The following is a 57671-nucleotide window of genomic DNA, read 5'->3' on the forward strand; positions in this document are numbered from 1 at the left end:
TGGTTTACAGTAACAGTCAGCGTAAAAGGTACTCCTGTACAAGTTCCTGTTATTGGCGTTACTGTATAGGTGGCAGTTTGAGCTGTTGCTGTTGTATTTGTTAGTGTACCCGTAATATTATCTGCTGCAACGGCATTTGCCGCTCCTCCTGTAATTGATCCCGCTGTTACAGACGGTGCTGTCCAAGTGTATTTTGTATTATTTGGTATTGTTCCGTTTGTAACATCGACTGGTGTAACAGAGAAAGCTGCTCCTGAACATGCATTACTTGTCATTGTATTAATTGTCGCTGATGTTACATCAACCATGACTGGTGTTGAATAAACTGTCGCACCACCACAACTTGCTGCAACACGATAATATGTTTTTGCAGTTTGGGTAGTTGTAAATGTTGATTTAGAATTTGCCGTATCTAAATAGTATATATTAACATTGTCAATAACATGATAATCATTTACATCTCCCGTACGTGCTGAAAATTTGAATTTCCAATTTGATTTATCAGAAGATAGATAAGCTGCTGGCAAAGCTAAATTAGACACAATAACAGTTCCTCCTATAGTAAGATTTAAGTATCCTTTATCACTAACGCTCATAACAACATTCCTAAGTGAACTTGTTCTTAAATTAAAAGGTGCATTTATAGCACTATTAAAAATGCTGTTCCCATTATATGTTATTCTAACACGACTTCCTGATTGAACTCCTTCATTATCATAGGTGTCAAGTTGCAAAACAATTCCAGAACCCTCACCACTTTCTCCCCCACCAGTACTATTAGCGATGTTTGAAGCATAACTTAAACTGATACCATCAGCACCATTACCTCCGTAAATTTTATAATCGAAAGATGCCGAAAATGTATTAATATTTACACCAGGCATTTTTTGAATTACAAAACCTCCCGTATAACCAGTCCCTAATGTTGTCAAAAATAGTTCACCACCAGATATAGAAGTATTATTTCCGTAAAGACTAATCTCTCCAACATTAGTATTCGCAGATTGATTTGCCGCAAAAGCACTGCTAAAAAAAGCTGTTGGAGTAGGTGTTGCACTTGTCCAAGGAGCATTACCGTCAGTAGAAGTTTGCCAAACGTAAGATGTACCTTCAGCCATCGTATTTTGCAATGACAAAGTAAAAGGTGCATTAGGACAAACTGTCGATGCAGTAGTTAATGTATTACCAGGGGCATTTCCTACACACGCTTCTAAAATAGTAATATTATAATCCTGAATCTGCCCAGTACTTCCTGAAAGCGCACAAGGATTATTATTATAACCAGAACTTCGACGAGCAACGACTCTCATTTTTGTTGCTCCTGCAGTTGAACCAGAACCAGATGGAATTTGCAAATAAATTGAAGTCGCTTTTCCATCAGTACCAGAAGAAGATCTTATAGTACCAATTGCATACGGCCCTTCTGTAGAATCATCGAAATCTCCATCTCTATTCCAATCAAAGTAAGCCGTATAATAACTATTAACATCTCCATTGGTATACCCTTTCACAGTTAGCTCATAAAATTGACCTTTTGAAACACTAGCAGCTGGCACATTTGAATAGTAAATATAAGGTGCTGTAGACGAAGCTGAAGTTGCATTATTGATCGTGCCAAATAGAACATTTGTAATGGCTGTAACTGATGAGAAAGTAGTACAAGTGCTTGAACTTACATTTATTGTACCAGTAGTTGCAGTAAAATAAGTGTCATTTTTATTTTGTGCTGTAGAACTCGAACTTCCCCAAGAAGTTGGAACCACTTGATTACCGTTTAGAGTTAGAGTATTGGCGCTATGTGTTACTGTACCCAAATCTGCCTTTACTCCTGAATTTATAACTAGGGCCCCTCCTACTGCAGTAGTTCCAGAAAAGAACTTAGTCCCGCTTCCAGCTAATGTTAAGTTATTAAAGTTTGAAACATTAAAAGATTGGTTATTATTATTACCATTTAAAGTTACTGTAGCTGTACCTGCATTAAATGTTCCTGCATTCGTAAAATTTCCTGCAATAGTCAAGTTATTATTGCCAGCCGATAAACCTCCTCCTATTATTGATAAATTACCATTTATTGTTAGTCCTGTTCCTAATGTAGTTGTTCCAGAAGCAATTGTTAAATTATTAAATGAAGTAAATAATGTCGATGGTAAGGTATTGCTAGCGCTCATTATTACAGTACCTCCACCTGGATTCCAAGAATTTCCTGACACCGTTGTAACAATTATGCCACCAGAAATGTTCATTGTTCCTCCTGCGTTCATATTGATTATACCAGCTGCTTTTGTTCCCGTATTTGGATTTCCTACATTTAAACTACCTGTATTAAATACTGCTCCACTTGAAAAAGTTATTGTACCTGTTCTAGCTGTCTGACCATTTCCTCCAAATGTGGAATTTCCAGAAACTGCTAATGTAAAAGCACCACTAAAATCAATCGCACCAAAATTATTACCTCCATCAAACCCAGGACTTCCCACTTGTAATGTAGCACAAGCAGAATTGGTATTAACAGTTACAGTATAACCTCTTTCAATAATAACTATGTCTCCAACACCTGGAAACCTTCCTACCGGCACTTGATTTCCTCCGCTTTCATAAGACCAAGTTGATCGAGCATTCCAATCACCTGATCTTCTAGAATAAAATGTATCTGCATTAGCAAAAGAAACCATAAAAAACATCCCCACACACAGCAGTCTTAAACTTGGTGTACACAATCCTTGGGGTAAAGATTTAGAGGAAATGAAGAATAAAAACGAGTAAAGTAATTTTCTCATCATATAACAGTAGGTATTTGTTTTAAATTTGTTTTTGGTTTGCTTAAAGCAAAAAAGGCATTTCTTCCAAAAAAAGCTAATGCTCTTTTGGTAATTCTCTGAAAACTAAAATGTTAAATTCTCGACTTTGAGTCAGAATCTAAAATTGTTAAAATTCCGTACAAAAATATTTAAATTAGCCTAATACACAAGGTTATAATTTATTTCTTTTTATAAAATATTAACAAATTTCAGAATTATTTTATAACTAATTGAGCATAACTGAATTTAAACGTTAAAACGAATGAAAAAACCGACGAACAGCACTTTTACCATCAAAGAAGCTTTACAAAAACTAGAGCATTTTTGTGCTTACCAAGAGCGCTGTCATAACGAAGTTGTTGATAAATTATATAGCTTAAAAATGACTCGTGACGAAATCGACTATATTGTAGTTCAGCTCATTGAAGGGAATTTTTTAAACGAAACTCGTTTTGCTTGTAGCTTCGCACGAGGCAAACACAGAATAAAACATTGGGGAAAAATTAGGATTACAAATGAGCTAAAAATGAGAAATATTTCATCAACGAATATTTCTTTGGCTTTGAAAGAAATTTCAACTGAAGAATATTTTGAAACTTTCGAAAATCTAGCAGAAAGATCTTGGAATAGCATTTCGGAAACTAACCTTCTCAAAAAACGTAAAAAATTCTGCGACTATATGCTTCGCAGAGGTTTCGAAAGTAATTTGGTTTACGACAAAGTAAAAGAATTGGAAGAAAACTAAATTCTTTTCCATCTCTCAAAAGACTGTTTCCTGTTTCTCTCCAAACTGCAGTAAATTTCTTTCATAACCTCCACAACTTCAAGTTATAAATTATTCCGTTTTTGAAGAATTTATAGCATATCTGACGTTTTTTAGTCGAAATAGTCAAAAAACAATCTCAAAAACCTTAATTATTTACGATTATTCTTATATTATTTTTGAACATTTTATAAGAATTATTATCGAACATTAAAATTCTTAATGCAGTTCATCGACTATTTTAACAATTCATCGATTATATAGGGGTTCGCAAAACCCTAACAATTTACAGCTCGTAGATGTATCTATCTTTGCCGCGGTTCGAAAGTTCTATGCCAGCATAACAAATTGATAGAAAACATTTAACATGAAAAAAACTTTACTTTTATTCTTATTGTTGCCTTTTTTAACGTTTGCTCAAAATGTAGATTTAGCCACTTGGGCTTTAACGTCCAATGGAAATGTAACCACTAATCAAAGTTATGTGCAACCTGGCACATTTACTACCTACCAAAATCCAATAACATACGGAAGTACTGGAGCTTTGGCTAATGGTTGGGATAATTCAAATTTTGAACATTATCGATATCTTGAAATTTCTATTTCAGCAACAGCAGGAAATGCAATTTGGGTAACAAATTTGATGTTTCAGCAAGCAAGTATTGCAAATGGAAGCACACCTGGCCCTTCATCATATTTGGCAAAATATTATATTTCAGAAAACGGAAATGTTCCTGGAGAATATAACTTTTATTATACTAATAGTACAACGCTTGTACCAGAAGAATCAATTTCTGGAAATACTAATAAAACTATTAAAATCAATCAATCTCTTAGTTCTAACCAAAGATTGATTGTACGATTGTATACAAAAGGAAATGACTATAATGGCATCAAATGGCAATTTCTAGCCAATACATTAAAATTTACAGGAAGGTTAATGACCCCTTTATCTGGTGATTACATAATTGGAACTGCTGCAAATGCGGATTTCCCAACTTTAACATCAGCAATCAACACTTTAAATAATTTTGGAATTTCTGGTCCAGTAAATTTTTTATTAGACAACACGACTTACAATCGAGGCAATGGCGAAATTTTCCCTTTAGTCATTAATCCTTTTACAAATAATGGCACCTATAAAGTGACTATTAAACCCAATGCAGGTAGAAATGTTACTATAGAATCTACAAACTCTCCTTCAACAACTTCAACACCAGCAGTTTTTAAATTGAACGGAGTTGACAACATTACTATTGACGGAAGCAATAATGGAACTTCAACAAAAAACTTAACTATTTACAACAACAACCCTCTTAATCAAAAAAGATCTGTAATATGGGTTGCGAGTCAAAATAACAGCAACGGCGCATCAAATAATGAATTTAAAAACCTAAACTTAAATCAAAATCATCGCAATGATGATCTTTCGATGGGAGTTTTCTTAGGAGGCTCACAAAATTTAGGAGATGTTGCCGAGGCAGCAAATTCAAACAATATAATTTTAAACAATACTTTTACAAGAGTTGGGCAAGCTGTTTATGCACTTGGAAATTCTTCTGCTCTTTCTACTTCGATAAAAGTTCAAAACAATACTATTGGCTCTGGTACAACTGCGGAGAAACCATTTTTAGGAATTTATTTTTCTAATATGAATACCTACGAAATTTCTGGAAACACCATAAACGGCATCGATAAAAGAACAACAGCATACAATCCTGTACATTCTGGAATTATCGTTTTAGGAAACAGTAATGGTAAGATATTTAACAATACAATAGCTAAAGTTACCAATACTGAAGCAAACGGATATTGTGCTGGAATATATATTGACAGCGGAAACAATATAATTTATAACAACATCATTAGCGGAGTATCTTCTGCTAATGCTTCATCTCCTGGGCAAGGTATTTACCTGAATTCTGGAAGCTCTAACAAAGTTTATTACAACACCATTGTAATGAATGATGATATTAATGTAAGTGGCTCTTCTTGTTTATACATTGCAAGTGGTGTAAGTAATCTGGGAATCAAAAACAATATTTTTAACAGCACTCAAAGTAATGGAAATCAATATTTAATAAATTCTGATGCTGCTGAAAGTTCTATTACAGAATTTGATTATAACAATTATTATCTAAGCACACTTGCTTCAAAACTGAGAAATAAATTAGCTTCAGGTCCTTTTGTTGATTTAGCTGGATGGAAAGGTTTTAACTCACAAAAAGAACAGCATTCAATTGCAGTTGAGCCAAAATATATTTCTCCGACAGATTTTCACTTAGCTCAAAATACAACAAATTCGCTAATTCATGCAAAAGGAACGCCAATAGCAACTTATACAACTGATATTGATAACGAAACAAGAAGCAATAGCACACCAGACATGGGAGCTGATGAAATAATCATCTGCGAGCAAGGTGACCAACAAGCTTTTGGGGTTAACTCATGGATTGGGTATGTATATAAATGGTCAGGAAATACTGCCCCAAATCCTGCACTTGCTTCTGCTCCTGCTACAGCAACAAACGTTTTTATAGGAAATGTTACCGAACAAGCAACATTTGATAGAAATGTAGGAAGTGGGCAAGTTGCTGGCGCTACAACAAATATCTGTGGCACACCACCGTCTGACAAATTTTTTGTACGATATAAAATGCGTACGACAGCAACTGTAGCAGGGCAATACAATATAACTCTTGCAGGGGATGACGGAATTAGACTTTATATTGATGATAAACTAGTTCTAACACGTTGGAACGATCATAGTTATGTAGTAGATGCTGCATTAGTAACTTTAACGGATGGCGCGCACGAGTTTGTATTAGAATATTATGAAAATGAAGGTTCTGCTAGAACTACATTTTTAATGGGACTGACAAAAGGAGACCAAACTCTACCTTATGGTAAAAAAGTATGGAATGTTTACGGTTTCACCAAAAATGATCTAAACCTAAACAATGTAGTCTACGCAGGAAATTACGTTGATACAAACACAAATGTAGATTCAAGAAATTACTGGCCAGTAGGAAAGTCGCCATCTTCAGCAACAAATTGGCAAGGTGCGACATTACAGGATGATAATTTTACTGTGTCATACAGACGTGAAGGATTTACATGTGGCCAATATCAAATACAAGTCGCAAATTATGATGATGCTGTACAAATTTATCTGAATGAAGCGGCAACTCCTATATTTAACAAATCAGGATACACCAACACTCCAGAATTAACCGAAAATGGAAAGATTTATACTTTAAACAGCTCATCTAAAATTGAAGTTCGTTTTAGAGAAGATGCTGGAAATGCAAATGTTGCCGTAAATTTCCTTAAAGTTGAAACTATTTATGACGGAACTGGAACCCCACCAAGTGGAGCAGGCATAACAGTTAATGCTAACACTATCTTAAATTCAGACCTTACTGTTTGTTCTTGTACAATTAACAATGGGGCTACTTTAACAGTTAAAAAAGATGTAACTTTAACTGTCGACGAAGATATAAATGTAATTGGTTCAGGAAAACTATTGATTTTAGATGGAGGTTCATTGCTTCAAACTTCAACAAGCAGCAACATGTTTACTGGAGGAGCAAATACGTTTGAAATACAAAGAACAACCAATGTAGTTCGTTATGACGTGACATATTGGTCGTCACCCGTAGCCAATTTTTCATTGCACGATTTGTCTCCAGACACTTTGTGGGATAAATATCATTACTGGAATCCGACTAATGAAAGCTGGGTTCTTAATCCGAACGGAATAGAGAAAATGGCGGCAGGTAAAGGATATAGCATTAGAGCGCCACAAACACACGATCTTACTATTCCTGCCGATTTTACTGCAAAATTTACAGGAAAACCAAATAATGGAGATATCCCAGTATCGCTAGTAAATGGACATTTAAATCTACTAGGAAACCCATACCCATCTGCTATTGATGCCGAAAAATTTATTAGAGACAACGGAGATATAGGAGCTTTATACTTCTGGTCACATAATACACCGCCAAAGATTATAGAAGGAACCAACACATTTAGTTATGATAGTGCCGATTTTGCCGTTTTTACATTGACTGGGCAAACTCAGCCTTCTCCAAAAGGACAAGTTCCTAATGGTTATATTGCAACTGGACAAGGCTTCTTTATTGAACCTAAAGTAAGCACTGCTTTATTTACAAACGCGCAAAGAGTGAAAGCTAAAAACACATCATTCTTTAAGACGACAGAGAGCACTAGCGAAATAGAAAAAAATCGTCTATGGTTAAATTTAACCAATACGAAAGACGTATTTAAACAGATACTTGTAGGATATGCAACTGGAGCAACAAATGGATTAGATCATAATTATGACGCTGAAACAATGAGCAGTAACTCTTATGTTGATTTTTACAGCATAAACGAAGCTACGAGTTTAACCATTCAAGGACGCGCGTTGCCTTTTGATAACACAGATACTGTTCCTCTAGGCTTTGAAGTCAATGCTGAAGGTGAGTTTACAATTTCAATTGACCATGCAGATGGATTTTTTAATAACCAGGCCGTTTATTTGGAAGATAAAACAACAGGCAAGATAACAGACCTTCGCACCACAAATTATACCTTCAAAACTACTGCTGGAACCTTTACAGATCGTTTTGTTTTGCGTTATACAAACAAAACTTTAGGCACAGACGATTTTGAAAATATAGGAAATAATGTTTTAGTTTCAGTAAAATCAAAAGTAATAAATCTGACTAGCGGAACTGAAAACATTAAAGAAACACAGATTTATACTATCGGAGGCCAATTGCTTTACAGCAAAAATAAAATTGAAGCAAAAGAATTAAAAATTGAAAACTTACATTCTAGCAATCAGGTTTTATTAGTAAAAGTAATTCTAGAAAATGGTCACACAGTCACGAAAAAAATCATTTTTAATTAATAGCAAAAACCCATCGTAATAGATGGGTTTCTTGTTTTTATTCTTTATCTAAATTAAAACTCTTGTTTCGTATTTAAAAGATAAAATCTCTAACCAATTCCAAAACCTCATTAATTTCTTCTTGAGAATTATAACTGTGAATGCAAAAGCGAAGACGCTCCTGACCTTCTGGAACTATTGGAGAAAGTACAGCCTGGATATCAAAACCCTTGTCGTGAAGTTGCTGTGTCAGCTTTTTCACATTATCATTTCCTGGAACAATAGCAGAATGTATGGGTGATTTACTGTGAACAAACATTGGTTTTAATCCCAGCAAATTTTTCTGCTGATTAAAAAACACAATATTTTGACGAAGCTTTTCAATAGCTTCTTTTTCTATTTCCAATTGCTGATAAGCTGTAAAAATTGTGGCAACCGCATGAGGAGACAAAGCAGTAGTATAAATAAAGCTTCTCGCAAAATTGATTAGATAATCTTTAAGACTAATACTTCCTAAAATTGCGGCACCTTGGCATCCTAAGCCTTTTCCAAAACTTACGATTCGGGCAAAAATTTTATTATGCAATTGCAGATATTGAGTCAGTCCCTCTCCTTTTTCGCCAAAAACACCCAAAGCGTGAGCTTCATCGACAACGAGATAACAATTGTACTTTTCCGAAAGCTGTATGAGTTCTTCCAAATTCGGACAATCGCCATCCATAGAAAAAACACTTTCTGTTACAATGTAAATCGTGGTATCAGGAAATTTAAGGATATGGTTTTCTAAATCTTCAGTATCGTTGTGAATAAAATGATGCGATTTTGCTCGCGACATTGCAATTCCATCTTTTATAGAAGCATGACATAGTTCATCATACAAAACAACATCATTTTCTTGCGGTATAGCACTAAAAAAACCTAAATTGGCATTGTATCCCGAATTGAAAATTAAAGCCGTTTCTGCCTCATGAAATTCAGCTATATAACTTTCTGCAATTTGACAAAGAGAATGATTTCCTGTAAGCAATCTAGAACCTGTAGCCCCATTTTGAAAAATCTCATTTTCCAATAAATAAGCATGAGTATGTTTGAATAAAGTTTCCGATTTAGAGAACCCGATGTAATCATTAGAAGAAAAATCAATCAGATTATTAAACACAGGCAACTTCTTAAACAAATTATCCTGTTTACAACTTTCTATTTTCCGATTAAGATTTTCTGGCAATTCCATAAAACAAAGTTAGGCAATTCATTCTATAATAAAATAAACAGCGGATTGTAGTCAACCCGCTGTTTTTCTAAATTTAAATAGCACTAATAAAAGGTGATTGTCTACTGTAATTAGACTTCAACATTTCCTTTACCATAAACTTCGAAATATCTAATGCTGTAATTTTATCTCCTAAACAGTCTTCAAGGTTTACCGAGATTTCAGAACTTTCATCAGAAAAAACAATTAACGGAACACGAACTTGTGTCCAATCGACGTCGCTATTTACCAAAAGATCAAAAGTGAATTGTCTGTCTTTTTGAATTTCTGGAAATTTCGTTTTCATCCAGTCGGTTGCCATAATCGTTTTTGGACTTTTTTTATCGAAAGGGGTATCAATATTGAGTCCGGCCAGTAAAACATATCTCTGAATATCATAATTCTTCATAGCTTTCAAAATGTTCTTTGTTGCCTGACTCGCCACCATTGGCTCTCCCGGTCGTTGACCAATAGTGCTTAACACTGCTTGACAATCTTTCAGCAACACATTTATCGATTCTTCATCAATAGCATCTCCTTTAATGATTTCTATTTTTGAACTCTGAATGGTAAAATTATTCGGATTTCTTAGAAGAAGTTTTACACTAAATCCGTTTTCTAATAACTGGTTTACAAGGTATTTTCCAGTTCTTCCGCCACCGCCCAAAACGGCAACTTTTGATATATTTTTCATATCTTTTCTTTATAAAATTTGACATAATTAAATTATGCTTCGTCATTCAAGATGAAGCAAAAGCGCAAAAGCTTACTGAGCTTTTACATTTGATCAAATATTTTATAAAGAGATTCTAATAATTCAAAAGTAATAAAATAAAAAAAGCCAGACAAGAATGTCTGGCTTTTCTGCTTATTTTGAAATCGTCTTAGTCAACTAAAACAATTATCTTATTGTTTTTCATTTCGATTGTTCCTGACTTAATCTCTAAAGTATAAGTTTGATCATTAACTCTCGTAAATTTATCAGCTGCCTCTTTTGAAAAACTGAAGCTTGGAGCTGCAATTTTAATTGTTCCCTCTTCTAAGATAGAAACAATTGGAGCGTGATGATTTAAAATTTGAAAACTACCATTAACTCCTGGTAAAGTAACCGAAGTAACTTCTCCTGAAAATAATTTCGCTTCTGGTGATACTATTTCTAAAATCATTTTTTTTGAGTTATGAGTTATAAGTTATGAGTTATAAGTGAGTAGAAACTCATAATTTATAACTCATAATTCATAATTATATTAAGCTTCTGCCAACATTTTCTCTCCAGCTTCAATTGCATCTTGAATAGAACCTTTCAAGTTGAAAGCAGCTTCTGGAAGGTGATCTAACTCACCGTCGATGATCATGTTAAATCCTTTGATAGTATCTTTAATATCAACTAATACACCTGGAATACCTGTAAATTGCTCTGCTACGTGGAATGGCTGAGACAAGAAACGTTGTACACGACGTGCTCTAGATACTGCAAGTTTATCTTCTTCAGATAACTCTTCCATACCTAAGATAGCGATGATATCTTGTAATTGTTTGTATTTTTGAAGAATCTCTTTAACTCTTTGCGCACAGTTGTAGTGCTCATCACCTAAGATGTGTGGAGTTAAGATTCTTGAAGTAGAATCTAACGGATCAACTGCAGGATAGATACCTAACTCAGCAATTTTACGAGACAATACCGTTGTTGCATCTAAGTGCGCGAAAGTTGTTGCCGGCGCCGGGTCAGTTAAGTCATCCGCAGGAACGTAAACCGCTTGTACAGATGTAATAGATCCTTTGTTTGTAGATGTAATACGCTCTTGCATAGCTCCCATCTCTGTTGCTAGAGTTGGCTGGTAACCTACAGCAGAAGGCATACGTCCTAAAAGTGCTGATACCTCAGAACCTGCTTGTGTAAAACGGAAGATGTTATCAACGAAGAATAATACATCTTTTCCTTGGTCTGATCCAGCTCCATCACGGAAATATTCAGCGATAGATAATCCTGAAAGTGCCACACGTGCACGAGCTCCAGGCGGCTCATTCATTTGTCCGAAAACGAAAGTAGCTTTAGACTCTCTCATTCCTGGCATATCTACTTTAGATAAATCCCATCCTCCATTTTCCATAGAGTGCATGAAATCATCACCGTATTTAATAATTCCTGACTCTAACATCTCACGAAGCAAGTCATTTCCTTCACGTGTTCTTTCACCTACTCCAGCGAATACTGAAAGTCCACCGTGACCTTTTGCGATATTGTTGATCAACTCCTGAATCAATACTGTTTTACCAACACCTGCACCACCAAACAATCCAATTTTACCTCCTTTTGCGTAAGGCTCGATCAAATCGATGACTTTGATACCTGTAAATAAAACTTCAGATGAAGTTGATAAATCTTCAAATTTAGGAGCTTGTCTGTGAATAGGCAAACCGTTTTCTCCAGTTTTAGGCAAATCACCTAAACCATCAATGGCATCTCCAACAACATTAAATAAACGTCCATATACGTCTGGACCGATTGGCATTTGGATTGGATTACCAGTTCCAACTACTTCATATCCTCTTGACAAACCGTCTGTAGAGTCCATAGAGATTGTACGAACAGTGTTTTCTCCAATGTGAGATTGTACTTCAAGAACTAAAATAGTTCCGTCTTTTTTAGTGACTTCTAGTGAATCATAAATTTTTGGAAGTTCAACATCTTTACCGTTGAAAACTACGTCTACTACTGGTCCAATGATTTGAGCAACTTTTCCTATTACTTTTGACATTACTTATGTATTTATTAAATAGCTATTTAGGTTTATCGAAAATACCTCTTTTTTCAGAGCGCAAAGATAATTTTTTAAAATATAAAATCAATTTTTTTTTCATAAAAAATAGCATCATTTTGTTTGATTCATAAAACTTGACCAAAAAACAACAAAAACGGCATTTTTTTTATTAAAAGAAAAAACCGCTGCATTGGTAAAAATGAGCGGTTTTTTGAAATATTTTAAACATATATCCAATTACGGAAGTGTAGCTGGATATTGAATTGGATATTTAGCCAAATCTACATGACGAAGTGTAGAACCGTATTTTTCATTAATGGCATCAATAAAGATATTGGCAATTAACCCATATCCTCTTGCACTTGGATGAACTCCGTCTAAAGAGAAAGCGCCGCCTGTTACATAAGTAGAAGACATTACAAAATTTCCAAATTTCACACCGCCACTTGACAACTGTGTCATTGTTGTTACTGTGTTAACAAATGCCAAGCCTTTTTCATCTGCAATAGCTTTTATTGCAACATTATAAGCATCTGTCGCTTTTTTAACCTCCGCAACTTCGTCTTTTGTCAAAACCCAGTTGTCTGCTAACGGAACAGAAAGTCCATTTACTTTTGTTGCATCACCTCCAACTGCTGTTCCTATGAAAGTTCTTGCAGACAATACTACTAAATCTTCTTTTGTCGCTTGTCTATAAGACGGAAGTCCTGCTGCTGAAAGATTTGTCAAATAGCTGTCTACAATTACTACTGCATTATTTCCTGCTTTAAATGTAATTGTTCTTCTTGTAGCCTCTTCTGCAGAAAGCATTTTAGCCGCTACCAATTGTTGCAGACCAGCATTATATACAGCATAACCCGCATTTAATTGCGTTGCTAAAGCTGCAGAAAGCGGTGCAGGATTGTAAGGAACTGTTGTAAAATAAGGAAGAGTCGTAATATAAGGAAGATTTGCTACTACTCCTTTTGCTCCATTTGCGGTTAAAGTCGTCACCAAATTAGAATAGATATTCTTAAACACTGTTGGATCTGTAATATCATTACTGCCATAAGTTGCTGGATTCATATTTCCTGTCTGATCTTTACCGATTCCGCCAGAAGTTGCATAAGCTAACACATCATTTCCTCCAATAAAAAGAGAAAAGAAAGTTGGAGCCTGAGCCACAGCATCTCCTAAAACTGTAGCAGTAGCCGAACTTGAAAATCTAGCAAAATAAGGATTTGCTGCTCCTGTTGCCGCTCCGGCAACATTTCCATAACCCGGAGCAATCAAATGATAAGATTTTGCCCCTGGAACTCCCATATTATTAAATGTTCCTGTTAGATGATTTGTAATTTCTGTAGTTGGTTTACCCGAAACATTCACAGGAGCTTGACCGTTAAAATATAATCTTGTTCCCGCAACAACATTTCCTCCCAAAAGCAATCCGCCAATATTATCATTCATTAAAGGCTGAGCAAATGCGCCTCCGCCAGCTTCAACAAATTGCTGTGACAAAATATTCACATAGGAATTCTCCTGTCCTTTTTTGAAAAGAGCATTATCACTGTATCCTGCAGCAAAAGAATCCCCAAGCGCAATATATTTGGTAAAAACTGCAGAACCTGGAGTTACAGGAACTTCTGCCGGAGCATCATTATCATCATTATTACATGCTGCCAAGACGGTTAACGAAACCAAAAACAGCCATTTTATATTTTTTTTCATTGTAGTACTTTTTAAATTATTATCTCTTTCATTACAACCCAGCAATCACTTACGGATTAATTGTCCATGAAGCAAACCACATCTGACCAATTGCTCCTGCTCCAATTACTTGAAGATAATCTGATCCAAAAAGATTTGTTGCTCCTACTTTAATAACTGATTTCCATTTTGGAAGTGCATAATTTACCTGAGCATCTAGCACTGTATTTTCTGGAATCATACCATCCCCAAAAGAAGACTCCCATAAATACTCAGAATTCCATCTTACATTCACATTAAAGCCTAAGTTTTTAGTCACTTTTGCATTTCCAAAAGAAGCTTTAATTCTATGTTTTGGCGTATTAAACCCAGCTACGAAATCTGGATCTTCTGACTGATCAAAGTTAAATTGAGAATAATTATAGTTAACTCCTACTTCAAAATCTTTATATACTTTTTTATTTAAACCTGCTCCAAAACCAAAAGAAGAAATCTGAGCTGTCGTATTAGTATATACCTGATACACTCTTCTGTCTCCAAAAGCAAGTGCCTGATACGTTTGCTGCACAGCTGGATTTGTCGGATCTGTACCAACCGTTCCATAGTAAGGAGAAATAACTCTTGCAGTATTCATGAAGTCATTATAAATATTATAATAAGCATTTAAATCTACAGATAAATCGTTTTGAACTACTGTACGATATCCAACTTCAAAAGCCTGAACCTGCTCTGGTTTTACCAATCCAATATCAGCAACTTGAAGATCTCCTGGATTTGCAGAAGCTGCAAACGCCTGAACAGAAGCTACTGTATATGCATTACGATATGCATTTTGTCCTGACATTCCAATTGTAGCTGGCTGACCCGCTGCTTGTCCCGCCGCACTCACATTTACAGTTTCCTGAAAACGATCTAAATTTTCTGGCGCAGAACCAATTAAAGCAAATGGCCCTAGGTCTAAACCAATATATTGATCTTGTGTAGTTGGGTTACGGAAACCTGTTTGATAAGACAATCTGAAGTTATGATTTTTACTTGCTCCAGCAGAATACACAAAAGATACTCTTGGAGAAATATTTCCATCAAAGTTTTGGCTTTTATCGTAACGTAAAGACCCAGTAAATTTCAATCTGTCTTCTAAGAATTTTTTCTGAAGCTGCGCGTAAGCTCCGTATTCTTTATATTCAATTGGACCATCGTAATCTGTAAAAATTGTCCCTTCAGAATCCATTACATATTTTCTCCAAGAACCACCAACTTGAACTTCTGCCCATTTGATAATATCTCTAAAATTATAATTCACATCTGAATGGTATAATTTTGAATGATCAATAAATTTTGCTCCTTGAGTTAAATCTGGATTTGCCACAACTGTAGACAATGCCTGATTAAACTGTGCGCTACCTGGTTCAAATCTTGCAGATCCAGTTGGTTTTGGAAGAAATGAAATTTGCGCCGGCAAAACATTATAATCGGCAAAGTTTCTTGCGATAGCAGCAGATTGATTTGCATCTGTTCCCATCACGGCACCCGCATACTGATAAGCCGTTGCATAGTTTGTAAACCATTCTTGGTCTGATTTTGCAGCTCTGTTTACGTTCCATGCAGCAAATCTCATATCATAAGAGTTTCCTGCATCTTCACTTGTAAAATATATTCTACCAAAAAAGTTTTTACCCTTAACTTCAAATTTACCTTGCTGCATTAAGAAATCTTTTAATGCATATCTGTTTGCTCCTTGATAAATAGTACTTCCTGTACCAATTTTATATTGCAGTATAAATTCTGTATCGTCTGCCCATGGTTTAATATGCGCACTAAAATCAGCTTTCATACTTTGAACTTTATTGTCTGTCAAGTCTTGCTCACGATAACCCGTTCTACTAACTTGCCCTACATTCGGAATAAAAGTAGTAACCTCGTCACCATAAATATTCAATCCGTCATAATTCTGATTCATAGCATGCCCAACAGAACCACCCGTCATACTTCTTGTATCATTTGCAATCCACTCACTTGCTTCCATGTAAGTAAAATTGGCCTTCATTGCAAAGTGTTTTGTAAATGCTTTTGCAGCTCTAATTCCAAAATCATTATAATCATTTGTTCCGGCTGCATCTTGGCTAGTTTGACCATATTTATAGTAAGCCGTTATCCCTTCATTTGTAAACGGACTTTTACTAGTCATAAACATAATTCCGTTAAAAGCGTTTGCACCATAAAGCGCAGAAGAAGCTCCTGGCAAAAGCTCAACACTTGCAACGTCTATGTCTGAAACCCCAATTAAGTTACCCAATACAAAGTTCAAAGCAGGAGAAGAGTTATCCATACCATCTACCAATTGCATAAAACGAGTATTGGCAACAGTAGCAAAACCACGAGTGTTTACTGATTTAAAAGAAATACTGCTCGTATTGAAATTTACTTCTTTTAAATTTTCCAAACCATCATAAAAAGTGGCCGCCGTAGTATTTTTTATCTCCTGAATTCCCATTCTCTCAATTGTAACAGGAGATTCAATTACCCTTTCAGGCGTTCTTGATGCAGAAACTACAATCTCATCCAATTTAGTTTCTTCATCTTTTAAAACAACATTTAATTTTTGATTAGCAGCTGTTACGTTTATCGTTTTAGACTCAAATCCTACTGCAGAAACCTTTACCGAAAAAGGCAGCTTAGAATTGGTAGTCAATTTAAACGATCCGTCGAAATCAGTAGAAGCTCCACTATTTTCTCCGACCACAACAACATTAGCACCTGGAATAGATTGTTTGTTACTGTCTGTAACCGAACCTGTAATTGTATTCTGCGCAAAAGTTACTCCGCTGAATAACAACATAATTAGCAAATAGATTCTCATTAGGGTTAGTTTTTGGATTAGTATATGTAGCCAAAATAAGCAAATATTTTAATATGTATAAAAAAACGTTAAATAAAATTAATATTTAGCATGATTTTTTACAATATTTTAACTATTTGGTAATTGAATTTATTAGAATAAAAACAAAGAAATCAAGAAGAAAAACCAATATACTATGCATACATATAAATTTTCACTAAAAAACTGAAAATTTCATAAAAATACATCCCTTCAAAAAAATTATTGACAATAAAAAAAAGCGAGATGAAAATCTCGCTTTTTTAACATATTTGTATTTCGAAAAATAAACTATTCTACCGTAACAGACTTTGCTAAGTTACGTGGTTGATCCACATTACAGCCTCTCATTACAGCAATGTAATAAGAAAGCAATTGCAGTGGAATTGTCGTTACTAATGGCGATAATGCATCTGAAGTTTCTGGAATTTCGATTACATAATCTGCTAATTCACGAACTTGAACATCTCCTTTTGTCACAACAGCAATAATTTTACCGCTTCTTGATTTAATTTCCTGAATATTACTTACAATTTTATCGTAATGCCCTTGTTTAGGAGCAATGACAATAACTGGCATAAATTCGTCAATTAAAGCAATCGGACCATGTTTCATTTCCGCAGCAGGATATCCTTCAGCATGGATATATGAAATCTCTTTTAGTTTCAGTGCTCCTTCTAATGCCACTGGGAAATTATAGCCACGACCTAAATAAAGACAGTTTGGCGCATCTTTAAAAGCAGCAGCAATTTCTTTAGCTCTAGCATCAGTTTCTAAGGCTTCAGATACTTTCTCAGGAATAATTTCTAATTCTTGAAGATAAGTATGGAAATCTGTATTTGATAACGTTCCTTTTGCTTTTCCTAATCTCAAAGCAATCATCGTTAAAACTGTGATTTGAGTCGTAAATGCTTTTGTTGAAGCTACTCCAATTTCTGGTCCAGCGTGTGTGTAAGCACCAGCATGACTTTCTCTAGAAATAGAAGAACCAACTACATTACAAACTCCAAATACAAATGCTCCGTTTTCTTTTGCCAATTTAATAGCCGCCATAGTATCTGCAGTTTCTCCAGATTGAGAAATTGCAATAACTACGTCATCTTTATTGATAATTGGATTTCTGTATCTAAACTCAGAAGCATATTCTACCTCTACAGGAATACGGGTAAATTCCTCAAAGATATATTCTGCAACTAAACCTGCATGCCAAGAAGTTCCGCACGCAACGATAAGAATTCTTTTTGCATTTAAGAATTTCTCTAGATTATCCTCAACACCAGCCATTTGAACGATTCCTTCATTTGCATGAAGTCTTCCTCTATAAGTATCTTTAATTACACTTGGCTGTTCGTAGATTTCTTTTAGCATGAAATGATCATACCCTCCTTTTTCAATCTGCTCCAAATTCATTTGAAGTTCTTGAATATAAGGATCTACTAAAGAGTCATCCTGAATTTTTCTAATTTTAATTGGCTTATGCAATCTGATATTAGCCATTTCGCCATCTTCTAAATATACCGCATTAGAAGTATATTCAATAAATGGAGAAGCATCAGAAGCAATAAAATATTCACCTTCCCCAACTCCAATTGCTAACGGACTTCCTAATCTTGCCGCTACAATTTCGTTTGGATTTTTTTTATCAAAAACAGCAATTGCATACGCTCCAACAACTTGGTTTAGTGCAATTTGAACCGCTTTACCTAATTTAATATTTTCTTTCTTTTGAACTTCTTCTATTAAATTAACTAAAACCTCAGTATCTGTATCTGACTTAAAAGTATAACCTCTTTTGATAAGCTCCTCTTTTAAAGGTGCATAATTTTCAATAATTCCGTTATGAATGATTGCTAAATCTCCAGAATTCGAAAGATGGGGATGCGAATTCACGTCATTTGGAACACCGTGAGTCGCCCAACGCGTGTGTCCAATTCCAATATTTCCGTTTGTTGTAAAGCCTTCATTTGCTTTAGCTTCAAGATCAGAAACTTTACCTTTTGTTTTGCAAACTTTAATGCTCGACTCGTTATCATACAACATAACGCCCGCACTATCATATCCTCTGTACTCAAGACGCTTTAATCCTTTTATTACAATAGGATAGGCATCTCGGTGACCGATATATCCAACAATTCCACACATATATATTTATTAATTTGGTTTCGTGTAGTAAACTTCAAGTTGCAATCTTTTATCAACTGGAACTGAAGATTTTCCGCCATAAATGACTGTACCCAAAGGACTCATAACTGATGTTCTTGGCGCTGCAGATATAATCTCATTTTTGTTCTTCAACGGATTAAATGCTACAGCAATTGGGCTTTGAGAAACAACCAGTCCTAAATCTACATTTTTAGCCGTAGCATCTTTTATCAGATTACGGAAATGGTTTGTAATTCTAATTTTATAACTTTTTCCTCTTTTATCAGAACCTACGCTAATTAATCCTCCATAAGTAGAAGCTGGATCCGTAGAATAATCTACCAAAACAGCATTATTTGTCAAATCATACAAATAAACTCTATTTGGCTCTTCTGTATTTGCCATTTTCTCAGCATCAATATTAAAAACTAAATTGGCTTCGTTAACTTTCCAATTCTTAACAACAGCATTACTTCTTATCTCATCCAATTGATCAGGAACGCCATTTGCTCCACTTACTGGTTCACCTGCAGCATTATAGCTTAATACATCTGTTGGATTAAAAAGTTTTATAACTGCAACAGATCCCTGGCCTCCTTTTAAATACAGTTTTTCGTCTCCTTCTGTCTTATTTACATTGGTGGTTATAGCGCTTGCATAATCTGGGTTTCGAGCATCTTCAAGAAAATTAACTGTCCCAGATGTAGCTGAAGAAACACCTTTCAAATTCAAAACAATAGTCTTATTTTCGGTAGCAGCGGCATCATCGGCTGTAGATGCTGTTTTAGCTTTGTAATAAACTGTAATCGTTCCAGCGCTAAAATCCATCAATGCCATATTGCTAGGGTTTGATCCAGACCTTTCTACATTAAAGTACAAACCTCTAAAGTATTCTTGAAAAACATCTTCTGTTGCAAGCTTAGAAGAAGGGGCATTTAATATTTTATCTTGAAAAAACTTCTTGTTTAAGTGCAAACGCATTTCAGGCTTTACCCTTGTGATTGTTTTCTTACCATCCGTCGTAATACTATCTTTATACTCTGCTGCACTGAAAAAGAATTCGTCATTTTCAAGCTTATTAGCAATATTATCATTTAATCTTTCCCCTACTTTTTTACTATTAAATTCAGTATTTTGATCTGTATAGTAATATTGTGGCAGTTGACCTCCTCCACTAAAGTAACTACTTCTCATCTGGATTCCAGACTCATAAACACTTAACTTCAGCTTCCCGTTTTTATTTCCATAGATAGAATCTAGCTCGTACGTATTATTACCACTATTATCAGTAGCGGTGATATGACTGAAATAAGGAATCTGTATTCTAACACTGTCAATTACAGGAGATTCGCCAATTGTTGGAGCATAAGATGCAAGTCCTACTTGAGCTACAAAATTTGCAGTTGTAGTTCCAAAAAGCGGATTATCAAAAATACCAAGAGCATTTGGCGTCATGCTATTTGACTGAACTGGAGTCACTTCTTGATTAAATGCTAAAACATCATATTTTTCAGCCTCAAGTCCAAAATGATCATCACCAACCAAACCATCACCAATCGCATTAAAATCTTTGTCGCAAGAATATAGAGAAATAGCAATTACAGCTAAAAAAGCTTTCTTAATAAAAGAAGTTTTATACATGTCTAATAATAAAAATTAAAATTTAAAGTCCAAATGTTCTATAGAAGTTGGTGTAAGCATCAGCAAACCCATCTTTCCCGGCGAAAGGTAAAAAAGGTTTTCCTGAAGATTCTATAAATTTTGTTAAACTTGGAGAAACATTCTCTGACGCAATAATCACACCGTCTGAATGTAAAATACTGGCTTTTAAAACATTCTCGTAATTTGGAACTTCTAAGTCTGAAACCGCTTCATGAGGAACACCATCAAACTTAACTTTATTGATCATTTCTAAATCTAGGTTTTCATCAAATGATTGACCATAAACAGAAGTAATAATTTTAGTTTCAGAAAACAAGGCTTCATGTTTATAGTAATGTTTCATATAAATTGGAAGCATTGCAGCCAACCATCCATGAACATGTATAATATCAGGAACCCAGTTCAACTTTTTTACCGTCTCTACAACGCCTTTTGCAAAGAAAATTGCTCTTTCGTCATTATCTGGATATAAAGCGCCCTCTTCATCAGTAAAGGTTGCTTTACGTTTGAAATATTCATCATTATCAATAAAATAAACCTGGATTCTTTCTTTCGGAATCGATGCTACTTTAATAATCAATGGCATATCTAAGTCATTCACTACCAAATTCATCCCTGAAAGTCTAATCACTTCATGTAATTGATGTCTTCTCTCATTTATATTCCCATATCTTGGCATGAAAATTCTTATCTGACCGCCTTGGTCATTAATCATTTTCGGAACGTCATAAGACATTAAAGAAACCTCATTTTCAGCCAAATAAGGCACGACTTCAGATGATACATATAATATCCTCTTATCTTTCATAATAGTATTTTACTTAATTTTGGTAATAAAAACGTCGCAAAATTACAAAAATTTATGCAGTTTATAACTAATATATTATGTTTGCACTAAATTTTAATAATACCTCAATGCATATTTTCTACAGTAAAGCAGCCTTGATAGCCTATCTTAAAACTATCAAAACGGCAAATTCAACCATCGGATTTGTACCAACCATGGGCGCTTTACACCAAGGACATTTGGCTTTAATGCAACGTTCGCTAAAAGAAAACGACGACACAGTAGTGAGCATTTTTGTCAATCCAACTCAATTTAATAATCCAGAAGATTTAGCAAAATATCCGAGAACTCTCGAAGAAGATATTAAGAAAATGCGTACATTAAGTGATAAAATCATTTTATACGCTCCTTCTGTCGAAGATATTTATGAGGGAAATACTGTTTCGCAGACTTTTGATTTTGACGGATTAGAAAACCAGATGGAAGGAAAATTCAGACCTGGGCATTTTAACGGAGTCGGAACAATTGTGAAACGCTTATTTGAAATCGTAACTCCGACAAATGCTTATTTCGGAGAAAAAGATTTTCAGCAGCTTCAGATTGTTAAAAAATTGGTTGAAAAAACGGAATTACCCGTTAATGTTGTCGGCTGTCCGATTTTTAGAGAAGAAAACCAGCTTGCCATGAGTTCTCGAAATGAGCGCCTAACAGCACAGGAAAGAAAAGATGCTTCTATTATTTACAAAACTTTAAGCGAGGCAAAAGAAATTTTCCAGAATCAAAGTCCAGAGGAAACAATCGAATTTGTAGAAAATTCTTTCAAAGACAACAAAGAGTTTGAATTAGAGTATTTTGTTATTGCTGACGAATCAACACTTTTATCTATCAATCAAAAAGAGAATGGCAAAAAATACCGTGCATTTATAGCAGTATTTGTTAATTCTATCAGACTGATTGACACCATTTCATTAAATTAATCTAACTTTGCAGCATGCAAATTCAAGTTATAAAATCTAAAATTCATCGAGTTAAAGTAACCGGAGCCGATTTAAATTATATTGGCAGTATTACTATTGATGAAACGCTACTAGAAGCTTCAAACATTATTGAAGGCGAAAAAGTGTCTATTGTTAACATTAATAATGGCGAACGTTTTGAAACTTACGCTATTAAAGGTGAAAAAAATTCAGGAGAAATTACCCTAAATGGTCCTGCAGCAAGAAAAGTACAGAAAGATGATATCATCATTATCATTTCTTATGCAACATTGGATTTTGAAGAAGCAAAAACCTTCAAACCATGGATTATTTTCCCGAATGAAAATGATAATTCGCTAACATAATACTTTTCATTTTTTGAAAACACATGCTTTGTCCAATATCTTTTGAACAAAGCATTTCTTATTGGTATAAATCAGAAAAGATTTACGCTATACCTCTTTGTTTCCTTTTTTCCTTAACAAAAAGAACAAATAAAGTATTATATTGCCATACTATATTTAATACTTTTCAATTCACTGAAATGCCACCAATCATGAAAAAAGTTTACCTACTATTATTTTTAATTTCATTATCGTCGTTTGCCCAAAAAACGTTCGACAACATTAAATCGGAGAAACTCGGAGAAGAACGTAGAATTACGATCGGACTTCCAGCTTCTTACGAAGCCAACAAAGACAAAAAATATCCAGTTCTTTATTTATTGGATGGAGATTATTTATTCGATCCGTTTTCTGGAGCTATAAGTTACGGCTCATATTGGGATGATATCCCAGAAATGATTATTATCGGAATTCATCAAAATAAAGACGGAGAACGTTTTGACGACACCACAATCGACCAAAATGAAGGACTTCCTTTTGAAAAAGGAGCAAAATTTTTCGAATTTATCGGAGCAGAATTAGTTCCATATATTGAGAAAAAATACCGCACATCGCCTTTCAGACTTATTGCAGGTCATGATTTAACAGCAAGTTTTGCTAATTTTTATTTGTATAAAGAAATTCCGCTTTTCAATGCATACATCTGTTTAAGTCCAGAATTGGCTCCAAAAATGGAAGTGCGTATTGCAGAAAAGTTTGCTAAAATAAAAAGCCCTGTTTACTATTATCTTTCTGCTGGAGAAGGTGATATCAAAAAAATAAAAGAACCGATAGAAAAATTAAACAGCAATATTAAAATCGCAAATAATCCGTTAGTGAATTATAAATACGATGTTTTCAAAGGTGCAACGCATTATACGGAAGTATTGCATTCTATACCGAGCGCATTGTACCAGATTTTTGAAGTATACCGACCAATAAATTCGGCAGAATACAACGAAAAAATTGCGGTTCTTGAATCGGGTTACGCAGAGTATTTGGAACAAAAGTACAACACCATGTCTGAAGTTATGGGAGTGCAAATTCCAGTAAGAATGACCGATTTTAAAGTAATAGAAAATATCATTTTAAAAAAGAATGCCTACAGTGAATTAGCAAAAATGGCTGAAATTGGAAATGTAAATTATCCTAAAGCTATGTTAGGAGAATATGAGTTAGGATTAATGTATGAAAAACAAGGAGATCCGAAACATGCCTCTAAAAAATACCAAAATGCTTCTCAAATGGAGCCAATTGGTGATTTGAACAAAGATTTGATGTACGAGAAAATCGACGAAATGAATACGCTTGCTAAAAAAAGTAAATAATGTCAAAAGTTAAAACTTCCTTTTTTTGTCAGAACTGCGGAACCCAATATTCCAAATGGCAAGGGCAATGCAATGCCTGCAAAGAATGGAATACGATTGCCGAGGAAATTATCCAGAAACAGGAAAAAGTGGCTTGGAAAAGCGAACCCACTTCTACAAGCAAAGCACCAAGACCTTTAAAAATTACCGAAATTGATTCGGCTCAGGAAGTTCGAATGGACACGACCGACAGCGAATTAAATCGTGTTTTAGGCGGCGGACTTGTTCCTGGTTCTTTAACGCTTTTGGGCGGAGAACCCGGCATTGGAAAAAGCACACTTTTACTGCAGATTTCACTTAAATTACCTTATAAAACTTTATATGTTTCGGGCGAAGAAAGTCAGAAACAGATAAAAATGCGTGCCGAAAGAATCACACCAAATAGCGATAACTGCTACATTCTGACGGAAACTAAAACACAAAACATTTTCAAGCAGATCGAAACGATGCAGCCGGAAGTGGTAATTATCGATTCGATTCAGACTTTGCATACTGATTATATCGAATCTATGGCTGGAAGCATTTCGCAGATTCGAGAGACAACCGCAGAATTAATCAAATTTGCGAAAGAAAGTAACACGCCGGTAATTCTGATTGGACACATTACTAAAGACGGAAATATTGCTGGACCAAAAATCTTAGAACACATGGTTGATACCGTTCTTCAGTTTGAAGGCGACAGAAACCATGTTTATAGAATTTTGCGTTCGCTAAAAAACCGTTTTGGTTCTACAGCCGAACTCGGAATTTATGAAATGCTCGGAAGTGGTTTGAGAGAAGTTTCAAATCCGTCTGAAATATTGATTTCACATAAAGACGAAGAATTATCAGGAACAGCTATTGCCACTACACTTGAAGGCATGCGTCCGTTGATGATCGAAATTCAATCTTTGGTTTCAACAGCAGTTTACGGAACTCCACAAAGAAGCACAACAGGTTATAATGCCAAACGTTTAAACATGATTTTGGCAGTTTTAGAAAAAAGAGCTGGATTTCGTTTAGGCGCAAAAGATGTTTTCCTGAATGTAACTGGCGGAATTTCTGTAGATGATCCTGCAATTGATTTGGCAGTAGTCGCTGCGATTTTATCTTCAAACGAAGATATTCCGGTTGGAAAAGGTTTTTGCTTTGCTGGTGAGGTCGGACTTTCTGGCGAAATTCGTCCTGTGAATCGTGTCGATCAGCGTATTCAGGAAGCTGAAAAATTAGGTTTTGATACAATCTTTGTTTCTAAATACAACAAAATTGCTTTAAAAAATACCGGAATCAAAATTGAATTGGTTGCAAAAATTGAAGACGTTGCAAGTATTCTTTTTGGTTAGATTTTTTTAGCCACGAATTTTTCGCCACAGATTAAAAGGATTTCCACAGATTAATCTTTTTAATCATTTTAATCTGTGGCAAAAGAAAAAAAAATTCGTGAATTCGTGGCTAACCAAACATTATAAAAATATTGTAAATTCAACTCTATGAATTTTCCAAAACAAAAAATATTCAAAGCCCTAAAAATACTTGGAGTAATTGTAGTATTGCTCTGCATCGGACTATATTATTTCCGTGATTCTCTTTTAAAACAAGCTATCGCCAAAGTGGAGCACAAAATGGCCGTACAATACAACAGTAATTTTTCTGTAAAGTCGGCTTCCTTTGACGGTTTGTCGACTATAAAACTGACAGATATAGTTCTGGCGCCAATAAATGCTGACACTCTTTGTAAAATCAAAAATGTAGAAACAAGCATTAGTTTGAGCAGTTTACTAATTGGAGATGTTCAAGTTGGAACTTTAAAAATTGATAACGGCTATATTCAATTAGTCAAAAAAGGAAAAAAAAGAAATTTTGATGCTTTCTTAAAAAGAGAAAAAGACGAAACGGAGCCGAACGAAAAACGCAAGTATGCTTCGTTTGCTTATAATATTATTTCGAAGCTTTTAAATCTCGTTCCAACCGATATGGATTTGAAAAATTTTCAATTCAAAATCAATGATAACGGAAAAGAAACTTTTATCGATGTCAACAAATTAGTTTTAGCCAATAAACAATTAGAAACTAATCTTCATGTTCAGGCAAAAGATTTTGATCAGCGCTGGAACATTAAAGGTTTTGCCGATCCGAGAAATAAAAAAGCTGATATTCGATTTTTTAATCTCGACACTGGAGCGATTCGCGTGCCGTATTTAGACGAAAGATACAATCTTAAGGCTAGTTTTGATTCTATCCGATTAAACGTCCAAAATATTGATAAAAGCGGTAGCGAACTGCATATTGACGGTTATACTTCCATTGCTAATCTTACGATTAATCACCCAAAAATTGCCAGCAAAGATGTTGTAATTAAAAATGCCCGTTTTGATTACCGATTTTTACTTGGAGACAGCTTTATTTCAATCGACAGTTCTTCGACTATGCAATTGAACAAAATAAAAGTTCGTCCGTATATTTCTTATGATACAGAAAAAGACACGGTTTATACTTTGAAAGTCGATATTCCGAAAATGAAAGCGCAGGATTTTATCGTTTCGCTTCCCGACGGATTGTTTACGCATTTTCAAGGAATGCAGGCCACTGGAAATTTCGATTACAAACTGGATTTCAAATTCAATAAAAACAAACCGAATACACTTGTTTTCGACAGTAAACTCAACAAAGAGGATTTACGCATAACCAAATATGGCGAAGCCGATTTGAATAAACTAAACGGCGAATTTGTATATCGCGCGATTATTCAGAATGTTTTGCAAAGACCAATTTTGGTCGGAAATGCGAATCCGAATTATACGCCTTTGGATCAGATTTCTCCTTATTTGAGAAAATCTGTTTTAACGACAGAAGATCCATCATTCTTTTCACATCGCGGTTTTATAAATGAAGCTTTCAAACAATCGATTCTGAAAAACATTCGAACAAAAAAATTCTCACGCGGCGCAAGTACCATCAGCATGCAGCTGATTAAAAACGTATTTCTGACTCGTGAAAAAACGCTTTCGCGAAAGCTAGAAGAAATCCTTTTAGTTTACATTTTAGAAAACAACCGAATTGTAAGCAAAGAAAGAATGCTGGAAGTTTATTTCAATATTATCGAATGGGGACCAAATGTTTACGGAATTGGAGAAGCGAGCCATTATTATTTCCAAAAAAGTCCATCGGCTTTAAATGTTGACGAATGCTTGTACTTGGCAACTATTATTCCGAAACCAAGAAAATTCATGTATCAGTTTAATGACGAAGGTAATTTGAAAGATTACGCCATTAAAAACCAGAAATTCTTGAAAAACTTGATGTTTAGAAGAGGACTTTTGGTTCCTGAAGACACAATCGGATTATTGCCGGTTTATATTTCTGGAAATGCCCGTTCTTTAATTCGTATTAAAGCTCCAGATTCTACAGCAATCAAAGCCGATTCTTTAGCTGTAGATGATGAATTTGACTTATAAAGTTTAGTTTTGCCACTAAGACACAAAGCCACAAAGTTTTTATTATTAAACTTAGTGGCTTTGTTATTTATATCATATCAAAAATAATCGTGTAGTTTGTCATCCTGAGGAACGAAGGATCTCCGTGAGAAGCTCGCCAAAGATTGATTCACTACCAGGAGTTACTTGTGGAGATCCTTCGTTCCTCAGGATGACAAAAAGGCTCGGTTACTTTGGCTAAAAAGCTTTATCTATTTGTGCCTTAGCGTCTTCGTGGCTAAAAAAATTAAGGCGCAGGATCAGGAATTATAGCCTGAACCGCATCTATTTCTGCTAAGATTTGTTTAGAAAGAACTACATCAATTGTGTCGATATTTTCTTTTAATTGTTCCATAGTTGTAGCTCCGATAATCGCACTCGTCAAAAATGGTTGTGCTAACACAAATCCCATTGCTAATTGCGTTAGTGTTAAACCATGTTTTTTAGCGATTTCTAAGTATAATTTAGTCGCTTCAGTACATTGATCGCTATTGTAACGTTTGTATTGTGGAAAAAGGTTAATTCTCGCTTTCGGATGACTTTCTCCAGTTAAAAACTTTCCGGTTAAAACTCCAAAGGCTAAAGGCGAGTATCCTAATAAACCAACATTTTCGTATTTTGAAACTTCAGCAGAATTCACTTCAAATAATCTATTCAACAAAGAATACGGATTTTGAACGGTTTTAATTCTTGGTAGATTGTTGTATTTGCTTTCTTCCAAAAGGCGCATCATTCCCCAAGCATTTTCATTAGAAACACCAATATGTTTAATTTTTCCTTCTTTAATTAATCCGTCAAAAGTTTCAAGGATTTCTCTAAAGTTATCTTCCCAAACATCATCATGTCCGTGAAATGCGCGCGTTCCGAAATTATTAGTTTTTCTTTCTGGCCAATGCATTTGATATAAATCGATATAATCGGTCTGAAGTCTTGTTAAACTTTGCTCAACCGCAAACTTGATGCTTGCTGGCGAAAAATCCAGTTTCTCGCGCATGTAACCAAAATTCGGATTCGGACCCGCAATTTTAGACGCTAAAATAACTTTATCTCTATTTCCTGATTTCTTAAACCAGGTTCCAATGATTTTTTCTGTACTTCCGTAAGTCGCCTCACTTGCTGGAACGGAATACATTTCGGCTGTGTCAAAAAAGTTTACGCCTCTTTCAAGCGCGTAATCCATCTGTTCGTGTCCTTCTGCTTCAGTATTCTGCTGCCCGAAAGTCATTGTTCCGAGACATATTTTTGAGACTTTTATATCGGTATTGGGTAATGTAGTGTATTTCATCTTTTTCTTTAAATAGGTTCAAAGTTGCAAAGTGCCAAAGGTACAAAGTGATTTTGCAATTGAAAATTTGACAAGAGTTAAATAAACCTAAAGGTTTTGTATTCCGGTAAGGTTTTGAAAACCTTGCAGGAGAAAAACAAAAAAGGCTCAAAATTAAAAAACCTTTGAGCCTTATGTTTATTTTAAACTTTTTTCTGGATTTTGAAAACTATTAAAAATGCGGATAATGTAAATCGAATCTTCTGTATTCTGATATAGAACTTTATAATTTCTAATAATAATTCTTCTACAATCTAATCGATACTCATCTGTTTGAAATTGCTCTGGAAAAACAATTTTATTTATTTCTTGAAGTACTTCTGTTCTAATTTTTAGAGCCGTTTCTTTTGAATACTTTTCTTTTTAATTGAAAATAAATATCCTTTAAATCTGCTTTGGCATTCGCACTCCAAAAAATTTTAAGCTTATTCATTATCCCAATCTTTCATCTCTTTTTCCAAATCTTCCTGTGAAGTTATTCGATTGTATTTAATGTCATCCAATCCCTCTTCCACTTTATTGTGATATTCCGATAATGTTAATGGATTACCTGATGCGTTATAAGAAACAACATCATTCAAATAATTATCAAAAACAGAAGAAACAATTCGCAAAACCCTTTCATCTGCCAAATCCATTTGATGTCTAATTTTATCTTTTAATTCAGGAAGTCCCATGATTTTAATTTTATGAAAACCAAAGTTACAAAAATTTAAAATTTCAATTACGTCGAAAATTTGGAATTTGGAATTTCATTATTGGAATCTAAAAAAAGGCTCAAAAGTAAAAACCTTTGAGCCTTTGTAACTTTGAACCTTTGTCCCTTAATTAATACTATTAAGCATCTCCGCAATTTCATCCAATCTTGGAGTTAAGATAATTTCGATTCTTCTATTTTTAGCTTTTCCTTCTTGAGTAGCATTACTAGCTAAAGGAGAAAATTCACTTCTTCCGGCAGCTGTTAATTTTTGTTTATTGATTTTTGGGTTTTCGCTCAAAATCGCTACGATTGCCGTTGCTCTTTTAGTCGATAAATCCCAGTTGTTTGCAATTGGTCCAGAACCAGCGTATGGATCGTCATCTGTATGTCCTTCGATTAAAACAGAAAGATCAGGATTGTCTCCTAAAACTTTTCCTAGTTCTGTAACTGCTTTTCTACCTTCTGTTCCAACTGCCCAGCTTCCAGAATTGAAAAGCAATTTGTTTTCCATAGAAACGTAAACTTTTCCATTTTTTTGCTCCACTGTAAGACCTTTGCCTTCAAAACCATTTAATGCTTTAGATAAAGTTTCTTTTAGTTTGCGCATTGCTTCTTCTTTAGCCGCAATCATGTCTTCTAATTCTTTCAAACGGTTTGCTGTTTTGTCCAAACGAGCTTGTTCGTCTGCAAGGGCTTTCCCTTTTGCTTCCAATTGCGCTAGCAATTCACGGTTTTTAGCCAAGTTTTTCTCCAATGCATCGTTGCTGTTTTTCTCTAATGCATTATAAGAATCTTGCAAAACTTTATATTTCTTCTGCTCTGCTGCTAAATTTGCTTTTTGTTTTGCCAAATCATCATTAGCAGTTGCCAAATCTTTCGTCAATTTATCACGATCGATTTCCAACTGGTTCTTCGCTTTCTTCAAGTTTTCATTTTCATCCGCAATAGAACGGTTCTCTTTCTTCAAGTCTGAATATTTTGTTTCTAAATCATTATAAATTTTCTTAGAAACACATGACGTTGTGGACAAAGCTAATGCTAGCAATCCGATAGAGGCTTTTTTAATCATCTTTAATTCGTTTTTTTGGCATTTAAAAATCTAAACTAGTCAAACTCCAAGTTTTAAATTCCAAATTCAAGAATCTGAATTCACACTTAAAATTTAAACTGCATTTTACTTAACAAGAACAATACCAAAAATTAGTCAATCTCGACTAAAACTGGACAATGATCTGAATGCATAGCATCTGGAAGTATAACGGCTCTTTTTAATCTATCTTCTAACGCGTTGCTTACCAAATTATAATCAATACGCCAGCCTTTGTTATTTCCTCTTGCTCCTGCACGGTAGCTCCACCAAGAGTAATGATGCGGATCTTTGTTGAAATGGCGGAAACTATCAATAAAACCCGATTTCATAAAAGCATCCAACCAAGCGCGCTCTGCTGGAAGAAATCCTGAAACGGTTTTGTTTCGAACAGGATCGTGAATATCAATCGCTTCGTGACAGATATTATAATCTCCGCAAATAATTAAATTCGGAATCGTCAATTTCAATTCGTTAATATATGTTTGAAAATCATCCATAAACATAAACTTATGATCGAGTCTTTCAATGTTTGTTCCAGATGGAAGATACAAGCTCATAACCGAAACATCGTCAAAGTCTGCACGAAGATTTCTACCTTCAAAATCCATGTGATGAATTCCTGTTCCATAAGCTATATTATTCGGTTTGGTTTTAGAAAGAATCGCCACTCCGCTATACCCTTTTTTGTTTGCTGGATAATAATATTGAAATGGATAACCAGCTGCAGTAATGTCATCTACCGGAATTTGATCCTGTGTTGCTTTTATTTCCTGAAGGCATATTACATCAGGATTTGCTTGCTGCAGCCACTCGATAAACCCTTTGTTTATTGCCGCTCTAATTCCGTTTACATTATAAGAAATAATTTTCATCAGTGATTTTTTTAGGATTTCAAATGTAATAAAAAAGTGCAAAGTTTGTCTTGGAAACAACGAAAAGTAGACTTTTTTGTTATCTTTGTTCGCTGTTCTAATAAATTAAAAGTACTACATGGGTTTAGTTACCGCGAAAGAAGTTGCAAAAGCAATAAATGTTGAAAAGTACGGAGTTTTCGGTACCTTTTCTGGCTGGATTCTTATGAAGGTTCTTAAGATCTCTACCCTTAATAAAATTTACGATCGTAATAAACATTTGGAAGACCTTGCGTTTTTGAATGGAATTTTGGACGAAATGGAAATTAAGTTCGAAATTCCCGAAGAAGATTTAAAGCGTCTGCCAAAAGATGGTGCGTATATAACCATTTCTAATCATCCGCTTGGAGGAATTGACGGAATTTTGCTTTTGAAATTGATGCTTGAAAGAGAGCCAAATTTCAAAATCATTGCCAATTTCTTATTACATAGAATTGTTCCGATGAAAAAATACATTATGCCGGTTAATCCTTTTGAAAATCATAAGGATGCAAAATCGAGCGTAATTGGTATTAAAGAAACATTACGCCATTTAAGCGACGGAAAACCTTTGGGAATTTTTCCTGCTGGTGAAGTTTCGACTTATAAAGACGGTAAATTGGTAGTTGACAAACCGTGGGAAGAAGGAGCGATTAAACTAATCAGAAAAGCTAAAGTTCCAGTTGTTCCAATTTACTTTCATGCCAAAAACAGTAAATTATTCTACTGGCTTTCTAAAATTGACGACACTTTACGAACTGCAAAACTTCCGTCTGAACTTTTAACGCAGAAAGACCGTGTTATTAAAGTCCGAATCGGAAAACCAATTTCTGTAAACGAGCAAAACGAAATCGAATCTTTTGAAGAATACTCAGAATTCTTAAGAAAGAAAACCTATATGCTTGCCAATCCGTTTGAAAAAGATACCAAACTGATTGACACTGCTAGTTTGAAAATCACAAAAGCTCCTAAAAAAATCGTTACTGCAGCCAACGAATCAAAATTGATCGATGAAGTTCAGGCTTTACGAGATAGCGACAGCAGATTTTTGCAAAGCAAAAACTATGAAGTTTTCTTTGCGAGCGCAAAACAAATTCCGAATATTTTACACGAAATTGGCCGTCTGCGCGAAATCACTTTCCGTGAAGTTGGTGAAGGAACGAATGAATCTATTGACTTAGACGAATACGATCAATATTATCACCACATGTTTTTATGGGATGATGAAACCAAAAAAATCGCGGGCGCGTATCGTATGGGATTAGGTTCTGAGATTTATCCAAAATACGGAATTGAAGGTTTTTATCTGACTGATCTTTTCAGATTTGAGCCAGAATTGCATGATATGATGCATAAATCGATCGAAATGGGACGTGCATTTATCGTAAAAGAATATCAGCAAAAACCAATGCCTTTATTCTTATTATGGAAAGGTATTATCCATACTACTTTACGCCATCCTGAGCACAAATATTTGGTTGGTGGTGTAAGTATCAGCAATCAGTTTTCTGACTTCTCTAAATCGCTTATGATTGAGTTTATGAAGTCAAACTATTACGATCCGTATATTGCGCAGTACATTCACCCGAAAAAGGCTTATAAAGTAAAATTAAAAGACGCCGATAAAGATTTTATCTTCGATGAAGCAGAATCTGACTTAAATAAATTTGATAAAATTATTGACGAATTAGAACCAGGAAACTTACGTCTGCCTGTTTTAATTAAGAAATACATCAAACAAAACGCAAGAGTAGTCGCTTTTAACGTCGATCCTTTATTCAACAACGCTATTGATGGTTTAATGTACATTCGAATTGCAGATATTCCAGAAAGCACTATGAAACCCGTTATAGAAGAGTTTCAAATTGAATTGGAAAAAAAATTATCTGAGAAAGAAGATTAAAACTCTTTCTCATAAAAATAAAAAGTCCCATTTACGAATTGTAAATGGGACTTTTTTTTAATTAAGATCTTTTCCTAGTTCTGTTAAATATTCCAATTCACTAATTGGATCGGGGCCATATTTATTTTCTCCTTCATCGCCTATAACAGTCCACAAATACACATTATAAAACGGCACTAAAACATACCACCATTCTTTATTGATGTCGTGTATTCTCCTTATGGCAACTGCAATTGAAGGAATAAAAATAGCGATCCAATAAATGGTCAGAAATAAATCTGATTCAGGAGAAATTAAACTTAGAAGAAAACTTATAGCCCAATTTACTAAGAAAAACATCCAAAATTCTTTTCTTCTAGATCTTCCTTTAAAATTGACATAGTTTTCAAAAAAAATACTTTTGTAAATCTTCAACATATTCATTCTTTAAAATCCTTACTTCGATTATTCTCAGACATTATTTAGTATCTGAAATAACCTCCAATACTACGATCTTTAAATGAAGATAAGATGAAGAAATACAATTCTTGAATATAATTGGACATAAAAAAATCCCATATTAAAATGGGATTTGTATTAGAATTGGAAGATTTATTCTTTACCAATTTCGTCAATTTCTTCTAATTCATTTTTAGGATCACTTCCGTATTGATTTGATCTCTTTTCTCCTTCGGTACAAGCTAAAATCAAACTATAAAAAGGAATAAGTAAATACCAGCCACTTTTACCAACATCATGCATTCTCCTTACACCTACTGCAATTGAAGGCAGTAAAACTACGAAACTATACAAAGTACTAATAATTGATAGTTTTGGCGCTAATGCCATAAAAAGAAAAAGCAAACCATATGAAATAATAATATTTAACAACGTAAAAAGCCAAAATTCTCTTCTTCTTGCTCTTCCTTTAAAATTTGCATAATTCTCAAAAACTACTTTTTTGTACATTTCTAACATAATAAAACCATTTAATTTTTCCCTACTCTTTTGGATTTTCAGTTCCTCCATCCCTGTTTTTTTTACAGATTGCAAGGGTACTTCCTTTGAAAATTTCAAAATGTACTTAAAAGGTTTTATTGTAACACAAAAAGACAAAATAGTAAAGAAAAAAAATCCCATTCAAAAATTTGAATGGGATTTAGACAATATATGTTTTTCTTTTAGAACCAGCCTTTTTTACCAACTTGGTAAGTTTGGTAAAAATCTTCATCTGATTTTGTCAAGTAGATAATTCCTTCGATGAAGCCAATTATACTTCCTACTCCGCAAGTCACGATTGTAATTACGATTTGGATAATTCCCTCTTGAGTGTATCCTAAGATAAATTTATGAACACCTAGATATCCAAAAATTATTCCCATAATTCCTGCTAATACTTTTTTGTTCTCTTGTCTTGGTTGAGATGGAGTATTCCAGCTTTCTGGTTTTGTAGTTTCCATTTTTTATAATATTTAGTTAATTATTAATTCCTATTTCATCAATTTCTTCAATGGTACTTTTTGGATCCAAACCGTAATAGTTTTCTCCATGCTCTCCTTCAGTTACTAATAAAACCAACATCCAGATAGGTCCAGCCAACGGAATAAAAGAAACTAAAATAGTCCATCCGCTTTTTCCTAAATCATGCATTCTTCTAACTGTAACAGCCAAAGATGGAATTATAGAAGCAATCAAATAAAGAAAAAATAATCCTACTGCAATTGGAAGACCAATTTCTGTACCTAAAACCGCAGATAACATTAGCCCTAAAAAAATAAATGCAAACATAAGAAGCGATGTAGCAAGTCGAAAATACCAGTATTCACTTCTTCTAGCTCTTCCGTTAAAGTTTGCATAGTTCTGAAACATGGCTGTTTTATACCATTCAATCATAATTTTTAATCATTTGTTTTTGGCCTACTCTTGGGATTTTCGGTTTTCTCCGAATTTCAAAAAATCGTCCTATTTAGACTCATTCTTTAAAATTCGGAAACAATATTATTAAAAATTAACAAATAAAACTAATCTTGCCAAATAAAATTCACAGGAAAAAACTCGTTATTAAAATCTAAAGGCTGTAGACTATTATTTGCCGTAAACTGCTTTAATTTTATCTACAATTACTTGAGCCAGACGTTCGTGGCTTTCAAAAGTCCAACCTGCAATGTGAGGCGTCAGTAAGACATTTTTTGCTTCGAGAAGATACTGAAAAGCTTCTGGCGTGTTTTTATCTTGAAAAAGCGTTTCAAAAGAAAGTTTTTCATACTCCAAAACATCTAGACCGGCACCTAAAACCTTTTTTGACTTCATAGCTTCAACCAAATCGGCTGTAACTATATTTTTACCTCGCGAAGTGTTTATAATCCAAAATGGCTTTTTAAATGCATTTATAAATGCTGCATTTACCATTTTATCTGTTTCGGGTGTCCAAGGCAAGTGAAGACTCAAAACATCTGCTTTTTCTTGAAGTTCTGCCAAAGAGACTTGTTTGGCATTTTCGTCTCCTACATTGTCTAAAATATCATAACATAAAACTTCTGTCTCAAAACCTCTTAGTTTTTTAGCGAAAGCTTTACCCATATTTCCGTAACCAATAATTCCGACTGTTTTTAAATCCAATTCATGACCACGATTGCTTTCACGATTCCATTGTCCTGCTTTTACTTCGGCATCGGCTTGGTTTAAATTATTAAACAAAGATAAAATAACGCCCAAAGAATGTTCTGCAACAGCGTTGCGATTACCTTCTGGAGCCGCAATGAGATGAATTCCTTTTGCAGAAGCATACTCACAATCAATACTTTCCAGACCTGCACCAACTCTTGCGATAAATTGCAACTTTGCTGCTTTATCTAAAAAGGTTTTATCAATCTTGAAACGGCTTCGAATTACAATTCCGTTATAATCATGGATTTTGGCTTCGATTTCTTCTTTTGAAGATTTAAAATCGGCGTGATTTTCAAAGCCCGCTTCTTCCAATTGGTTCCAAAGAATTGGATTATTACTATCGATATGAAGAATTTTTACACTCATTTTTATTGATTTTATGATCTAACAAAAATACAGTAATTCTTCAAGATTATATTTTAAGTGAAAAGTTTTTGAACCATATAAGTGATGTAAGTTTATTTTAAGTTTTGCTTTGCTGTTTTCTTTTTTACCCGCAGTGTCTAGTCGATTTTTTTTTAAACCATGCAAGTCATATAAGTTTTTTTAAGTATGCTAAAATGTACTTATAAGCCATATATGGTTTATTCCTTTTCCACTTCGTAGATTTTTTCTAACTTTGAAGATATTGGGATTTTTTCATATCCTATTCATTAATACTTCACAAAATCTTCATAATGAAATTAACCAAGACTTTTAAAGCCTTTTTTGAAAACGAAAAATCAGGAGGAATTATCTTGCTCTTTGTCACGCTTTTATCCTTATTTCTTGCCAATTCTTCTTTTCAAGTTCCATATGTTGCATTTTGGGAAAAAGATAATATTGCAGGGCATTCCATTACACATTGGATTAATGATGGGTTAATGACAATTTTCTTTCTTTTGATTGGTTTGGAGTTGGAACGAGAAATTTATCACGGTGAATTATCAAATATTAAAAACGCATCGCTGCCTATCATGGCTGCTTTTGGAGGAATGCTGGTTCCTGCCGCAATATTCTTAGCTTTAAATTACGGAACAACTACACAAAACGGTGCCGGAATTCCGATGGCGACCGATATCGCATTTGCCATTGGAATTTTATCTCTTTTAGGGAATAGAGTTCCAGCCTCATTAAAAGTTTTTCTAACAGCTCTTGCCGTTATTGACGATTTGGGCGCAATTATCGTTATTGCCATTTTTTACACCACGTCAATCTCTTTTTTAAATCTCGGAATTGCACTTGGAATCTGGTGTTTGCTTTTTGTTTTAAATCGAATGAAAATTCACAATCTAATTCCGTACTTAATTGGCGGTGCTATAATGTGGTATTTTATGCTTAATTCTGGCGTTCATGCCACCATAACGGGTGTGATTCTGGCATTTGTTATTCCGTTTGGCGATGGAGGCGAAAAAACCTCTTCGTATAGATTACAGCATTTTCTACATCAGCCGGTTGCTTTTTTCATTTTGCCTCTTTTTGCAGTTGCGAATACTGCTTTACCAATTACCGAAAACTGGCATGAAGGCTTAAGCCATGTCAATACTTACGGAATCATTCTTGGTCTCGTAGTGGGTAAACCGCTCGGAATTATACTTTTCTCATCAGTTGGGGTTACTTCTGGTTTGTGTATTTTGCCGAAAAACTTAAAATGGGCGCATATTTTAGGTGCGGGAATGCTCGGTGGAATTGGTTTTACTATGTCCATTTTCATTACGGTTTTGGCATTCAAAAATCCTGAAATTATTGTCTTTTCTAAAATAGCAATTCTTATTGCTTCTTTCTTAGCTGGACTTATGGGATTTATTTATTTGAAATACACTTTAAGTAAAAGATAAATTCCAATATTCTTTTAAATTCCAATTAAAAAATTCCAAATTCCAATTTAAAACTTTGCGGAGCTACTTTTGGAAATTACTAATTCCTCGGAGTGGCAAACTATTATTTTATTCTCATTTTTGTTAAACATAGCCCAAGGTTTCAACCTTGGGAACGCGTTGCAAATCACGTTACGTTTACGTTGTGTACCCAAGGTTGAAACCTTGGGCTATGTTTGATAATCTTTGTCGAATTCTAGTGCTATTTGCTTCGCATATTCTCGTCTCGTTCTTCAGAATAACAAAATATTCTATTTCGCAAAAAAAATTCCAAACTCCAATAATAAAATTGGAATTTGGAATTTTTAAAATATTGGAATTTCTTTAAAACCTAACCTTTGATTTGTTTCAAAGAAGTCTTGATTCCTTTTATCAATGACGAACTAAAACCATTGTGTTCCATTTCATTCAGACCGACAATTGTACAGCCTTGAGGCGTTGTTACACGGTCGATTAATTGTTCTGGGTGCACTCGTTCTTCTAGAAGCATTTTCGCAGCTCCTTTTACCGTTTGCGCGGCAATTGCTAAAGCAGTATTAGAATCAAATCCTATTTCGATTCCGGCTTGCATAGACGCACGAATATAACGTAAAGCATACGCAGTTCCGCACGCGCCTAAAACTGTCGCTGCATCCATTAGTTTTTCATCAATTACTGGAGCGGTTCCTAAATCTTGGAACAAATCAACAATTGGCGAAGCATTTGCTGCATACTTTTCTGGGAAAGAAATACAAGTAGCCGATTCTCCAAACTGAGCCGCAATATTTGGCATAATGCGCACTACTGGGTATTCGTAGTTGGTCTTAGTTTGAAGCACGTCCAAAGACAATCCGCTTACTGCAGAAGCAATAGTTTTGTTTTGAATAACGGGCAGAATTTCTGCCAAAACAGTATCTACCTGATACGGTTTTATGGTTAAAATAACAACATCAGCTTGCTCGATGTTGTGTTTATTATCGTTAGAAACAGTAATGCCATATTCTGATAAATATTGAATACTTGCAATGTTTCTTCTTGTAACAGTAACTTGGTTGTTTTTCGAGAATTTAGCAATTCCCAAGGCAATAGAAACCCCAAGGTTTCCTCCTCCAATAATGTGTACTTTCATTCTGGTTGGCTTTAATTTATTTCTGGCTGATTAACAGCTTTTTTTGCGCCTGTAAATTACGCAGATTTTAGAGATCTTAAATCACTGTAATCTACTAATTTGTGGCAAAAATCTAGAATCCAAGAATCAAATTAGCTACTCCAAAGTAGAGCATAATTCCAAAAACATCGTTGGTTGTTGTGATAAACGGACCTGTAGCAATTGCGGGGTCAATTTTATTTTTGTTAAGGAAAAGCGGGACTAAAGTTCCTAATGTTGCAGCAAAAAGAATCACCACAATCATAGAAATCGAAATTGCAAATCCGACCAAATACTGCTGGTACATGATAGAATGATAGCACAATAAAAGCAAAGAGATAATGCTTCCCGATATCATAGAAACGGTAATTTCTTTCGTAAAATAACCGCGGCTAAAATCTTTTAACGTTCCATTTGCCAAACCTTGCACAACAATTGCCGAAGCTTGAACACCGATATTTCCTGCAGTTGCAGATAATAACGGCACAAATATGATTAAAGTCGAATATTTTTGAAAAGTACTTTCGTTACCTTTTAAAACAAAAGAAGCCACAATCTCGATCACCATTCCGATTAAAAGCCATGGCAAGCGCGCTTTTGTCAGTTCGTAAACGCTGTCATTCGATTCAACGTCTTGTGTAATACCCGCAGCTAACTGGTAATCTTTATCGGCTTCTTCTTTGATAACGTCTACAATGTCGTCAATAGTAATTCTTCCCACCAAACGGCCGAGTTCGTCAACAACAGGAATCGCCTCTAAATCGTATTTCTGCATGATACGAGCCACCTCAACATCTTCGGTATCTACATTTACAAAATTTAATTTTCGGATATAAACCTCACCGATTTGCGTTTTAGTAGAAGAAGTCAGTAAATCTTTAAGAGATAATCTTCCTTTAAGTCGGTTTTCATCATCAACTACATAAATAGAATGTACTCTGGATACATTTTCTGCCTGAATTCGCATTTCTTTAACGCAGGTTAAGACATTCCAGTTTTCATTTACTTTTACAAGCTCTTTCCCCATCAAACCACCGGCTGTGTTCTCGTCGTAACGCAAAAGATCAACAATGTCTTTGGCGTGCTCCACATCGACCATTTCCGAGATTACTTCCGCTTTAATTTCCTGCGAAAGTTCCGCGATAATATCGGCTGCATCGTTGGTTTCAAGCTCGTCAAGCTCTTCTGCAATTTCCTTTGGCGAAAGTCTGCTTAAGATATTTTCACGCAGATCTTCTTCTAATTCAAGAAGAATTTCAGCTGTTTTATCACTATCTAAAACCTTAAAGATGTAGGTTGCTTCGTCAAAATCTAATTCATCTAAGATTTCGGCAATATCAGCGTGGTGCAGATCATTCAGTAAAACTTCAAGTTCATTGTCGTTTTTACTAATAATCAGTTCTTCTAATTGAAGTATAAATTCTTTACTAACTTTGAACTCCATCGGCTTCTATTTTTTGAGTTAGTTCAATAAATTCGGCTGTACTTAGCTGTTCCGGACGTTTATCAAAGATAGTGTCTTCTCGCAGTTTATCAGATAAATTTAATGTTTTCAAACTGTTACGTAATGTTTTTCGTCTCTGCTGAAAAGCGGTTTTTACAACAGTAAAAAACAACTTTTCGCTACAAGGAAGACTGTAATCTTCCTTTCGGGTCATTCTCATCACACCCGATTTGACCTTGGGCGGAGGAATAAAAACGTTTTCATCAACCGTAAACAGATACTCAGTATCATAGAAAGCCTGCGCTAAAACTGATAAAATTCCGTATGTTTTCGAACCTTTCTTTTCGCAGATGCGTTCGGCTACTTCTTTCTGAAACATTCCAGAAAACTCTGGAATCTGATGTTTTAGATCTAATGTTCTAAAAACAATCTGAGAAGAAATATTGTACGGAAAGTTACCAATAATGGCAAACTGTTTGTCCTTGTAAACTTCGTTTATATTGTATTTCAGGAAATCCTGAGAGATAATTTTATCTTTTAATTTTGGATAATTAGCATCCAAATACGCTACAGATTCGGTATCGATCTCAATAACGTGTGTATTTATAGGCTTTTCAAGTAAGTATTTAGTAAGCACACCCATTCCTGGCCCTATTTCTAGAACCTCATCATATCCTTTCAAAGTCAAAGTATCTGCAATAGCTTTTGCAATACTTTCGTCTTTAAGAAAGTGCTGACCTAAATGTTTTTTGGCTTTTACTTTTTCCATTTTCTTCCTTGTTTGCCACGAGGCTGCAAAAGTATTCTTTTTTATTGGAAAGGCTCTAAGTCTTTTAAATTATTTTGCCGCGAAGGCACCAAGACGCAAATTTTATTTATTCGGTCAATTATAATCAAAAATCCTCTTGTTATTCTTTCTTGCTCTCTTCTTTCTTTAGAAATCGAACTTTCATAAATCTAAATTTATATAAAAGGTGTTTTATTATATTTAGTGACTGTTTCAATAGTATTTTTACTCCAGACTAAAAATCCCCTTTTTCCAATTTTCAACAATCTATCTTCATTTACATTATTTGCTACAGCCCATTGAATCCATTTTTTTACAGAAAAACTCCAATAAATCCATCCTAAGACAAATCCAATTAGAAGTGCAATTTTAAAATGTAAATCAACATACATACTTAATCCAAATCCAAACAGAAGTATAATAAATACGGCTGGTAAATTAACCGTCAATTGCCCTCGCAAAGAAATATCATAATCTGTCAGTTTTTTGCCATTCATAAAATTGATTTTTTTTTAAAATTAATGTTCCGAAATAACCTCCAATTCTGTTCGAAATGAAAGCATTTTATCTGCAAATAAACCCAATGCTTCTCTATGAAATTCCGGTTCGTCTTCGATATAAAACTTCTCTAAGGTTTCTTTGCTGTCTGTCACATATTGTGTAGAATACGTAATGCCGCCCATTTCTTCTTCAACCAAAACTTTTACAATTCTCGCCGACGAAAATTTTTGAGTTGCTAGAATTTCTGGAATATGTTTTTCCTGCATCCATTTTAACCATTGGTCGTGAACGCTTTCGTGTATATTGGTGGTAACGTTGTAAATAATCATTTTTTCTAATGTTCTAAGGTTCTGAGAGGCTGAGCTTCTAAGCTTTTCTCTCTTTGGAATTTGGAGATTTAAAATTTGAATTTTTCATATTGGAATTTATTTTCTACAAATTCTTATCTCCTCTTAATTCTCTATATTTCTTTCTTGCATCGACAAAGTAAATACTATCTTGATGATTGAAAATTACTTTTTCGTATAAAGGTTTTGCTTTTTTTACCTCTTTCAATTCGTCGTTGTAAATTTCTGCTGAGAAAAACAAAGCCTCATCTACATAAATTCCGTCGCTGTGAAAATCAATGATTTGTTGATATTGGCTTAAAGCCGAGGCAAAATCTTTCTGGCTTTCGTATACTTTTCCTAAACGCAATAAGGTTACCGCTTCTATTTCCTGACCTTTATACGTCTTTAAAATATTCTGAAACTGCGTAATTGCTTCTTGCTTTTTATTTTGATAAATTAAAAAATCTCCTTTTGCAAATGCTTTCAATGCAACCTGAGTTGAATCTGCGGCGGTATTATCATTAATTAATAAAAAATATTCAAGAGCATCATTGGCAATCAATTGTGTGTTTGCGGCTTTTAACTCTTTAAACTGTTTATTGGCCCATTCAAAATCGCCTTTGTAATAACTCGTTTTTGCGGCTTTTAAACTCGCCTCGTGCGCCATTACATCATTCTTTAAATCCAATTGAATCTGAGAATAGTAAATAAGCGCCTGATTGTACTTTTCTTCCAAAAGCAAAATATCCGCCAATTCCATTTTAGCATCGGCTTTTTGGTATTCGTTTAGATTTAATTCTAAGGCCTTTTTGATTACCGCTTTTCCTTCTTCTGTCTTTTTCAAATTAAAAGCCAGAAAATGGGCTTGAATAATTTGCAAAGATAGGGTAAACGGACTGATTTCGTAAGTCGTCAGCAATTGCTGCAATTCCTGATTGATGGCTGGATAATCTTTTTCTTGTGCTTTATCGATTTTAATCTGCATTAAATACGCATTCGACTGAATCAATAAATCTAAATCTTTGGTGTTTTGAAGAATGAAGTTCAGAATTTCTTCTGCTGTATCATCGTCTCCTTCATTCATTGCAAATTGACTCAAATTGACAATACTCATCAACGATTCTGGCTCGCGTTTGTAAATGGCTTTTTCCTGAATAAATGCTTTTCCGAATTCTTTCTGCTGCACATAAAACCAGCTCAGATAATGATTCCAAAAAACATCTTGATCTTTTTGGGTTTTTAAGATTAAGGCTTTACGCATCGCATCTTTAAAAGCCGTATTGTCGGTTTCGCCATTCATAAATCGAGACAGCTGTGTCTGAATCAAATTGGTGTTCTGCGGATTTGTGAAAGATTCCGTCAATAATAAATCGATCATCAAGTCGGTTTTGCCCAACTGACCGTATAGCATTCCAATTTGAAAATTGAAATTAAAGTTCGGCTGAACCTGCATTGCGGTCTGATACGCTTTTAAAGCATATTCGAGCAATACTTTTTTCTCAAAAGAACTGGCAATTCCGTAAACATCATTCGGATTTACTTTTATTTTTTCGATTGCCTGTTCATAGTAATTTTTAGCTTTCGAATCATTTTTCTGCAATTGAAAATTATATCCTAATTCAACTAGAAAAACGCCTTGTTTATAACGGTTGTAACGATCTTGAATGGCTTTCTCGGCATTTGCAAATTGCTGCAATTGCTGATAACAATCGACTGTTCTTAAAAAATACTGAGTGTTAGATGGTGCGGCTCTTAAAAGCTCTTCATAACTGATTTTTGCTTTTTCGAAATCGCCTTTGTCGTAATAATATTGCGCCAGCTGCTCGTTTTGACCGAATGCAAAACCAGAACATAACAAAACGATACAAATCAATATGTTTTTCATATTGCAGTTTTTTAATTTACGATTAAAGCAATGAAAACTGTGATTGAGACTATACTAAATTGCCAATTGCTTTTTAGATTTCCAAAAAATCAATCCCAAACCAATTAAAATAAACGGAATACTTAAAATCTGCCCCATATTAATCAGCATATCATTCTCGAAGGCTTCTTGATTTTCTTTGAAAAATTCTATTATAAAACGGGCTGTAAATAATAAAGTTAAGAAAGTTCCAAAGATTAATCCCTGTGCATTTCTGATTTTTTCTGATTTGTACATATAAAACAGAATTACAAAAATCAACACGTAAGCAAATGCTTCGTATAATTGTGTTGGATGTCTCGGAATCAAATCGTCTCTTTGAAAAACAACTCCCCAATTCCCATTGGTTGGTTTTCCATAAATTTCAGAATTCATAAAATTCCCCATTCTAATAAAAGCGCCCGTTACAGGTACTGCAACAGCCATTTTATCTAAAAGTCCTAAGAATTGCACTTTGTATTTTCGGCAGTATAAAATCATTGCCGTAATAACTCCGATCGAACCTCCGTGACTTGCCAAGCCTTGATAACCTACAAACTGGTAAGCTCCTTTTATTTTTTGAATTGGTAAAAGAATTTCTATCGGATGCTTGAAAAAATATTCCGGTTCGTAGAAGAAACAATGTCCTAACCTTGCTCCTAAAACCGTTCCGACAATAACATAAATCAATAAAGAATCCAGATTGTCTAAGGAAAGATTTTCTTTTTTATAAATATTTCTGACGATATAAAACCCGAGAAGAAGTCCGCAGGCAAAAAGAGCTCCGTAATATTTAAGAGGAAAAGTATCTGTGATCCAAAATATAACGGGATCAACGTTCCAGTTCAAGATACCGTTTTTCATTAGTCTAAGTTTTTTTAATTTCTAAAAATTAAGAAAACCTGACAGTCCCGAAGTTTCGGGATAAAAACCTGTCAGGTTTATAAATATCTTAAAAACAGAAATTAGTTTATAATATCAAATCCGCAGTAAGGACGTAAAACCTCTGGAATTACGATTCCTTCTGGAGTTTGGTAGTTTTCAATAATTCCCGCCAAAACTCTAGGAAGCGCCAATGAACTTCCGTTAAGTGTATGCGCTAATTGATTTTTTCCGTCTTTATCTTTAAAACGCAATTTCAAGCGGTTTGCCTGAAAAGTTTCAAAGTTAGAAACAGAACTGATTTCTAACCAGCGGTCTTGTGCTGTAGAAAACACTTCAAAATCGTAAGTCAAAGCAGATGTGAATCCCATATCGCCACCGCAAAGACGTAAAATTCTATAAGGCAATTTCAATTCCTGAAGAATATTTTTTACATGTTCTACCATTCCGTCCAACGCAGCATAAGAATTGTCAGGGTGCTCGATACGAACGATTTCTACTTTATCGAATTGGTGCAAACGGTTTAATCCGCGTACGTGTGCTCCGTAAGAACCTGCCTCGCGACGGAAACATGGCGTATAAGCCGTATGCAAAACTGGCAATTCACTTTCGCTCAAAATAACATCGCGGAATAAATTCGTTACTGGAACCTCAGCCGTTGGAATCAAATATAAATCGTCGACTCCTGCGTGGTACATCTGCCCTTCTTTGTCTGGCAATTGCCCTGTTCCGTAACCTGAAGCTTCGTTTACCAAATGAGGAACCTGAACTTCATTGTAACCTGCAGCTGTATTTTTGTCTAAAAAGTAGTTGATTAAAGCACGCTGTAAACGAGCTCCTTTTCCTTTGTAAACAGGAAATCCTGCTCCAGTAATTTTTACTCCCAATTCAAAATCGATGATATCGTATTTCTTTACCAATTCCCAGTGTGGCTGTGCGCCTTCGTGCAAAACCGGAATATCTCCTTCTTGGAAAACATTCAAGTTATCATCTGGAGTTTTTCCTTCAGGAACAATATCTGCCGGAAGGTTTGGTAACGTATATAATTTATTGGTTAACTCAACAGCCAAAGCTTCTGCTTTTTCGCTCAGTTCTTTACTTTTTTCTTTAAGTGAAACTGTTTTTTCTTTTAAGATTGCCGCTTTAGCTTTCTCACCAGCTTTCATCAATTCACCAATATCTTTGGACAATTTATTAGATTCTGATAAAGTATTGTCTAATTCTACTTGTGCAGCACGACGATTTTCGTCCAATTGAACCACTTCTTCAACAACGCTTTTAGCATCGATATTTCGTTTTGCTAAAGCTTTGATTACTTTCTCTTGATTTTCTCTAATAAATGCGATTTGTAACATAGCTTGTTTTTTATAACTATTGTATTTTTATAACGGAAGCAAATTTAAGGAAATGTTTGTTAACAAAAGGACAAACTTTTTCAGGAAAACCGAAATCTCCTATAAACAGCAAAAGCACCTTAAAAGTGCTCTTGCTATATTTTTAATTTTTGGACGTTTTATTCTAAAAAACGATGTCTGTCATCTCTATGAAAAGCATAATCTCTTCCGTTAAACTTTATCTTTTCGATTTCTTTTTTTGTTTTGAGGTCGCTTTTTTCTTCAATTCCATTTTCTAAATCATCTTCAACCGCTTCTTCGTAAGAAAACTTTTTGGTAATAATCAGATCAAAATATCCATTGGTTTTATGGTCAGAAAAACTCATTCCGGTTTCTAAAGTTTCGATTTGAAAAGTTCCGGTTCCGTTAGAATCGCCGTTGGTTAATCGAACTGGATATTCGTATAAAACTTTTCTAATTTCTTTATCGCCCAAAGTAATCAGCGTAAATTTTTGCTCCGAATACAACACAATTCTGCTGCTTGCGCGGGCTTCTGTATAAAAAGCAACGGCTGGTGTTTTTTCGTTTAGAAAAAACAAATCTTTTAAAATATGTGATTTCGAAAACTGAATGGCTTCATTATCGTAATAACCCAGATTCTCATCAAATTCTTCAGCAATTATGCTTCCGTCTTCCCGATTTACAAATAGATACTTTCGCTGAAAATAATCTCCAAGTTCTTCATCGTCATCGTTCGTTCTAAAAGCTTTTTTATCGTGTGCAACGGTTGTGAGCACAAAAAAAGTAGTTTGATCGTCATAATTGATCGAACTTGATTCTTTAATTTTAATATCTGAATATTTGATTTTGAGGTTTGTTGCCACTTTGGAGAGCAGCTGCAGGTTCATTTCTTTTGAATCTTCAATTTCATCCAGATTTTTAAAAATGAGTTTCTTTAGTGGTTTTTTATTAAAACCAATATCGGCTTGAGTTTGCGAAAGAAGTTCTTGATACTGAGCTTCTGCTTCATTCTGAACTTTTTCATTTTTCCCGCAGGAAAACAACAACATCAAAACACCGCTTAAAAGAATTGTTTTTTTCATAGGCTTTGGTTTGTTAGAAATTTAGGGCGTTTCAAATATATAATTTTCTTACAAACCAAAAGCAAAAAAATAAAAACTAATCTCTCTTAATTTCGTGACCTACAAACTCTTCCAATGTTTTAAACATTTCTTCAACAGAAAGCACTTCTGTGTCAGGGTGAGATTTTAGAAAAGAAGCATTCAATTCAGCTAGATTTTCGTCTAACTCAAAGTACGCATTGTTGTTTAGCAAATCTTTGAAAGCATTAGGAGTATCGAATTTTTCTTTTAGAAATTTCCCTAATTTGATATTGCTCTGCAAACGCAGTTTACGGCATTGTTCTTTAAACAGTTCTAAATGTTTTTCTGCTCCGATTAAAGCTAAACCTTCTTCAATTAATTCATTCAATTCCTTATTCCATCCAGAATCGTGTACGAACTTCGAAAAATTTCCTTCTGCATATTTAGAAGCATAAAAATCTAAATAATAACTCATTAAAGCATCTTCGTGAATCAAATCGTCGTCTATTTTTTCTTCGCGCATTAAATTGATTACTGAAATATTCGAATTTATAATGTCTTGAGGATTTTCGCTCTTTGCCGCCGTTTCTGAAATGATGATTTTACCGAATTCCATTTGAGTTTTATTTAAAGATTGTTTTGCAAAGTTGGGGTAAATAATAATACGATTTAGAAGAAATTAAAGTTTTTGACAGATTTCCGCCGTTTATCACAATCTTTAATCAAAATTAGCGTTATCTTTATCTAATATAAAGATGCAGCTAAAACTGAATGCTTTTAACGCAACTATTTGGAGAGAAATGCATCTATTATATAGAAAACTTAATATGAAGTTTTCGCAACCAAAACCAAAACCATGAAACGGATTGTCCTAATATTAAGCATTCTGCTAGCTTTAACAAGTTGTGAAAACGATGATTTGCCAAATTCTGATGTGCAATATTCGTTAATTGCAAAGGGAGATTCTTTTCCTAGTGATGAAAGTCTTGCACCAAGACATTTAATTATTAAAGATCAGAAAGCTTGGGATAATTTAATTACAGAAATGAATGTTTCTACTGATTTATCTAAAGATTTTAAAGAAATTAATATTGATTTTAGCCGATATCAAGTTATTGCCGTTATAGACAAAACTCAAAATACAAGCGGCCATTCGATAGATATTGTCGAAATTTCAGAAAATCGAAATACTATAATTGTCAAAGTCGAAAAATTAAAAAATGGCAATAGCACTTTAAAATTATCCAGACCTTACGATATTATTAAAACAGACAGGACAGATAAAAAGGTCATTTTTGAGCAGTAAAATCTGTATCATTACAAAAATCACTTCGCTTTTTTTAAGATATTTTTTGAATTGCCTCCTGCTTTAGCTGGAGGCTTTTTTATTACATTCAAAATAAAAGGTTTGATTTCGAAAACAAATTTTTAATCAAAAAGTAATATTAAAATAATACCTGAAAAATAAAAGCTATCCGTGAAATACAAGAATAAACCGTAATTTTATTCCATCCAAAATCAGTCTAGCTACAAAACAGAAAAATATGAACCAAAGAAAAGCATTAGAATATTATGTTTTAGACGTATTCTCAAACGAAAGTTATAGAGGAAATCCGCTTTCGGTTGTTTTTACAGATGGTAATTTAAAACTAGAAACCTATCAGGACATTTCGAAAGAGTTTGGCTATTCTGAAACCTCTTTTGTCTATTATTCTACAAGAGAAAAAGCACTTGTAGTTCGTTCGTTTACCCCAACCGGAATCGAAATTGATGGCGCAGGACATAATTTATTAGGCGCGGTCTGCGGTGCTCTCCTAAAAGGAATTCCCATATTTGATGAACAAAATGAAAGTGAACCTTTTGTAATTATGAATCATTCGGCAATTCCTGTTACGACAAGTTTAGATCCCATTACTTTGTATCCCGTTGTTCAAATGCATCAAAAATCGGCAGTGATCAAACAAGAAATCCCAACATACAAAATTGCGGTAGCTCTTGGCTTAAAGATTGAAGATTTAGATGTAAATTCTTTTGTGCCAACTATTGTAAAAACTGAAGTAGCGCATACGATGGTTCCTATCAAAAACAGTCAAATATTAAATAGCTTTGTTCCAGACAACCAGCTTTTGATTCAAATCTCAAAAGAATACAATTCTGAAGGTTTTTATTGTTTCGCTCCAGCAGATGAAGATCAGGATCATATCGTTGAAACGAGATTTTTCAACCCAATAATCGGAATAAATGAAGATCCGGCAACAGGAACGGCCGCTGGGCCTTTAATTGGTTTTTTAACGCAGAAGAAATTTACTAAATCAGACAAAGAGTATAAAATTCTTCAGGGTGTAAAATTAAAACAAGCTTCCATTATTGAAGTGATGAATCGCGAAGAAGATATTTTGGTTGGTGGCTCTTCGATTATTACCATGAAAGGGGAATTGTATATTTAATTTTATTCGACGTTAAACAATCTCAAAATATACGAAAGTTCATAGACTATAAAGAGTGTTACCAAAACGGTATGAAAAACTTTATTGTGAATTTTTATCGCAACCAGACACAAAACAATGTGACTGATGATGCGTACATAATATTCTTCTTGATTGTATAAAAAATAATTACCACCCTTTATTGCAGTGTCAATCAAATCGGCGCCAAAGCTAATGGCCAGAATGGCAAAAAACCAGTTTTTTCTAGAATAAAAATAGTCTTCGTAACCATTATAATCACGTAAATCATCAGGATAAAGAATCGCACACAGCAAATAGAATATGAGTATATAGCAGATGATAAAAAAATAATCGGCAAAATACCATTCCTGAATAAGCTTCAAATTAAACTCCCACCACCAAAAATGGATAATTAATAAGAAAACATAAAACACCCAAAGCGAATGAACAAAATAGATCTTTTTCCGCCCGGGATGCTGTATAAAAATAACCGATCCTTTTATAAGATGTGTTAAACTTAAGCCTAGAATAATTCCGATAATCGATTTGACGTGGGTTAATTCTTCCATACACAAATTACTTTTATTGACTTAAAATTAAATTAATTAATTCAATTACAATAATTTGCACTTAACTTTCAAGAATAATTCAAAAACAAAAAAGCTGCAATATATAAATATAGTGCAACTTTCTTAATTGTCGTAAACTTATAAATAACTTTAAAAAAGGACGGCCCAAAAAATGGGCCGTGTCTAAAAAATATTTTTTGTCTTTAAAATTTAGAAATACTGAAACTTCCATCAGTTACTTCATAATTTTTTCCATTTTTAGTGTGTGAAAAATTAAATGTTCCTTCAATTTTTTTATCATTATTTACTGTTATGTTTATAGTTCCTGACTTTATATCCACATTATTAAGTTCAGGCATGAAGCTAAAATTGATACGATACGTTGTCGTAAGATTTGACAAATCATATACCACAGGATGACTTCCAACTTCTGCATTTAGTGGCAGCCATAAGGAAAGTTTTTTATAATTATCATCAATTCCCTCACTAACCATTATATTCATAGAGCTAGAAATGAGAATATCGGGTTCAAAGGAATAATTTTTCCCTTCGTATTTGAATTTCACAAAATCACTTTGCGATGCATTCTCTTCTGAATCATTACTGCTACATGACGACGATAATGCTAATGCAAAAATAGCAATAGCAAAAAACAAGATTCTTTTTAAATTTTTCATAATTGGCTTTTATTAAATTAATGAGCAAATATAGAAAGAATTTTATTACAAAATATATTAGGAAATAGTAAAAAAATATTCTTTTGTAAAAATAAAAACCGCATCTTGGCAGAATGCGGTTTAATTATTTAAAACTAGAGAACTTCTTAGTTCGTTTTCATTGGCGGTAAATCAAACGCTTTTGAATCGTGTTCGAAGTTATTTCTGTGTGCTCCATCGCAAAATGGTTTGTTAGCAGAATGTCCGCAACGGCAAAGTCCCAATGCAGATCTTCCCTGTAAACCGTAAAGTGCTCCTTCTGGATCCATGATTTCAAAATCGCCTTCAATTTTGATTGATCCGTTTTTATTGATGATTAATTTTGTCTTGCTCATAAATTTGTTTTTTTCGGCTGCAAAGGTTGCGAAATATATTGGCATTTATAAGCGGTGAACGTAGTTTAAACTGGTTCTACTTTAGGAAGAATTCCGCAGAGATTCGCAAAGTTTTTTGCAGAGATAAACAAAGATTGTCAGGCTGAGCGGAGTCGAAGCCACGTTCGCTGAATCTTTGCCACGAAGGCACTAAGACACAAAGTTTTTGTTTAAATCTCGCAAAGTCGCGAAGGCGCAAAGTTGTTTTGTGTTTTGTCTGGCTGAGCGGAGTCGAAGCCCGCAAAGTGATTCTACGATTTTGCCACGAAAGCGAAAAATTTTGTCTATACGCTTTGTGTATCAGACTCGTCATCCTTTTTTTGCTGATTCATTTTTGTGATTATCTCTTTCAATCGTAAGGCTCTTTCTTTTTTCTCTTCTTGAACTTTAGCTTTTTTCCGTTTTAGCAATTTGGTATGCAAAGCCTTATTTTTTGAGTCTTTTTGAGGTCCTTTAGCCATAACTATCAATTTTGAATAGTGCAAAGATAGGTGTTATAATGTTTTTGCCACGAAGACTCAAAGGCTCTAAATCTTTTTCTAAAAATAATCTCGCAAAGGCGCAGAGTCGCAAAGTTTTGTTTGCCACAGATTGAAAAGATTAAAAATGATTTTTCTAAGCAAATTTTGCCACGAAGGCGCTAAGGCACGAAGTTTATTTTAACGCGAAATCTATATAATTCACAAAGATTGTCAGGCTGAGCGTCCCGAGAATTCGGGAGAAGCCCCACACAGTGATTCAGCAAACGTGGCTTCGACTCCGCTCAGCCTGACAAAACAACAAAAACTCTGCGCCTTCGCGCCTTTGCGAGATTAAAAAACTTCGTGGCTTAGCGCCTTCGTGGCAAAATATAACAAAAAACTCCGCGCCTTTGCGAGATTAAAAAACTTTGTGCCTTAGTGTCTTCGTGGCAAAACCTTATAGCGCTTTATAAACAAAATTCTTAAACTTCACGCTTCCTTTTCCGATCGAGCAAAGTCCAATTCTTAAACCAAGAAAACCACTTAAAACATTATGATTGTAACCCGAAACTTCTACCGAATTTTCAATCTTTTTCCAGTCTTTTCCATCAAGACTATAAAACATATCTACAGTGTTTTTAATGTTTTTAAGTTTAAGAAAGACTTTTCGTTTGTGCGTATTTTTCTCCGTTGGGAATTGCCATCCTCTCAAATTGGCTAAAATATTGTTTTGATCGGCCAAAATTCCTGAATAATATTGTTTGTCATAAAACAAAACAAGTCCGCCTACAGCATCGCCTTCTATTTCCATTTCGACTTCAGCTGAATAAGAATGCCCTCCAGGAACGACAACAAGTGGCGAACTATTTCCAACACCGTCGCCTTTTCCTTCAATAGTTAAAGTATTATTGGCAACCTTAAATCTCGAACTTTCTACTCCATTATAAAATTTCCATTGTGGTTTTAGAGCCGAACCATCGAAATTATCACTCAAAGAAAATTCAGGAAGTGATTTACCTTCTGGTTTTGCAATGAATTTATCGGTTTCAATTCCGTTTGGAATTTTGTACCAGCCGTCTTTTGTCCATTCTACAGGCTGCAATAAAGTCTGACGGCCGAGATTGTAATACCCATTTTCATAACCATGAAAAATCATCCACCATTTTCCGTTTGCATCTTCAAAAACGGTGCTATGTCCTTTTGACCACCAAGTTTCAGAACTACTATTTGTACGTACTACTGGATTATGCGGCGAATTTTCCCAAGGTCCAAGAGGAGATTTAGATCTTGCGGAAATCACCATGTGACTTGTCGCCGGTCCTGCGGTTCCTCCTTCGGCAACGGTTAAATAATAATATTCTCCTCTTTTGAATAATTTCGGACCTTCCATACAAAAGCATTCGATACTCCATTCGCGCGGAATTTTCCAACCATCGTAAACATGCTTTAATTCGCTCGTTACCGAAAGTCCGTCTTTTGAAAGCGCAACATAACCTCCGTTACTGAAATACAAGAATCGATTCCCTTTCTCGTCTTCAATATGACCGGGATCAATATTTCCGATTTTCAAATCTACGGGTTCGCTCCACGGGCCGTTTATAGAATCTGCTGTTACCACAAAATTAGTGTTGTTTGCCGGAAAATAGATGTAGTATTTATTATTGTACTTAATTAAATCTGGCGCCCAAACGGCTCCAACATATTTATGAAGCGCATTGGTTACAGGTTCCCAATTCATTAAATCGGTCGAATGCCAAATTAAAAGTCCAGGATAATAATCAAACGAAGAATGTACAACATAATAATCTTTTCCATCGCGCAGTAAACTCGGATCGGGATAATCGCCTGCAAAAATGGGATTATTGAATTTATTTTCTTTTAAAATCTTCTCGGGTTGCGATTGAGAATTGACTGAAAGTGTTAGTAATAGAAATAAAACGGAGAGGTATATTTTGTTCATTTTGATATTTTTTTTCAAATATAGTCAAAAAGACTATAAGATGATTGTTTCACAAAGATGCACGAAGAATTTCTCAGAGACGCGCAAAGTTTTTTTATTATGTTTTTGCCACAAAGGCGCTAAGGCACGAAGTTTTTAAATCTCGGAAAGTCGTGAAGGCACGAAGTTTTTCCTTATGTTTTGTGAGGCTGAGCGGAGTCAAAGCCACGTTTGCTGAATCACTGTGTGGGGCTTCGACTCCGCTCAGCCTGACAATGTTGATTCATTTTAAAACACTTCGTAAAAAAATCATTTTTAATCTTTTTAATCTGTGGCAAATAGAATTTCGTGTCTTAGTGCCTTCGTGGCAAAACTCAAAAAATCTTCGTGAATCTCTGTGAAAATCTCAGCGAATCTCTGTGCAATATTAAAATCTCAATTCTATTGCTTATTTTTGCACTCATAAAATTCATATAATGACACAGAATCCAAAAAGATATACGATCACGGCTGCCTTGCCTTACACCAATGGACCTATTCATATTGGACACTTGGCTGGAGTTTACGTGCCTGCAGATATATATTCTAGATATTTAAGATTGCAAGGAAAAGATGTAGCATTTATCTGCGGAAGCGATGAACACGGCGTTGCAATCTCTATGAAAGCCAAAAAAGAAGGTGTTACTCCACAAGAAGTTATTGATAAATATGACGGAATCATCCGTAAATCGTTTGCTGATTTCGGAATTTCATTCAACAATTATTCCAGAACTTCGGCTAAAATTCATCATGAAACGGCTTCTGAATTCTTTAGAACATTATATGATAAAGGAGATTTTATAGAAGAAGTTACTGAACAATTGTATGACGCAAAAGCAAATCAGTTTTTAGCAGACCGTTTTGTTGTGGGAACTTGTCCGAAATGTGGTAATGACGGTGCTTACGGAGATCAGTGCGAAAGTTGCGGATCTACTTTGAACGCAACCGATTTGATTAACCCAAAATCAACAATTACTGGAGAAACTCCAATTCTTAAAGAAACAAAACACTGGTTTTTACCTTTGGACCGATATACTGATTTTTTAACTGAATGGATTTTAGTCGGACATAAAAACGACTGGAAAACGAATGTTTACGGACAAGTTAAATCTTGGATCGATGCAGGTTTAGAACCTCGTGCCGTAACTCGTGACCTTGATTGGGGAATTGACGTTCCTGTTGAAGGTGCCGAAGGCAAAAAATTATACGTTTGGTTTGATGCGCCTATTGGATACATTTCTTCGACAAAAGAATGGGCCGCGCGCGAAGGAAAAGACTGGGAACCGTATTGGAAAGATGAAGAAACGAAATTGGTTCACTTTATCGGAAAAGACAATATTGTTTTCCATTGTATAATATTCCCTGCGATGCTAAAATCGGAAGGAAGTTATATTTTACCAGATAACGTTCCGGCAAATGAGTTTTTGAATTTGGAAGGAAATAAACTTTCAACTTCTAAAAACTGGGCGGTTTGGTTGCACGAATATTTAGAAGAATTCCCAGACAAACAGGATGTTTTACGTTATGCTTTAACATCAAACGCGCCTGAGACAAAAGATAATGACTTTACTTGGAAAGATTTCCAAGCTAGAAATAACAACGAATTGGTTGCCGTTTTCGGAAACTTCATAAACCGTGTTGTGGTTTTAACCAACAAATATTATGACGGAATTATCCCGACGCCAAACGAATTTACAGAAGTTGACGAACAGACTTTAGCAGAATTAAAAGCGTATCCAGCCGTAATTTCAAGTTCGGTTGAGCGTTACAGATTCCGTGAAGCTTTGGGCGAATTAATGAATGTTGCCCGTTTAGGAAACAAATATTTGGCAGACGAAGAGCCTTGGAAAGTAATGAAAGACAATCCGGAGCGTGTAAAAACTCAAATGTATGTGGCGTTGCAAATTGCTGCTGCGTTGAGTGTTTTAGCTGAGCCATTTTTACCGTTTACAGCGGCTAAATTGTCAAAAATTTTAAACTTAAATGATCTTAAAGAACATTTTAAAGGTTTCAGTAAATTTTTGAAAGAAAATCATCCTGGCGCTACAGATGTTGTTTTGGATAAAGTATTAGGTTGGAATGATATTTCTGAGCATTCCGATTTATTGCCTGCAGGACATAAAATTGGAGAAGCAGAATTACTTTTCGCTAAAATCGAAGACGAAGAAATACAAAAACAAATAGATAAATTGGAAGCAACAAAAACAGCTAACTTAGCTGAAAGCAAACAAGCAGAACCGCAAAAAGATTTAATTCAGTTTGAGGATTTCGCGAAAATGGATATTCGTATCGGAACTATTTTAGAAGCTGAAAAAATGCCAAAAGCAAACAAGCTTCTAGTTCTTAAAGTAGATACGGGAATCGATGTTCGTACAATTGTTTCAGGAATTGCGGAGAGTTTTTCACCAGAAGAAATCATCGGAAAACGAGTTTCTGTATTAGCAAACCTTGCTCCAAGAGCTTTACGCGGTGTTGAAAGTCAAGGAATGATCTTGATGACAACAAACGCAGAAGGAAAACTGGTGTTTGTAAATCCAGATGCTGAGGCGCCGAATGGAGCGACTGTGAATTAAGTCTCACACATTACTATACTAAACGTGAATCGATTGAATTCCTCAATTGGTTCACGTTTTTTCATTCTACAAATACTTGTAAACACATTTTTCACTCAAATTAGTTTTCTTACAAAAAAAATTAGATATTAGCGCCAAGAGTTATTCAAAAAACTTATAATTATGGAACTATTAGAAAGCTTGCCTACTCTGCTTAAATCTTTTTGGTATATCGCTATTCCATCAAGTTTAATTTTTCTTATTCAAACCATTATTACTTTTTCTGGTCTTGACATTGCCGATGGTTTCGATACCGATTTTGATGCACATTCGCATGATGGCGGAGATTTTCAATGGTTCTCGTTAAGAAATCTAATCAACTTTCTTTTAGGTTTCAGCTGGACAGGAATTTCTTTTTACTCTACAATTGGTGAACATACTTGGTTTTTGATTGTACTTTCTTTTGTTGTCGGGGTTTTATTTGTGCTTTTATTTTTCTTCGTAATCAAACAAGTTCAAAAATTAGCCGAAGATAATTCGTTTAAGCTTTCTAATACACTTGATAAAACCGCAGAAGTTTATTTAACAATTCCGGAAAACAAAACTGGAAAAGGCAAAATTATGATTAGCGTAAACGGTGCTTTTCATGAATTGGAAGCCATGACCGAAAATGCCAGAATTGCTTCTGGAACAGCTGTAAAAGTTGTTAAAATAGAAAACAACCTCCTCATCGTAGAAACCCTATAACATAAACTATAATGATAATGAACCCAATTATTTTGATTGCAGTTGCGGCAATCGTTCTATTCGTAACCATTTCAGCATTAATCTCAAGGTACAAACGATGTCCTTCAGATAAAATTTTAGTAATCTACGGACGTACTGGTGGTACCTCTGCACGTTGTGTACATGGTGGAGGAGCTTTTATTTGGCCAGTAATTCAAGATTAT

48 protein-coding genes (2 of these 48 cut by a window edge) are annotated in these 57671 nt (G+C 34.6%); 14 read left to right on the forward strand and 34 right to left on the reverse strand.

Annotated features, from left to right (window positions below; genetic code table 11):
- Positions 1 to 2780, reverse strand: the 5' portion of a protein-coding gene (locus tag AC3E9W_RS01475) for a DUF8693 domain-containing protein (protein WP_488766443.1). It extends 1909 nt beyond the left edge of the window; only the first 2780 of its 4689 coding nucleotides appear in the window; its start codon is at positions 2778 to 2780; its stop codon lies off the left edge, out of view.
- A gap of 280 nt (positions 2781 to 3060) precedes the next feature.
- Between AC3E9W_RS01475 and AC3E9W_RS01480 the strand changes: the two genes are divergently transcribed.
- Complete coding sequence (locus AC3E9W_RS01480; protein ID WP_488766444.1) at positions 3061 to 3543, forward strand: regulatory protein RecX; 483 nt, start codon at positions 3061 to 3063, stop codon at positions 3541 to 3543.
- Positions 3544 to 3928: 385 nt separating this feature from the next.
- Entirely contained in the window at positions 3929 to 8482 is a 4554-nt protein-coding gene (locus tag AC3E9W_RS01485) for a DUF8693 domain-containing protein (protein ID WP_488766446.1), read from the forward strand.
- A gap of 73 nt (positions 8483 to 8555) precedes the next feature.
- Here AC3E9W_RS01485 and AC3E9W_RS01490 read toward each other — a convergent pair whose 3' ends face one another.
- The 9 genes from AC3E9W_RS01490 to AC3E9W_RS01530 all read right to left on the reverse strand — a co-directional run bounded on the left by AC3E9W_RS01490 (position 8556) and on the right by AC3E9W_RS01530 (position 21648).
- Complete coding sequence (locus tag AC3E9W_RS01490) at positions 8556 to 9692, reverse strand: aminotransferase class I/II-fold pyridoxal phosphate-dependent enzyme (RefSeq protein WP_488766448.1); 1137 nt, start codon at positions 9690 to 9692, stop codon at positions 8556 to 8558.
- 73 nt (positions 9693 to 9765) lie between these two features.
- Positions 9766 to 10404 (reverse strand): NAD(P)H-binding protein, encoded by a 639-nt coding sequence (locus AC3E9W_RS01495; RefSeq protein ID WP_488766449.1) that lies wholly within the window; start codon positions 10402 to 10404, stop codon positions 9766 to 9768.
- A gap of 190 nt (positions 10405 to 10594) precedes the next feature.
- On the reverse strand, positions 10595 to 10876 hold the full coding sequence (locus tag AC3E9W_RS01500; RefSeq protein WP_177211684.1) for a FoF1 ATP synthase subunit delta/epsilon: 282 nt from the start codon (positions 10874 to 10876) through the stop codon (positions 10595 to 10597).
- Between the two features lie 81 nt (positions 10877 to 10957).
- Positions 10958 to 12469: a F0F1 ATP synthase subunit beta gene (gene atpD / locus AC3E9W_RS01505; protein ID WP_091489608.1), complete on the reverse strand. Its 1512-nt coding sequence runs from the start codon at positions 12467 to 12469 to the stop codon at positions 10958 to 10960.
- A 240-nt stretch (positions 12470 to 12709) separates the two neighbouring features.
- A complete protein-coding gene (locus AC3E9W_RS01510; RefSeq protein WP_488766450.1) occupies positions 12710 to 14179 on the reverse strand; it encodes an SGNH/GDSL hydrolase family protein in 1470 nt (489 codons plus the stop codon).
- 49 nt (positions 14180 to 14228) lie between these two features.
- Positions 14229 to 17018, reverse strand: a complete 2790-nt coding sequence (locus AC3E9W_RS01515; protein ID WP_488766452.1) for a TonB-dependent receptor domain-containing protein — start codon at positions 17016 to 17018, stop codon at positions 14229 to 14231.
- A 309-nt stretch (positions 17019 to 17327) separates the two neighbouring features.
- Positions 17328 to 19178, reverse strand: coding sequence for a glutamine--fructose-6-phosphate transaminase (isomerizing) (gene glmS, locus AC3E9W_RS01520; protein ID WP_456894518.1), 1851 nt, complete (start codon positions 19176 to 19178; stop codon positions 17328 to 17330).
- 9 nt (positions 19179 to 19187) lie between these two features.
- Positions 19188 to 20819, reverse strand: coding sequence for a BamH family beta-barrel-assembly machinery protein (gene bamH, locus AC3E9W_RS01525; protein WP_488766453.1), 1632 nt, complete (start codon positions 20817 to 20819; stop codon positions 19188 to 19190).
- Between the two features lie 22 nt (positions 20820 to 20841).
- Positions 20842 to 21648: a glycogen/starch synthase gene (locus AC3E9W_RS01530; RefSeq protein ID WP_306153700.1), complete on the reverse strand. Its 807-nt coding sequence runs from the start codon at positions 21646 to 21648 to the stop codon at positions 20842 to 20844.
- Positions 21649 to 21725: 77 nt separating this feature from the next.
- On the opposite strand from AC3E9W_RS01530, the gene panC reads away from it, so the two are divergent.
- From panC to AC3E9W_RS01555, 5 genes are all read left to right on the forward strand, one after another.
- Positions 21726 to 22604 carry a pantoate--beta-alanine ligase gene (gene panC, locus AC3E9W_RS01535; RefSeq protein ID WP_488766455.1) on the forward strand — a complete coding sequence of 293 codons (879 nt, stop codon included), beginning with the start codon at positions 21726 to 21728 and terminating at the stop codon, positions 22602 to 22604.
- A 14-nt stretch (positions 22605 to 22618) separates the two neighbouring features.
- On the forward strand, positions 22619 to 22969 hold the full coding sequence (gene panD, locus AC3E9W_RS01540; protein ID WP_008465481.1) for an aspartate 1-decarboxylase: 351 nt from the start codon (positions 22619 to 22621) through the stop codon (positions 22967 to 22969).
- Between the two features lie 191 nt (positions 22970 to 23160).
- Complete coding sequence (locus AC3E9W_RS01545) at positions 23161 to 24315, forward strand: alpha/beta hydrolase (RefSeq protein WP_488766456.1); 1155 nt, start codon at positions 23161 to 23163, stop codon at positions 24313 to 24315.
- On the forward strand, positions 24315 to 25676 hold the full coding sequence (radA, locus tag AC3E9W_RS01550; RefSeq protein WP_488766457.1) for a DNA repair protein RadA: 1362 nt from the start codon (positions 24315 to 24317) through the stop codon (positions 25674 to 25676). Before AC3E9W_RS01545 ends, radA begins: the two co-directional genes overlap by 1 nt.
- A 147-nt stretch (positions 25677 to 25823) precedes the next feature.
- Positions 25824 to 27788 (forward strand): transglycosylase domain-containing protein, encoded by a 1965-nt coding sequence (locus AC3E9W_RS01555; RefSeq protein ID WP_488766458.1) that lies wholly within the window; start codon positions 25824 to 25826, stop codon positions 27786 to 27788.
- Between the two features lie 265 nt (positions 27789 to 28053).
- Here the strand turns inward: AC3E9W_RS01555 and AC3E9W_RS01560 are convergent, their stop codons facing one another.
- From AC3E9W_RS01560 to AC3E9W_RS01575, 4 genes are all read right to left on the reverse strand, one after another.
- Positions 28054 to 29091 (reverse strand): aldo/keto reductase, encoded by a 1038-nt coding sequence (locus tag AC3E9W_RS01560; protein ID WP_488766460.1) that lies wholly within the window; start codon positions 29089 to 29091, stop codon positions 28054 to 28056.
- A gap of 464 nt (positions 29092 to 29555) precedes the next feature.
- Entirely contained in the window at positions 29556 to 29807 is a 252-nt protein-coding gene (locus AC3E9W_RS01565; protein ID WP_488766461.1) for a hypothetical protein, read from the reverse strand.
- Positions 29808 to 29954: 147 nt separating this feature from the next.
- Entirely contained in the window at positions 29955 to 30899 is a 945-nt protein-coding gene (locus AC3E9W_RS01570; RefSeq protein ID WP_488766463.1) for an OmpA/MotB family protein, read from the reverse strand.
- Positions 30900 to 31030: 131 nt separating this feature from the next.
- Positions 31031 to 31792 carry an exodeoxyribonuclease III gene (locus AC3E9W_RS01575; RefSeq protein WP_306153723.1) on the reverse strand — a complete coding sequence of 254 codons (762 nt, stop codon included), beginning with the start codon at positions 31790 to 31792 and terminating at the stop codon, positions 31031 to 31033.
- Between the two features lie 118 nt (positions 31793 to 31910).
- Between AC3E9W_RS01575 and AC3E9W_RS01580 the strand changes: the two genes are divergently transcribed.
- Positions 31911 to 33713, forward strand: coding sequence for a lysophospholipid acyltransferase family protein (locus tag AC3E9W_RS01580; RefSeq protein ID WP_306153724.1), 1803 nt, complete (start codon positions 31911 to 31913; stop codon positions 33711 to 33713).
- 57 nt (positions 33714 to 33770) lie between these two features.
- Here AC3E9W_RS01580 and AC3E9W_RS01585 read toward each other — a convergent pair whose 3' ends face one another.
- From AC3E9W_RS01585 to AC3E9W_RS01605, 5 genes are all read right to left on the reverse strand, one after another.
- Positions 33771 to 34130 (reverse strand): DUF805 domain-containing protein, encoded by a 360-nt coding sequence (locus AC3E9W_RS01585; protein ID WP_488766465.1) that lies wholly within the window; start codon positions 34128 to 34130, stop codon positions 33771 to 33773.
- Between the two features lie 174 nt (positions 34131 to 34304).
- Positions 34305 to 34670 carry a DUF805 domain-containing protein gene (locus AC3E9W_RS01590; RefSeq protein WP_488767289.1) on the reverse strand — a complete coding sequence of 122 codons (366 nt, stop codon included), beginning with the start codon at positions 34668 to 34670 and terminating at the stop codon, positions 34305 to 34307.
- A 203-nt stretch (positions 34671 to 34873) separates the two neighbouring features.
- Positions 34874 to 35152, reverse strand: coding sequence for a TM2 domain-containing protein (locus tag AC3E9W_RS01595; RefSeq protein WP_125718214.1), 279 nt, complete (start codon positions 35150 to 35152; stop codon positions 34874 to 34876).
- Between the two features lie 16 nt (positions 35153 to 35168).
- The gene (locus tag AC3E9W_RS01600) at positions 35169 to 35585 is read right to left on the reverse strand and encodes a DUF805 domain-containing protein (RefSeq protein ID WP_306153728.1); all 417 of its coding nucleotides are present in this window, start codon (positions 35583 to 35585) and stop codon (positions 35169 to 35171) included.
- 192 nt (positions 35586 to 35777) lie between these two features.
- A complete protein-coding gene (locus AC3E9W_RS01605) occupies positions 35778 to 36725 on the reverse strand; it encodes a 2-hydroxyacid dehydrogenase (protein WP_306153729.1) in 948 nt (315 codons plus the stop codon).
- Positions 36726 to 37036: 311 nt separating this feature from the next.
- Between AC3E9W_RS01605 and nhaA the strand changes: the two genes are divergently transcribed.
- Positions 37037 to 38176 (forward strand): Na+/H+ antiporter NhaA, encoded by a 1140-nt coding sequence (gene nhaA, locus AC3E9W_RS01610; RefSeq protein ID WP_488766468.1) that lies wholly within the window; start codon positions 37037 to 37039, stop codon positions 38174 to 38176.
- Between the two features lie 370 nt (positions 38177 to 38546).
- Here the strand turns inward: nhaA and proC are convergent, their stop codons facing one another.
- The 10 genes from proC to AC3E9W_RS01660 form a co-directional block, all read right to left on the reverse strand.
- A complete protein-coding gene (gene proC / locus AC3E9W_RS01615) occupies positions 38547 to 39323 on the reverse strand; it encodes a pyrroline-5-carboxylate reductase (protein ID WP_488766469.1) in 777 nt (258 codons plus the stop codon).
- A 112-nt stretch (positions 39324 to 39435) separates the two neighbouring features.
- Positions 39436 to 40785 (reverse strand): magnesium transporter, encoded by a 1350-nt coding sequence (gene mgtE, locus AC3E9W_RS01620; RefSeq protein WP_306153735.1) that lies wholly within the window; start codon positions 40783 to 40785, stop codon positions 39436 to 39438.
- Complete coding sequence (gene rsmA, locus AC3E9W_RS01625; protein ID WP_488766471.1) at positions 40769 to 41554, reverse strand: 16S rRNA (adenine(1518)-N(6)/adenine(1519)-N(6))-dimethyltransferase RsmA; 786 nt, start codon at positions 41552 to 41554, stop codon at positions 40769 to 40771. Before rsmA ends, mgtE begins: the two co-directional genes overlap by 17 nt.
- A gap of 194 nt (positions 41555 to 41748) precedes the next feature.
- Positions 41749 to 42069, reverse strand: a complete 321-nt coding sequence (locus tag AC3E9W_RS01630; RefSeq protein WP_488766472.1) for a hypothetical protein — start codon at positions 42067 to 42069, stop codon at positions 41749 to 41751.
- Between the two features lie 21 nt (positions 42070 to 42090).
- Complete coding sequence (locus AC3E9W_RS01635; RefSeq protein WP_194140638.1) at positions 42091 to 42402, reverse strand: DUF4286 family protein; 312 nt, start codon at positions 42400 to 42402, stop codon at positions 42091 to 42093.
- Between the two features lie 103 nt (positions 42403 to 42505).
- A complete protein-coding gene (locus AC3E9W_RS01640; RefSeq protein ID WP_488766474.1) occupies positions 42506 to 44287 on the reverse strand; it encodes a tetratricopeptide repeat protein in 1782 nt (593 codons plus the stop codon).
- A 54-nt stretch (positions 44288 to 44341) separates the two neighbouring features.
- A complete protein-coding gene (lgt, locus tag AC3E9W_RS01645) occupies positions 44342 to 45169 on the reverse strand; it encodes a prolipoprotein diacylglyceryl transferase (RefSeq protein ID WP_456894480.1) in 828 nt (275 codons plus the stop codon).
- 101 nt (positions 45170 to 45270) lie between these two features.
- Positions 45271 to 46542 carry a serine--tRNA ligase gene (serS, locus tag AC3E9W_RS01650; RefSeq protein ID WP_306153743.1) on the reverse strand — a complete coding sequence of 424 codons (1272 nt, stop codon included), beginning with the start codon at positions 46540 to 46542 and terminating at the stop codon, positions 45271 to 45273.
- Between the two features lie 158 nt (positions 46543 to 46700).
- Positions 46701 to 47624, reverse strand: a complete 924-nt coding sequence (locus tag AC3E9W_RS01655) for a hypothetical protein (RefSeq protein ID WP_488766476.1) — start codon at positions 47622 to 47624, stop codon at positions 46701 to 46703.
- A 76-nt stretch (positions 47625 to 47700) separates the two neighbouring features.
- Positions 47701 to 48240, reverse strand: coding sequence for a DMP19 family protein (locus AC3E9W_RS01660; RefSeq protein ID WP_488766478.1), 540 nt, complete (start codon positions 48238 to 48240; stop codon positions 47701 to 47703).
- A gap of 240 nt (positions 48241 to 48480) precedes the next feature.
- Here AC3E9W_RS01660 and AC3E9W_RS01665 point away from each other — a divergent pair, with 240 nt between their 5' ends.
- Complete coding sequence (locus AC3E9W_RS01665; RefSeq protein WP_488766479.1) at positions 48481 to 48930, forward strand: protease complex subunit PrcB family protein; 450 nt, start codon at positions 48481 to 48483, stop codon at positions 48928 to 48930.
- A gap of 238 nt (positions 48931 to 49168) precedes the next feature.
- Complete coding sequence (locus AC3E9W_RS01670) at positions 49169 to 50071, forward strand: PhzF family phenazine biosynthesis protein (protein WP_488766481.1); 903 nt, start codon at positions 49169 to 49171, stop codon at positions 50069 to 50071.
- 2 nt (positions 50072 to 50073) lie between these two features.
- Here the strand turns inward: AC3E9W_RS01670 and AC3E9W_RS01675 are convergent, their stop codons facing one another.
- The 5 genes from AC3E9W_RS01675 to AC3E9W_RS01695 form a co-directional block, all read right to left on the reverse strand.
- Positions 50074 to 50640 carry a hypothetical protein gene (locus AC3E9W_RS01675; RefSeq protein ID WP_488766482.1) on the reverse strand — a complete coding sequence of 189 codons (567 nt, stop codon included), beginning with the start codon at positions 50638 to 50640 and terminating at the stop codon, positions 50074 to 50076.
- 203 nt (positions 50641 to 50843) lie between these two features.
- The gene (locus AC3E9W_RS01680) at positions 50844 to 51317 is read right to left on the reverse strand and encodes a DUF6252 domain-containing protein (RefSeq protein WP_488766484.1); all 474 of its coding nucleotides are present in this window, start codon (positions 51315 to 51317) and stop codon (positions 50844 to 50846) included.
- Between the two features lie 146 nt (positions 51318 to 51463).
- Complete coding sequence (locus tag AC3E9W_RS01685; protein WP_306153757.1) at positions 51464 to 51691, reverse strand: CDGSH iron-sulfur domain-containing protein; 228 nt, start codon at positions 51689 to 51691, stop codon at positions 51464 to 51466.
- Positions 51692 to 52014: 323 nt separating this feature from the next.
- Positions 52015 to 52191, reverse strand: a complete 177-nt coding sequence (locus tag AC3E9W_RS01690; protein ID WP_306153759.1) for a hypothetical protein — start codon at positions 52189 to 52191, stop codon at positions 52015 to 52017.
- A 457-nt stretch (positions 52192 to 52648) separates the two neighbouring features.
- Positions 52649 to 54151: a family 43 glycosylhydrolase gene (locus AC3E9W_RS01695; RefSeq protein WP_488766486.1), complete on the reverse strand. Its 1503-nt coding sequence runs from the start codon at positions 54149 to 54151 to the stop codon at positions 52649 to 52651.
- 455 nt (positions 54152 to 54606) lie between these two features.
- Between AC3E9W_RS01695 and metG the strand changes: the two genes are divergently transcribed.
- The 3 genes from metG to AC3E9W_RS01710 all read left to right on the forward strand — a co-directional run.
- Complete coding sequence (gene metG / locus AC3E9W_RS01700) at positions 54607 to 56742, forward strand: methionine--tRNA ligase (RefSeq protein WP_488766488.1); 2136 nt, start codon at positions 54607 to 54609, stop codon at positions 56740 to 56742.
- Positions 56743 to 56904: 162 nt separating this feature from the next.
- Complete coding sequence (locus AC3E9W_RS01705; protein ID WP_488766490.1) at positions 56905 to 57468, forward strand: NfeD family protein; 564 nt, start codon at positions 56905 to 56907, stop codon at positions 57466 to 57468.
- A gap of 17 nt (positions 57469 to 57485) precedes the next feature.
- Positions 57486 to 57671 carry the 5' end (the start) of a flotillin family protein gene (locus AC3E9W_RS01710; RefSeq protein WP_456891801.1) on the forward strand. 1326 nt of this gene lie beyond the right edge of the window, so 186 of the gene's 1512 nt are visible here — the first part of the coding sequence; the start codon lies at positions 57486 to 57488; its stop codon lies off the right edge, out of view.

This window comes from Flavobacterium sp. 38 (assembly GCF_057799715.1).

Coding starts and splice junctions, on each gene's coding strand:
- AC3E9W_RS01480 (WP_488766444.1), top strand. CDS start 3,061: ATGAAAAAACCGACGAACAGCACTTTTACCATCAAAGAAGCTTTACAA.
- AC3E9W_RS01485 (WP_488766446.1), top strand. CDS start 3,929: ATGAAAAAAACTTTACTTTTATTCTTATTGTTGCCTTTTTTAACGTTT.
- AC3E9W_RS01490 (WP_488766448.1), bottom strand. CDS start 9,692: ATGGAATTGCCAGAAAATCTTAATCGGAAAATAGAAAGTTGTAAACAG.
- AC3E9W_RS01495 (WP_488766449.1), bottom strand. CDS start 10,404: ATGAAAAATATATCAAAAGTTGCCGTTTTGGGCGGTGGCGGAAGAACT.
- AC3E9W_RS01500 (WP_177211684.1), bottom strand. CDS start 10,876: ATGATTTTAGAAATAGTATCACCAGAAGCGAAATTATTTTCAGGAGAA.
- atpD (WP_091489608.1), bottom strand. CDS start 12,469: ATGTCAAAAGTAATAGGAAAAGTTGCTCAAATCATTGGACCAGTAGTA.
- AC3E9W_RS01510 (WP_488766450.1), bottom strand. CDS start 14,179: ATGAAAAAAAATATAAAATGGCTGTTTTTGGTTTCGTTAACCGTCTTG.
- AC3E9W_RS01515 (WP_488766452.1), bottom strand. CDS start 17,018: ATGAGAATCTATTTGCTAATTATGTTGTTATTCAGCGGAGTAACTTTT.
- glmS (WP_456894518.1), bottom strand. CDS start 19,178: ATGTGTGGAATTGTTGGATATATCGGTCACCGAGATGCCTATCCTATT.
- bamH (WP_488766453.1), bottom strand. CDS start 20,819: ATGTATAAAACTTCTTTTATTAAGAAAGCTTTTTTAGCTGTAATTGCT.
- AC3E9W_RS01530 (WP_306153700.1), bottom strand. CDS start 21,648: ATGAAAGATAAGAGGATATTATATGTATCATCTGAAGTCGTGCCTTAT.
- panC (WP_488766455.1), top strand. CDS start 21,726: ATGTTTGCACTAAATTTTAATAATACCTCAATGCATATTTTCTACAGT.
- panD (WP_008465481.1), top strand. CDS start 22,619: ATGCAAATTCAAGTTATAAAATCTAAAATTCATCGAGTTAAAGTAACC.
- AC3E9W_RS01545 (WP_488766456.1), top strand. CDS start 23,161: ATGAAAAAAGTTTACCTACTATTATTTTTAATTTCATTATCGTCGTTT.
- radA (WP_488766457.1), top strand. CDS start 24,315: ATGTCAAAAGTTAAAACTTCCTTTTTTTGTCAGAACTGCGGAACCCAA.
- AC3E9W_RS01555 (WP_488766458.1), top strand. CDS start 25,824: ATGAATTTTCCAAAACAAAAAATATTCAAAGCCCTAAAAATACTTGGA.
- AC3E9W_RS01560 (WP_488766460.1), bottom strand. CDS start 29,091: ATGAAATACACTACATTACCCAATACCGATATAAAAGTCTCAAAAATA.
- AC3E9W_RS01565 (WP_488766461.1), bottom strand. CDS start 29,807: ATGGGACTTCCTGAATTAAAAGATAAAATTAGACATCAAATGGATTTG.
- AC3E9W_RS01570 (WP_488766463.1), bottom strand. CDS start 30,899: ATGATTAAAAAAGCCTCTATCGGATTGCTAGCATTAGCTTTGTCCACA.
- AC3E9W_RS01575 (WP_306153723.1), bottom strand. CDS start 31,792: ATGAAAATTATTTCTTATAATGTAAACGGAATTAGAGCGGCAATAAAC.
- AC3E9W_RS01580 (WP_306153724.1), top strand. CDS start 31,911: ATGGGTTTAGTTACCGCGAAAGAAGTTGCAAAAGCAATAAATGTTGAA.
- AC3E9W_RS01585 (WP_488766465.1), bottom strand. CDS start 34,130: ATGTTGAAGATTTACAAAAGTATTTTTTTTGAAAACTATGTCAATTTT.
- AC3E9W_RS01590 (WP_488767289.1), bottom strand. CDS start 34,670: ATGTTAGAAATGTACAAAAAAGTAGTTTTTGAGAATTATGCAAATTTT.
- AC3E9W_RS01595 (WP_125718214.1), bottom strand. CDS start 35,152: ATGGAAACTACAAAACCAGAAAGCTGGAATACTCCATCTCAACCAAGA.
- AC3E9W_RS01600 (WP_306153728.1), bottom strand. CDS start 35,585: ATGATTGAATGGTATAAAACAGCCATGTTTCAGAACTATGCAAACTTT.
- AC3E9W_RS01605 (WP_306153729.1), bottom strand. CDS start 36,725: ATGAGTGTAAAAATTCTTCATATCGATAGTAATAATCCAATTCTTTGG.
- nhaA (WP_488766468.1), top strand. CDS start 37,037: ATGAAATTAACCAAGACTTTTAAAGCCTTTTTTGAAAACGAAAAATCA.
- proC (WP_488766469.1), bottom strand. CDS start 39,323: ATGAAAGTACACATTATTGGAGGAGGAAACCTTGGGGTTTCTATTGCC.
- mgtE (WP_306153735.1), bottom strand. CDS start 40,785: ATGGAGTTCAAAGTTAGTAAAGAATTTATACTTCAATTAGAAGAACTG.
- rsmA (WP_488766471.1), bottom strand. CDS start 41,554: ATGGAAAAAGTAAAAGCCAAAAAACATTTAGGTCAGCACTTTCTTAAA.
- AC3E9W_RS01630 (WP_488766472.1), bottom strand. CDS start 42,069: ATGAATGGCAAAAAACTGACAGATTATGATATTTCTTTGCGAGGGCAA.
- AC3E9W_RS01635 (WP_194140638.1), bottom strand. CDS start 42,402: ATGATTATTTACAACGTTACCACCAATATACACGAAAGCGTTCACGAC.
- AC3E9W_RS01640 (WP_488766474.1), bottom strand. CDS start 44,287: ATGAAAAACATATTGATTTGTATCGTTTTGTTATGTTCTGGTTTTGCA.
- lgt (WP_456894480.1), bottom strand. CDS start 45,169: ATGAAAAACGGTATCTTGAACTGGAACGTTGATCCCGTTATATTTTGG.
- serS (WP_306153743.1), bottom strand. CDS start 46,542: ATGTTACAAATCGCATTTATTAGAGAAAATCAAGAGAAAGTAATCAAA.
- AC3E9W_RS01655 (WP_488766476.1), bottom strand. CDS start 47,624: ATGAAAAAAACAATTCTTTTAAGCGGTGTTTTGATGTTGTTGTTTTCC.
- AC3E9W_RS01660 (WP_488766478.1), bottom strand. CDS start 48,240: ATGGAATTCGGTAAAATCATCATTTCAGAAACGGCGGCAAAGAGCGAA.
- AC3E9W_RS01665 (WP_488766479.1), top strand. CDS start 48,481: ATGAAACGGATTGTCCTAATATTAAGCATTCTGCTAGCTTTAACAAGT.
- AC3E9W_RS01670 (WP_488766481.1), top strand. CDS start 49,169: ATGAACCAAAGAAAAGCATTAGAATATTATGTTTTAGACGTATTCTCA.
- AC3E9W_RS01675 (WP_488766482.1), bottom strand. CDS start 50,640: ATGGAAGAATTAACCCACGTCAAATCGATTATCGGAATTATTCTAGGC.
- AC3E9W_RS01680 (WP_488766484.1), bottom strand. CDS start 51,317: ATGAAAAATTTAAAAAGAATCTTGTTTTTTGCTATTGCTATTTTTGCA.
- AC3E9W_RS01685 (WP_306153757.1), bottom strand. CDS start 51,691: ATGAGCAAGACAAAATTAATCATCAATAAAAACGGATCAATCAAAATT.
- AC3E9W_RS01690 (WP_306153759.1), bottom strand. CDS start 52,191: ATGGCTAAAGGACCTCAAAAAGACTCAAAAAATAAGGCTTTGCATACC.
- AC3E9W_RS01695 (WP_488766486.1), bottom strand. CDS start 54,151: ATGAACAAAATATACCTCTCCGTTTTATTTCTATTACTAACACTTTCA.
- metG (WP_488766488.1), top strand. CDS start 54,607: ATGACACAGAATCCAAAAAGATATACGATCACGGCTGCCTTGCCTTAC.
- AC3E9W_RS01705 (WP_488766490.1), top strand. CDS start 56,905: ATGGAACTATTAGAAAGCTTGCCTACTCTGCTTAAATCTTTTTGGTAT.